This window comes from Pseudomonas sp. JC1203 (genome assembly GCF_056175065.1).
Window position 1 is genome coordinate 1 of the sequence record NZ_JBWCAM010000004.1, and the last position, 51,982, is coordinate 51,982.

Below are 51,982 nucleotides of genomic sequence, written 5' to 3' on the forward strand. Positions count from 1 at the left end.
ACGTTGGTGGCCTTCAGGTGCGCGTCGTCGATCTTGATGGTGAGCGTGGTGGTGCTCAGGTCACCGTCCTTGTCGGCCACGGTGTAGGTGAACACGTCGACGCCGAATTTACCCACCGAGTTGGCGTTGGCGTGGTACACGCTGGTGCCGTCGGCGGCGATGATCAGCTCGCCGTAGGTGCCCTGGATGACGGTGCCGACACCTGTAGTTACGGCCTTGCTGGTGTCGTTGCCGGCTTTTACGCCGACCACGCCGTAGAAGCCATCGGCGCCCGACACGTCGTTCTGCAGCACGTTGCCCTGGGCGGTCTGGCCTTCGGTAATGTGGGCAAAATCAGGGTACGCGTGCGGCTGGTCGTCGACGATCTTGATGGTCAGCTGGCTGGCCACGTGGTTGCCGACGCTGTCGGTGGTCACCACGGTCAGGGTTTCGGTGGTGCCGATGCCGGCGACCTGCGGTGCGCTGGTAAGGGTGTAGGTGTAGCTGCCGTCGGCGTTCATGTGCACGACGCCGTACTGGGTCTGCAGGTTGCCGTTGGCGTCGGAACCGTAGAGGCTGTAGGTCAGTGCGCCGACGCCGCCGGTTACGGAACCTGCGACGGTGCCGCTGGCGGTTTCCGAAGTCCAGTCCGGGTGGCTGCCGGTGGTGTTGCCGGGCGCCAGGTCGTTACCGCCCTTGACCGGGTCCAGCGCGGCTTCGAACACGGTCACGCCATCGACGTTGGTGGCCTTCAGGTGCGCGTCGTCGATCTTGATGGTGAGCGTGGTGGTGCTCAGGTCACCGTCCTTGTCGGCCACGGTGTAGGTGAACACGTCGACGCCGAATTTACCCACCGAGTTGGCGTTGGCGTGGTACACGCTGGTGCCGTCGGCGGCGATGATCAGCTCGCCGTAGGTGCCCTGGATGACGGTGCCGACACCTGTAGTTACGGCCTTGCTGGTGTCGTTGCCGGCTTTTACGCCGACCACGCCGTAGAAGCCATCGGCGCCCGACACGTCGTTCTGCAGCACGTTGCCCTGGGCGGTCTGGCCTTCGGTAATGTGGGCAAAATCAGGGTACGCGTGCGGCTGGTCGTCGACGATCTTGATGGTCAGCTGGCTGGCCACGTGGTTGCCGACGCTGTCGGTGGTCACCACGGTCAGGGTTTCGGTGGTGCCGATGCCAGCGACCTGCGGTGCGCTGGTGAGGGTGTAGGTGTAGCTGCCGTCGGCGTTCATGTGCACGACGCCGTACTGGGTCTGCAGATTGCCGTTGGCGTCGGAGCCGTAGAGGCTGTAGGTCAGTGCGCCGACACCGCCGGTGACGGAACCTGCGACGGTGCCGCTGGCGGTTTCCGAAGTCCAGTCCGGGTGGCTGCCGGTGGTGTTGCCGGGCGCCAGGTCGTTGCCGCCCTTGACCGGGTCCAGCGCGGCTTCGAACACGGTCACGCCATCTACGTTGGTGGCCTTCAGGTGCGCGTCGTCGATCTTGATGGTGAGCGTGGTGGTGCTCAGGTCACCGTCCTTGTCGGCCACGGTGTAGGTGAATACGTCGACACCGAACTTGCCCACCGAGTTGGCGTTGGCGTGGTACACGCTGGTGCCGTCGGCGGCGATGATCAGCTCGCCATAGGTACCCTGGATGACGGTGCCGACACCGCTGGTGACGACCTTGCCATCCAGGCCGCCGGCGCGCACGCCGACCACGCCGTAGAAGCCATCGGCGCCCGATACGTCGTTCTGCAGCACGTTGCCTTGGGCCGTCTGGCCTTCGGTGATGTGGGCAAAATCAGGGTACGCATGCGGCTGGTCGTCGACGATCTTGATGGTCAGCTGGCTGGCCACATGGTTGCCGACGCTGTCGGTGGTCACCACGGTCAGGGTTTCGGTGGTGCCGATACCGGCGACCTGCGGCGCGCTGGTGAGGGTGTAGGTATAGCTGCCGTCGGCGTTCATGTGCACGACGCCGTACTGGGTCTGCAGGTTGCCGTTGGCATCGGAGCCGTAGAGGCTGTAGGTCAGTGCGCCGACACCGCCGGTGACGGAACCTGCGACGGTGCCGCTGGCGGTTTCGGCGGTCCAGTCAGGGTGGCTGCCAGTAGTGTTGCCGGGCGCCAGATCCTTGCCGTCCTGGTATTTATCCAGCCCGGCTTCAAACACGGTCACGCCGTCAACGTTCTTGGCGTGCAGCCCCGAGTCGGTGACGTTGATGGTGACAGTGGTGGTGCTGATATCACCGTCTTTGTCGATGATCGAATAAGTGAAGGTATCGGTTGCACCCGCCTTGCCCACCGAGTTGGCGTCGGCGTGGTAGATGGCGCTACCGTCGGCCTTGATCAGCAGCTCGCCGTAGGCGCCCTGGATGACCGTGCCCACGCCCGTTGTGACTGGCGACGAAACGTCGCTGCCCACGCGCACGCCAATCACCGCGGCAATGCCGTCGGCACCGCCAACGTCGTTGCCCAGCACGTTGCCCTGGGCCACCAGGCCCTCGGTGATGCTTACGCTGTCGGGCACTGCTACCGGGGCATCGTCGACGATCTTGATCGCAACCTGGCTTTCAACGTGGTTGCCGACACTGTCGGTGGTTACCAGGGTGAAGGTGTCCAGGGTGCCGATGCCCGGCACTTGTGGGGCAACGTTGAGGGTGTAGGTGTAAGTGCCGTCGGCATTCAGGTGCAAGGTGCCGTACTGGCTGGTGACATTGCCGTTGGCATCGGAGCCCAGCAGGCTGTAGGTCAGTGGGCCTACGCCGCCGGTGACGGAACCGGCCACGGTGCCGGTGCCCACTTCGCTGGTCCAGTCGGGGTGGCTGCCGGTGGGCAGCGCCGCCTCGAACACGGTAGCGCCATCGACGTTGGTGGCCTTCAGGCCCGAATCGGTGACGTTGATGGTGATGGTGGTGGTGCTGATATCACCGTCTTTGTCGATGATCGAATAAGTGAAGGTATCGGTGGCGCCCGCCTCGCCCACCGAGTTGGCGTCGGCGTGGTAGATGGCGGTGCCGTCGGCCTTGATCAGCAGCTCGCCGTAGGCGCCTTGGATGACCGTGCCCACGCCGGTTGTGACTGGCGACGAAACGTCGCTGCCCACGCGTACGCCAATCACCGCAGCAATGCCGTCGGCACCGCCAACGTCGTTGCCCAGCACGTTGCCCTGGGCCACCAGGCCCTCGGTGATGACCACGCTGTCGGGCACTGCCACCGGGGCGTCGTCGACAATCTTGATGGCAACCTGGCTTTCCACCTGGTTGCCGGCGCTGTCGGTGGTCACCAGGGTGAAGGTGTCCAGGGTGCCTACGCCCGACACCTGCGGGGCGACGGTGAGGGTATAGGTGTAGGTGCCGTCGGCATTGAGGTGCAGCGTGCCGTACTGGCTGCTGACGTTGCCGTTGGCGTCGGCGCCCAGCAGGCTGTAGCTCAGCGGGCCAACGCCGCCAGTGACGGAACCGGCCACGGTGCCGGTGCCCACCTCGGCAGTGGAGTCGGGGTGGGTGCCGGTGGGCAGCGCCGCTTCGAATACGGTGGCGCCGTCGACGTTGGTGGCCTTGAGGCCCGCGTCGGTAATGGTGATGGTAACGGTGGTGGTGCTGATGTCACCGTCCTTGTCCACAACCGAATAGGTGAAGGTGTCGCTGACCGGGCCATCCCGGGTCACGTTGGCATTGGCCTGGTAGCTGCTGCTGCCGTCGGCATTGATGGTCAGCGAGCCGTAGGTGCCTTCGATGGCCACGCCCACGCCGCCGCTGACGGCGGTCGAGGTGTTGTCGCCAGTACGCACGCCAACCACGCTGCCGAAGCCATCGGCGCCAAAGGCATCGTTGCTGGTCACGCTGCCGGTGACGGTCACGCCTTCGGTGACGGTCTCGGTGTCGGCCACGGCCTTGGGCACGTCGTCGACGATGGTGGTGGTCAACTGGCTCGCGGCGGTGCTGCCGTCGGTATCGGTAGCCACCACCTGGAAGGTGTCGGTGATGGTGTTGGCACCCTGGATGTCAGGGTGGGTGTCGGCATGGGTCAGGGTGTAGCTGTAGCTGACTACCCCAGTAGCGGGGTTGTAGCTGTTGATGGTCAGCGTGCCCAGTTGGGTGACGACGCTGACCGGCGAGCTGATGCCCACCCCGCCAGTGACCACGGCCACGCCGCCGACTGTCAGGGTTTGCAGGCCATCGGGTGCGGTCACGGTGAACTGGCCGGTCTGCGTCAGGGCCCCGGCGCTGGGGTTGGAGCCGTTGATGAGGTTGGCTTCATCGACCGTGGTGTTGAGCCCGCCCACGGCCGGCGCGCTGATGGTCACCGGGTCGTTGATGTTGTTGATGTTGAGCGTCAGCACCGCGGTGCTGGTGTCACCATCGGCATCGTTGAGCGTGTAGGTGAAACTGTCAGTGCCAGTGCCGCCGCCGTGCAGGTTGTTGAAGGCCTGGCCAGCAGCGTTGAGGGTGTAGGTGTAGCTGCCATCGCTGGCCAGCACCAGGGTGCCGTAGGTGCCGGTGTAGGTGCCGGCGGTGATAGGGCCGCTGGTGGCAGTGATGGGAATGCGGTCGGCGCCCTGGCTGTCGTTGGTCAGCACGTTGCCGGTGAGCACCAGGTTCTGTTCGGTGGCGGGCGTGGTGGGGTTGTCGTTGACGGCCTGGGGCACGTCGTCGACCACGGTCACGGTTACCGAGCCGGTGCTGTTGGTACCGTTGGAGTCGGTGGCGCTGACCGGCAGGTTTTCGCTGATGGTGTTGGCGCCGCCACCCGTTGACTGGTTGTCCGGGCCGGTGAGGGTGTAGCTGTAGCTGACCTGGCCGGTGGTGGGGTTGTAGCCGGTGATGGTCAGGGTGTTGCCGAGGCCGGTGGTGATGGACTGGCCTACGCCAACCACTACGCCGTTATTGATCACGGTGATGCCGCCCACGGACAGGCTGGTCAGCCCATCGGCGGCGGTGACGGTGAAGCTGCTGGACTGGGTGAGCGCCGAGGCCTGCGGGTTGGAGCCATCGGCGAGGTTGGCCTCGTCGACGCTGACACCCGTGCCCAGGCCAGTCAGGACCACGCCGTTGTCCACCGCTACCAAGGCAGCATTATTGGTGTTGGTGAGGGGCGCCGTTTCCTGGTTGACCAGTTCGGGGACGCCATTGAACCCCGCCGTGGGATAGCCCACCACCGGGTCGACCACACCACCGGTTTCAGTCAGCAGCACAAAGCTGTGACCGCCACCGGCCTCCCCGCCCTGGGCCGAGGTGCCGGCCGCGGCCGGGCCGGCGGCGGTGGCTTCAGCCGCCTGGGTTGGGTCGGCGCCCGCAGCGATGGCCTGCTGGATTTTCTGTACGTCGGTAAGTTCGGCCTGGCTGGGCGCGGCGACTTCCTGGGTGGCCACGTGCGGGGCCGTGTCGCCCAGCATGTTCTGGTTGAGGGTGACCTCGCTGCCCCGCCCAAGGGTCAGTTCCTTGCCGTTCTGCAGGTGAACCGACACCGCGCCATCGGCGCCGGTGTCCAGTTGCTCCCCGACGAACAACCGATCGCCTTGATGCACCTCACGGCGGCTGCCGTTGGCGCCGATCGCGAATACGTGTCCGATTACCTGACTGACTACACCAATCAACGTGGCCATTGTGCACTCCTCATCCGCCGCTCCGGGCATGGGGTTTTGCAGAAAAAGTGCTATCGGCTTCGCGTGCGGTCGTGGCTGATGAGTCTGCTGAGGGCTCCCGTTGGGGAGCACTGCCCGGCGCTAGAGTTCAGGCCTTACCTAATCCTGGAAACAACGCTTCACGTAAAACTAAAACTTAATTAAATCAAAGTGTTCCGTGAAAACATGCTCCAGTGAAGTTCCAAGAGAGACTTTGGCGCCCTAAGTGACAATTTTTTGTCGCCATAATTTCCCTTGTTTTCTCCCCTTCGCTACTTCCCCGCCCTATGCTGCAAAATTGGTTGAACTTTTCGTCGCCGCCCGTAACTCTTCGGTTTCGCTGGCTCGCTCGGGCGACCTGAGGAGAACAATGTCTTGAAATCGAAACACTGCATAAGTTTTTTTTAGCATAAGTTCTATTTCAAAAAGTTCTTAGATTTCGTTAAAGATGTTCTTAGCTCTCATGTTACAAGCCTGAAACGGTTTGACCTTTATTTTTCGCCATTTTTTTGGCGATTGCTGCATCACTTAAAGACTTCAGGGAGATTCACCCCATGCGCGTTTACACCCCCATCTGCAGCGCGGTCTTGATCGCGATGGCCTGCGCCCAAGCCCAAGGCATGACGCTGACAGAGGCGATTCAGAGCACGATCAGCTACCACCCCGAAATCCAGTCGAATCTGAATAACCGCCTGTCTGCAGATGAGGATGAAAAAGTCGCCCGTGGGGGTTACTACCCAACCGTCGACCTGGTGGCCGCGTACGGGCGCGCGCGCACCGACAGCCCTACCACCCGCGCCATCGAAGGCAGCAACACCGAGACCCTGAACTACACCCAGTCCGAGCTGCGCCTGCGGCAGATGCTGTTCGACGGCTTCAACACCCCCAACGAAGTGCAGCGCACCAAGGACGTGGTGAACTCGCGCGCGTATTACCTGCGCGGCACCGCCGAGACCCAGGCCCTGCGCGCCATCGAGGTGTACCTGAACGTGCTAAAGCAGCGCGAACTGGTGACCCTGGCCAAGAACAACCTGCAGGCGCATTTGCGCGTGAACGACCAGATCGGCCTGCGCAGCGAGCGCGGCGTGGGCAGCACCGCCGACGTCGACCAGTCCCGTGCCCGCCGGGCCCTGGCCGAGAACAACCTGTATACCGCCCAGGTCAACCTGGCCGACGCCGAGGCCAACTTCTTCAGCACCGTGGGTCGCATGCCCGATGAGCTGGAAGCACCGCCCAGCATCCGTGGCGAAGTGCCCGCCGACATCCTCGCCGCGCGCCAGGCCATGCTTGAGAACAACCCCTACCTGAAGTCGGCCCAGGCTGATGTCGCGGCTGCCGAAAGCCAGTACGAAGTGGCGAAATCGCCGTTCTACCCACGCTTCGACGCCGAGCTCGCCGTGGACGCCAACAACAACATTTCCGGCGAACAGGGCCGCGACAACGAATGGCGCGCCGGCGTGGTGATGAACTACAACCTGTTCAAGGGCGGCAGTGACAAGGCCCGCCTGCAATCCGACGCCCACAAGATCAACCAGGCCATGGACATCCGCAACAACGCCCTGCGCATGCTCAACGAGAACCTGGCGCTGGCCTGGCACGCCATGGACAACGCCCACGTACAGACCCCGTACGCGCGTGAATACGCCGAGACCACCACCAAGGTGCGCGCCGCCTACCAGGACCAGTTCGGCCTGGGCCAGCGCACCCTGCTCGACCTGCTGGACAGTGAGAACGAGCTGTACACCGCCAACAGCCGCTACACCGAAGTGCGTTACACCGAGGAATTCTCGATGTACCGCGTGCTCGCCAACATGGGCGTGCTGCTGGAAAAAGAACGCGTGGTACTCCCCAACGAAGCCGTGGCCCAGACGGAAGTGAAGAACGAAGCTCGCCTTCCAGACATGAAGTAACTGCCCATTGGCCTTGGAGTACCGCACGTGACCAGCATGCAACCAGCGGGGCCGGCAACGGACCCGCGCCTGAGTTTTGATGACCCTCTGCTGGACGGCCTGCTTATCCTGTGCAAGTTGCACGGCTGCGCGGTCAGCCGCGCCAGCCTGAGCGCCGGCCTGCCCCTGGCGCAACAGCGCATGAGCCTGGAGCTGCTGCCCCGTGCGGCGGCCCGGGCCAGCCTGTCGGCACGCCTGCTGCGCCGCGAGCTGGGGGCCATCTCGGCGCTCAACCTGCCGGTGCTGCTGATGCTCAAGGGCGGCCGCTGCGCGGTGTTGCGCCGCCTGGGCGAGGACGGCCGCGCGCTGATCCTGCCCAGCGAAGCCGAGGGCGGCGAGCAATGGGTGAGCCAGGAAGAGCTGGCTGCCGAGTACACCGGCGAGGCCCTGTTCGCACGGCCGCGCCACGAATTGGAAGACCTGCGCCAACCGCTGATGCCGCGGGTGCACGCCTGGTTCCGCGACACCCTGAAGCTGTCGCGCTGGCTGTACAGCGACGCCATCCTGGCCAGCCTGATGATCAACCTGCTGGGCCTGATGGTGCCGCTGTTCGTGATGCAGACCTACGACCGCGTGGTGCCCAACCAGGCCACCTCCACCCTTTGGGTGCTGGCCATCGGCTTGCTGGTGGGCACGCTGTTCGAGCTGGTGCTGCGGGTGCTGCGCGCGCACCTGCTGGACACCGCCGGCAAGAAGACCGACCTGATTCTCTCTGCCACGCTGTTCGAACGCATCACCGGCATGGCCATGAAAGCCAAGCCGGCCACCATCGGCGGCTTCGCCCAGAGCATCCATGACTTCCAGGGCCTGCGTGAATTCCTCACCGCTGTGACCCTCACCAGCATCATCGACCTGCCCTTCGCCGTGCTGATGCTGGCGGTGATCGGCCTGCTGGGCGGCTGGCTGGTGTTGGTGCCCATCGTCGCCTTCCCGCTGACCATCGGCTTTGCGCTGATCATCCAGGCCAAGCTGCGCGACACCGTGCAGAAGAGCCTGGCCCTGGGCGCCGAGCGCCAGGCGCTGCTGATCGAAACCCTCAGCGGCCTGGAAAGCATCAAGGCCTGCAGCGCCGAGAGCGAGCGCCAGTACCAGTGGGAATCCACCCACGGCGCCCTCACCCGCCTGGACAGCCACGCGCGCAACCTGGCAGCGCTGGCCACCAACGGCACGCTGTTCATCCAGCAGTTCGCCGGCATGGCGGTGATCGTCGCCGGCGTCTACACCATCATCGCCGGCAACCTCAGCGTCGGCGCGCTGGTGGCCAGCTACATGCTCAGCAGCCGCGTGCTGGCGCCCCTGGGGCAGATTGCCGGGCTGATCACCCGCTACCAGCAGGCGCAGCTGACCATGGTCAGCACCGACGCGCTGATGGCCCTGCCCCAGGAGCGCGACCCACGCCAGCGCCCGCTGGAACGCACACAACTGCAAGGCGCCCTGGCCGTCAGCCAGGTGACCTTCCGCTACGCCAACCAGAACGCCCCGGCGCTGGGCAACGTCAGCTTCAGCATGCGTGCCGGCGAGCGCATCGGCATCATCGGCCGCAGCGGCTCGGGCAAGAGCACCCTGGCGCGCCTGGTGATGGGCTTCTACGAACCCGAGGAAGGCCAGATCCTGCTGGACAACCTCGACCTGCGCCAACTGGACGTGGCCGACCTGCGCCAGCAGATCGGCTATGTGGCCCACGACCTGCCGCTGCTGGCCGGCAGCCTGCGCGACAACCTGACCATGGGCGCCCGCTACGTCAGTGACGCGCGCATGCTGGAAGTGGCCGAGATGACCGGCGTCACCGAACTGGCCCGCCAGCACCCGCAGGGCTTCGACCGCCCGGTGGGCGAGCGCGGCCAACTGCTCAGCGGCGGCCAGCGCCAGGCCGTGTTGCTGGCCCGCTCGCTGCTGCTGGACCCGCCGATCATGGTGCTGGACGAACCCACCAGCCACATGGACAACGCCAGCGAAGACGCTCTGCGCCTGCGCCTGCACAACTGGGTGGGCGGCAAGACGCTGCTGCTGGTCACCCACCGCACCTCCATGCTCAGCCTGGTTGACCGCCTGGTGGTGCTGGACAACGGCCGCATCGTGGCGGACGGTCCGAAGGACGCGGTGATCGAAGCCCTGCGCAAAGGCCGCGTCGGCCAGACGCCTGTTTAGGAGTGGTATTGATGTCAGCTTCCCAAGGCCTGCGCGGTTATTTCAGCAGTTTCGGCAAGACCGCCGAAAGCGAGTTCATGCCCGAACTTGCCAGTGCGGCGCTGCAAGATTCACCCCGGCTCACGCGCATCACCGTCTGGCTGTGCGCCGCACTGCTGCTGGCGGCGCTGGTGTGGGCCAAGTTCGCCGTGCTGCAGGAAGTCACCATGGGCGAAGGCAAGGCCATTCCCTCCAGCAAGGTCCAGGTTATCCAGAACCTTGAGGGCGGCATTGTCACCGAGATCTACGTGCGCGAAGGCCAGGTGGTGAGCAAGGGCGACACCCTGCTGCGCCTGGACGACACGCGTTTTCTCTCCAACAAGGGCGAGAGCGAGGCCGACCGCTACGCGCTGATGGCCCAGGTCGAACGCTTGTCCGCCGAGGCCGATGGCAAGCCATTCGTGGTGTCCGACGAGGTGCGCAAAAAGGCCCCGCAAGTGGCCGACGACGAGATGGGCCTGTACCAGTCGCGCCAGCGCCGCCTGGCCAGCGAACAACAGACCCTCAATGAGCAACTGCGGCAGAAAACCCAGGAGCTGGCGGAATTCCGCTCCAAGCAGGAACAGTACCGTTCCAGCCTCGGGCTGTTGCAGCAGGAACTGAACATGTCGACGCCGCTGGTAGGCACCGGGGCCATCTCGCCGGTGGAAATCCTGCGGCTCAAGCGCAGCGCGGTGGAAGCCCGCGGGCAGATGGACGCCACCACCCTGGCGATTCCGCGTGCCGAAGCGGCGATCAACGAGATCAAGAGCAAGATGAACGAGTCGAACCAGCAGTTCCGCTCGGACGCCTCCAAGGACCTCAACGCCAAGCGCACCGACCTGTCGAAGATCACCGCCACCAGCATCGCCATCGACGACCGCGTCAGCCGCACCACGGTGGTGTCGCCGGTGCGCGGCATCATCAAGACGCTGAAGGTCAACACCATCGGCGGCGTGGTGCAGCCGGGCAGTGACATGGTCGAGATCGTGCCGCTGGAAGACAACCTGCTGATCGAGGCCAAGGTCCGCCCCCAGGACGTGGCCTTCCTGCACCCGGGCCAGCCGGCCATGGTCAAGTTCAGCGCCTATGACTACACCATCTACGGCGGCCTGAAGGCCAAGCTGGAACTGATCAGCGCCGACACCATCACCGATGACAAGGGCAACAGCTTCTACCTGATCCAGGTGCGCACCGACGCCAACCACCTGGGCGGCGATGCCAAGCCGCTGGTGATCATCCCGGGTATGACGGCGACGGTGGACATCATCACCGGCGAGAAGAGCGTGCTCGACTACCTGCTGAAGCCGGTGTTGAAGGCGCGCACGGAGGCGTTGCGCGAACGTTGATGGAAGCCGGACGCGGCCTGCGGCCGCTGCTACGCGAATGCGTATACGCCATAAATGGCGTCGCCTGCAGCGCGGCCAAGGCCGGCTCCTACCACGAACTGTGTAGGAGCCGACTTTAGTCGCGATGCAGACGACGCCAGATCTGCGTAGCAGCGGCCGCAGGCCGCGTCCAATGCCACCTCACACCAGGGACGGATCGACGATCAACACCACCTTGCCCGACACCTGGTTGCTGGCCAATTCGGCGAACGCCGCCTCGGCATCACGCACTGGGAAAGTCCGCGCCACCTGCGGTTTCAAGCGCCCTTCCTCGAACAGCGGCCACACGTGCTGACCCAGGTCGCTGAGCAGGTCGGCCTTGAACTGGTCGCTGCGGCTGCGCAGGGTCGAGCCCAGCATCTGCACGCGCTTGCCCAGCACCTTGCCCAGGTCGATGTTGGCCTTGGTGCCGCCCATCAGGCCGATCAGCACCCAGCGCGCGTCCACCGCCGCCACCTTCAGGTTGAGGTCGGCGTAGTTGGCGCCCACCGGATCCAGGATCACATCAAACGGGCCGAAGTCGCTCAGCGCTTCCAGGCCATCGCCGCGCACCACGCCACCCTGGGCGCCCAGCGCCTCGCAGTAGGCCAGGCGCTCGGCCGAGCCGACGCTGACCCAGGTGGGGTTGCCGAACGCCTTGCACAGCTGGATGGCCGCCGAGCCGATGCCGCTGGCACCCGCGTGCAGCAACACTTTCTCACCGGGCTTGAGCCCGGCAAGCTGGAACAGGTTCAGCCACACCGTGGCGTACACCTCGGGAATGGCCGCTGCCTCGATCAGCGACAGGCCCGCCGGCACCGGCAGCACGTGGCGGCCGTCGACCACCACTTCCTCGGCCATGCCGCCACCGGCCAGCAGCGTGCACACCCGGTCGCCCACCTGCCACGACGAGCCGGGGCCCACTTCACTGATCACCCCTGCGCATTCCAGGCCCAGTACATGGCTGGCACCCGGCGGCGGCGGGTAAAGGCCGGCGCGCTGCAGCAGGTCGGCACGATTGAGGCCGGCGGCAGCTGTCCGAATTTTCACTTGACCCACGTCGCAAACCGCGCTCGGATGGTCTACCCACTCCACATGTCCTTCAACGCCTTGCAATGCCTTCACAGTGCCTCCATAGTTGACTCATGACTGAGCCCGGTGCCTAGGCGCCGGGCTTGTTGCATTATGCGACCGGTTTCAATGAAACCGGCGAATTCAAAGACGGCCTAATATGCGTGATCAATTGTCCCCACGTCGAATCAGCATGAAGCATCTACTGCCCAGCTCCGCCCTTGCACTGTGCATCGGCCTCGGCGCTCTGTCGATGTCCGCCCGCACCTTCGCAGCCAACAGCTGGGATAACCTTCAGCCTGACCGTGACGAGGTGATCGCCAGCCTCAACATCGTCGAGCTGCTCAAGCGTCATCACTACAGCAAGCCGCCGCTGGACGACAAGCGTTCGGTGATCATCTACGACAGCTACCTGAAGCTGCTGGACCCCTCGCGCAGCTACTTCCTGGCCAGCGACATCACCGAGTTCGACAAGTGGAAGACGCAGTTCGACGACTTCCTCAAGAGCGGTGACCTGGACCCCGGCTTCACCATCTACAAGCGCTACCTGGACCGGGTGAAATCGCGCCTGGACTTCGCCTTGGCCGAACTGGGCAAAGGCGTCGACAAGATGGACTTCACCGGCCACGAGACCCTGGCCGTGGACCGCAAGGACGCCCCGTGGATCACCACCGAGGCCGACCTGGACATCCTGTGGCGCAAGCGCGTGATGGACGAAGTCCTGCGCCAGAAGATCGCCGGCAAGGACAACAAGCAGATCCAGGACACCCTGACCAAGCGCTACAAGAACCAGCTGGCGCGCCTGGACCAGACCCGCAGCGAGGACATCTTCCAGGCGTACATCAACACCTTCGCCCAGTCGTATGACCCGCACACCAACTACCTGTCGCCCGACAGCGCGGAAAACTTTGATATCAACATGAGCCTGTCGCTCGAAGGTATCGGTGCCGTGCTGCAAAGCGACAACGACCAGGTCAAGGTGGTGCGCCTGGTGCCTGCCGGTCCAGCCGACAAGACCAAGCAGATCGCCCCGTCCGACAAGATCATCGGCGTCGCCCAGGGCGACAAGGAAATGGTCGACGTGGTGGGCTGGCGCCTCGACGAAGTGGTCAAGCTGATTCGCGGCGCCAAGGGCTCCGTGGTGCGCCTGGAAGTCATCCCGCACACCAATGCGCCTAACGACCAGACCAGCAAGATCGTTTCCATCACCCGTGAAGCGGTGAAACTCGAAGAGCAGGCCGCGAAGAAATCCATCCTGCACCTCACCGAGAACGGCAAGGACTACAAGCTGGGCGTCATCGACATCCCGGCCTTCTACCTCGACTTCAAGGCCTTCCGCGCCGGCGACCCGGACTACAAGTCCACGACCCGCGACGTGAAGAAACTGCTGACCGAACTGCAGAAAGAGAACGTCGACGGCGTGGTCATCGACCTGCGCAACAACGGCGGCGGCTCGCTGCAGGAAGCCACCGAACTGACCAGCCTGTTCATCGAGAAAGGGCCTACGGTGCTGGTGCGCAATGCCGACGGCCGCGTCGACGTGCTGGAAGACGAGAACCCGGGCGCCTTCTACAAAGGCCCGATGGCCTTGCTGGTGAACCGCCTGTCGGCTTCGGCCTCCGAGATCTTCGCCGGCGCCATGCAGGACTACCACCGCGCGTTGATCGTCGGCGGCCAGACCTTCGGCAAGGGCACCGTGCAGACCATCCAGCCGCTGAACCATGGCGAACTGAAGCTGACCCTGGCCAAGTTCTACCGCGTTTCCGGCCAGAGCACCCAGCACCAGGGCGTATTGCCTGACGTGGCCTTCCCGTCGATCATCGACACCAAGGAAATTGGCGAGAGCGCCCTGCCAGAGGCCATGCCGTGGGACACCATCCGTCCTTCGATCAAGCCTGCGGTCGACCCGTTCAAGCCGTTCATTGCCCAGCTGAAAGCTGACCACGACGCACGCACCGACAAGGACGCCGAGTTCATCTACATTCGCGACCGCCTGGCGCTGGCCGAGAAGCTGATGAGCGAGAAGACCGTCAGCCTCAACGAAGCCGACCGCCGTGCCCAGCACGCCGACATCGAAGCCAAGCAGCTGGCGCTGGAAAACGCCCGTCGCAAGGCCAAGGGCGAAGCGCCGCTGAAGGAAATGAAGAAGGAAGACGAGGACGCCATGGCGGCCGAGCCGGACAAGACCAAGCCTGAGGACGACGCCTACCTGGCCGAGACCGGGCGCATCCTGCTGGACTACCTGAAGCTGAACTCGACGGTGGCGAAGCATTGATGAATTGATGGCCATTTGTCATCAAATGGTCATCCATCTGTCGTGAAATAAGGGGCTGGGCACTGTAAGAGGTGCCCAGCCTTTTTTGTGGGAGCTGGCTCGCCAGCGAGCTTTTAATTGCCCCCCAAAAAGCTCGCTGGCAAGCCAGCTCCCACAAGGTTGCAATATTCATGACCATCACCGAACAGCTGGGCGCCTTGGCCACTATCCTGGCCCAGGGCAGCCTGCACACCCTGTTCCAGCCCATCGTCTCGCTGTCGGAGCGGCGCATACTGGGGTATGAGGCGCTCAGCCGCGGGCCGTCGAACAGCGCGCTGCATTCGCCCATCAACCTGTTCGCGGTGGCGCGCCAGGCCGGCCGCCTCAGTGAGCTGGAAATCGCCTGCCGCGAGATCGCCTGCCGACGCTTCAGCGAACAGAAGCTTGTGGGCAAGCTGTTCCTCAACGTATCGCCCGAATCGCTGCTGGAGCCCTGCCACCAGCCGGGCATGACACTCAAGCTGCTGCAGGCCCATGGCATCCCCCCAAGCGACGTAGTCATCGAGCTGACCGAGCAGACCCCCACCGACGATTTCCAGCTGCTGTACAACGCCCTCCACCACTACCGCGCCATGGGCTTTTCAATTGCCCTGGACGACCTCGGCGCCGGCTATTCCAGCCTGCGCCTGTGGTCGGAGCTGCGCCCCGACTACGTAAAGATCGACCGGCACTTCATCGACGGCATCCACCAGGACGCGCTGAAACGTGAGTTCGTCGGCTCTATCCTGCAAATCGCCAAGGCCTCGCGCGCCCAGGTCATCGCCGAAGGCATCGAGCTGCCCGAAGAGCTGGCGGTGCTGGCGGAGATGGGCGTGGACCTGGTGCAGGGCTACCTGCTGGCCCGCCCCCAGGAGCAGCCGCCCCACGACGCGCGCACCCTGCTGCCGAAGCTGGACAGCAACCTGATGCCCCTGACCGATGAAGGCAGCGACCTCAGCGCGCTGCTGATCGAACAGCTGGCGGTGCAGCAGGACATGCCCACCGCCGCAGTGCTGGAGGCCTTCCGCAGCCAGGCCAACCTCAACTCGCTGGCGGTGCTGGACGCCCAGCAGCAGCCCTGCGGCATCGTCCACCGGCACTCGCTGTCCGAAGCCCTGCTCAAGCCGTACGCCACCGACCTGTTCGCGCGCAAGCCGATCAGCCGGTTGATGAGCGAGGACTTCCTGGCCGTGGAGCTCAGCCAGTCGCTGCAACAGGTCAGCCGCCTGCTCACCAGCCGCGCCCGGCAGCGCATGGAAGAAGATTTCATCATCACCCTGGAAGGCCGCTACCTGGGCCTGGGGCGGGTGATCGACGTGCTCAAGCTGATCACCGAGATGAAGATCCAGCAGGCCCGCTACGCCAACCCGCTGACTCTGCTGCCGGGCAACGTGCCCATTCAGCAATGCCTCACCCGGGTGCTGCAACAAGGCCGCGAGGCGGCCATCTGTTACGTGGACATCGACAGCTTCAAGCCCTTCAACGACATCTACGGTTATGGCCGTGGCGACGAAGTGCTGCTGTGCCTGGCGCAGTGCCTGAACGAGCGGGTAGACCCGGCGCGCGATTTTGTCGGGCACATTGGCGGCGATGATTTCATGCTGGTGCTGGGCTCGCCCGACTGGCGCAAACGTTTGAACCAACTACTGGAGGATTTCCAGGCGCAATGCCGGCGCTTCTACCGGGCCGAGCATCTGGAGGAAGGTTGTTTCGTGGCCCACAACCGCCAAGGCCAGCGCCAGGAGTTCGCATTACTGTCGCTGTCCATCGGCGTGGTACACCTGCACCCGCAAGCCTGCGCCCACCTGGACGCCAGCCTGCTGGCCGAACTGGCGTCGCAGGCCAAGCACCAGGCCAAGGTAGTGCCCGGCTACAGCATCCAGGTGCTGGATACCCTCAGCCCCGAGGTTGTTCGTAGCGCGCCGCCCGCGCAGGGTCTGGCGCCAGCCCCGGGCCACCCTGACGGTACAGTTGCGCAAGCTTGAACGCCGCCAGCGGGTGGCCGCCGGCCAGCGCCAGCTCCCACCAATGCACCGCGGCCACCCCATCCGGGGCGCTGCGCAAGGTGCCCGCCAGGCTGATCACACCCATCTGATAGGCTGCCCTGGCATCGCCGCGCTCGGCCGCCAGGCGCAGCAGGCGCTGGCCCTCGTCGCGTGCCGCCAGGCCCTTGCCGCGAAACATCAGGATATGGCCATAGAACCCCATGGCGTTGACGTCGCCCAGGTTGGCCATGCGCGAAAATTGCCCTTCCAGCCACGCCCAGCCTTGCGGCTGGCGCACGAACCAGGGCCAGTGAAACAGTTGGCGAGCCACCCAGTAACTGATCCGCGCGCGGAGCAGCCACAGCGTTTTGTTCACGATGTGCATTCTTCCGGGTAGCTGAACTCGAACACCCGTACCACTTCGGAGGCGTGCCAGGAGGCGGCGGCGACGCCATCGGACGGGCCGGAAAAACGGCCCAGGCGTTCCACGCACTCGAAGAAGCCGGTGCGCGGCAGGCGGCTGGCACCCTGGCTGATCACCAGCGAGCTGCGCAGCGGCTGTTCGGCGCGCGCATCGAGCACGGCCAGGTATTCCAGGGCCGCGGTCAGCGTCTGCATGGCGGGCGTGGGCAACTGCAGGCGCTCAAGCAGGGCGCGGTAGGTCAACAGGTGGCGCTGGCGACGGGCGTGGTCCAGCTCGCTCAGCAGGCCATCCCACTGCTGCCGGCTGATACGCACGCTCACGACGGGGCTCCCCAGCCGGGAACCCCCAGCTCCCACGCCAGGCTTCGTCGGATGGCCGCGTCGGGTTCACGCTGGCCAGACTCGATCATGGCCAGGTACGACGGGCTGATGCCCACGGTGCGGGCCAGCTTGTCCAGGGCCAGGCCCTTGGCTTCGCGCAACTCGCCGAGGCGCGACAGCGCTGGCAGGGCCTGCTCGGCGGCTTGCTGCGCCGGCGCCTCGGCACTTGGCGCCTGGGCAACGGGCTGCCCGGCGGCGGCCAGCAATGCCTGGTATTGCTCCCACGGCAGCACGGCATACTCCGGCTTGCCATCGCGACTGATGACCTGAACACCCATTACAACCCCCTGTAGGATCACCATATGTAATCTGTAGGCATAATCCTTATGCCAAATATAGTAACAGCAGCCGGGGCGTAACGGGATTTTCTATTTCAACTTGCTTACATAGTCGGTTTTTCGCCGCTGTTGTGTTCAAGTTGCAAGGCCTTGGGGCTGGCCGGCAAGCGTTCCACCACCCGCAGCTTCTCTGGCCGCAAGCTGTCGCGCCAGGCCTTGAAGGCGGCCAGTTCCTTTTCCAGGCTGTTGACCACCCAGGCCAGCACCGCAATGTCATCCAGCAGGCCGATGCCGGGTATCCAGTCGGGTATGGCGTCAATGGGGCTGACGAAGTACAGCAGGCCGGCGACGATCATCACCAGCGAGCGCGGGTTGATGTGGCGGTACTCGCCCCGCCAGTAGGCCAGGCACAGCTCCTGCAGCAGGCGGGCGTTGGCTTTCAGTTCGCTGAAACGCCCTGCGGTGCCCTGGCTTTTGCGCACCACGGCAAAGATCAGGGCCGGCAGCTTGCCGCGGTTGAGCAGGCGCTCGGCCAAGGGCAGGAAACGGGCAAAATTCCAGGGTGCTTTCATTGCCCCTCCGGGGGAAAAGGGTGGCAGGGTTATCCACAGTTATTGTGGATAACCTTGTGAACAGCGGCCGTTTTAATGGCGCAAAGCCAGGTTTTTCAAGGCTTGCGCTTAGATCGGGCGTTTTTTACACACTTTGAGACGTTCAGGTAAATCGTTTGCGCACGACGTCCAATTGAGACTGTACGCGGGGTGCGCAGTTTCATCGCCGCCGCTGGGCAAAAAAAAACGCCCCGCATAAGCGGGGCGTTTTCCATGCAGGGCTGCGAATTACTTCGAAGCAGCCTTGTCGGCCTTGTCGCCATCAGCAGCGTCAGCCTTGTCGGCGTCAGCAGCGGCAGGCGCCTGGTCGGCCTTGGCCGGGTCCTTGATGGCCAGCAGCTCCAGGTCGAATACCAGCACCGAGTTGGCCGGGATTTTCGGGCTTGGGCTCTGGGCACCGTAGGCCAGGTCAGCCGGGATGAACAGCTTGATCTTCTCGCCAACGTGCATCAGCTGCAGGCCTTCGACCCAACCCGGGATCACGCCGCTAACCGGCAGGTCAATCGGGCTACCGCGCTCGATGGAGCTGTCGAAGACGGTGCCGTCGGTCAGCTTGCCTTCGTAGTGGACAGTCACGACATCAGTCGGCTTTGGCTGTGGGCCATCGGCTTTCTTGATGATCTGGTACTGCAGGCCGGAAGCGGTAGTGACCACGCCTTCCTTCTTGCCGTTCTCTTCCAGGAATTTCTTGCCGCCAGCTTCAGCTTCGGCGTTCATCTTGGTCATGCGCTCTTCGGCACGCTTCTGCAGCGCGGCAAAGGCTTCGACCAGTTCGTCGTCCTTGAGCTTCTGAGGTTTCTTGCCGACAGCATCTTCGATGCCTTGGGCGACGGCTTTGGAGTCCAGATCGTCCATGCCTTCCTGAGCCAGGCTCTTGCCCATGTTCAGGCCGATGCCGTAGGAAGCTTTCTGCGCCGGGGTTTTCAGTTCCACGCTGGAATGATTGTCGCAACCTGCGAGTACCAGAGTGACCAAGGCAACCGCCGCCGCCAACCGATGCTGTTTCATGCTATTTCCTTGTTCATGCGCCAAATGGGCAATCGAGTAAAGCCGCGAGCTTATCAGGCGGCCACGACCAATGGCTACCGGCATGAGAGCCGGAAAATACAGATAAGTTCAGGTGTTAAAAGGGTTTCATCTGAATGATGGCAAACCTTACCAAAACCTTACACTCACGCTTCGCGGTAACTGGCCGCGACCTCGCGCACCACATCGCACAGCCACTGGGCCGGCAAGGGCAACGCCAACGAGGCATTGCTGCAGATGCCCACCGAACCACCCGGCTCGCGCACGCCCAGGTCCAGCTCGAACAGCTCGCGCTGGCGAATATCCAGCAGCACGGCGTCGCGCGGGGCCACCCAGATGGCGTCGCTGCTCAGCACGTAGCGGCGGCTGAGGGTGGGCGACAGGGTTTCCAGGCGCTGCGCCGGCAGCTCGATGGCGCACTGCACGAACAGGCTGTCGGCGTGCTTGCGGATGGTGGTGCCCGCCAGCGGCAGCACCAGCGGGTAGCGGTTGACCTTGCCACGGTCGGTGGGCACCTCGCCCAGCAGCGGGTGGCCGGGGCGCACCACCAGGGTCATGGCTTCGCTGTACAGGTGCTCGAACACCAGGCCCTGGATTTGTGGGCTGTCGGTCATGCGCCCGATCACCAGGTCCAGCTCGCCCACGTGCAGTTGCGACAGCAGGTGCGCGCCGGGGCCGGTGGCCACGCTGACCACCAGGGCGGCGTGGCGCTCGTTGAGGCGGCACAGCACTTCGGGCATCAGCCGGCTTTCCACGGTGGACAGCACGCCCACCTTCACCTGCGGCGCTTCATGCTGCTCGGTGCGCAGGGTGCTGACGCCGTCGCGCAGGGCCTGCACGCAGGGCGCGGCGTAGCGCATGAAACGCACGCCGGCGGGGGTCAGTTCGACGCCGCTCTTGTCGCGTTCGAACAGGCGGGTCTGCAATAAGTCTTCAAGCTCCTTGAGGGTCTTGGAGATGGCCGGCTGGCTGATGGCAACGGCGTCGGCGGCCTTGGCGAAACTGCCCTGGCGGGCGATTTCGAGAAAGCACAGCAGGTGGCGGAATTTGATGCGGGTGTCGAGGTTCATGGCGACGATGTTACACCGCTCTTGTGGGAGCTGGCTTGCCAGCGAGCTTTTGGGGGCAACAAAAAGCTCGCTGGCAAGCCAGCTCCCACACATATCACGCGGCTATCTGGACTTCATCACCCACCAGCCGCACGGGCCAGGTGCGCAGGCGCTCGCCGGGTTCTTCCAGGCAATGCCCGTCCGCCAGGGCGTAATGCTGCTTGTACAGCGGTGCCGCCACCACCAACTGGCCCTTGAGCTGGCCGACGATGCCACGGCCAATCACGTTGGCGCCCGAGCGCGGGTCGTGGTTGTCGATGGCGTGCAGCACCTGGCCGTCCGCGGCGTCGGGCAGGTAGAACAGCGCCACCTGGGCGCCGTCCAGCCACACCACCACGCCGCTGTTGGCCACCAGGTCGCGGCGCTGGCACACCGGTTGCCAGGCCTGGGCTTGCACAGTTTGATTGGCATCGTTCATCACAGGGCCTCCTCGGCCAGCGGGATTAGTTTCAGTTCATGTGCGGTGGCGGGCCGGCGCTGGCCACGTTCCTTGACGAAGTGCACGCCGGGGTCGTCGCGGCGGTCGTTGACGAAGGTGCGGAAGCGCTTGAGTTTTTCCGGGTCTTTGAGGGCGTTGGCCCACTCGCACTCGTAGCGGTCAACCACGTGCTGCATCTGCGCTTCCAACTCCGCGCCCAGGCCCAGGCTGTCCTCGATGATCACCTGCTTGAGGTAGTCCAGGCCGCCCTCCAGGCTCTCGCGCCACACCGAGGTGCGTTGCAGCTTGTCGGCGGTGCGGATGTAGAACATCAGGAAGCGGTCGATGTAGCGGATCAGCGTGGCGTCGTCCAGGTCGGTGGCGAACAGTTCGGCATGGCGCGGGCGCATGCCGCCGTTGCCGCTGACGTACAGGTTCCAGCCCTTCTCGGTGGCGATCACGCCGACGTCCTTGCTCTGCGCCTCGGCGCATTCGCGGGTGCAGCCCGACACCGCGAACTTGAGCTTGTGCGGCGAGCGCAGGCCCTTGTAGCGGTCCTCGATGAACAGCGCCATTTTCACGCTGTCCTGCACGCCGTAGCGGCACCAGGTGCTGCCCACGCAGCTTTTCACCGTGCGCGTGCTCTTGCCGTAGGCGTGGCCGGTCTCGAAGCCGGCGTCGATCAGCTCGCCCCAGATATCCGGCAACTGGTGCAGCTGGGCGCCGAACAGATCGATGCGCTGGCCGCCGGTGATCTTGGTGTACAGGTCGTATTTCTTCGCCACGGCGCCAATCGCAATCAGCTTGTCCGGGGTGATCTCGCCACCGGGAATGCGTGGCACCACCGAGTAGGTGCCGTTCTTCTGCATGTTGGCCATGAAGGTGTCGTTGGTGTCCTGCAGCGGCGCCAGTGACGGGTCCATGATGGGCTGGTTCCAGCACGAAGCGAGGATGTTGCCCACGGTGGGCTTGCAGATATCGCAGCCCACGTGGCCGCGGCCATGGCGCGCCAGCAGGTCCTCGAAGGTGTGGATGTCACCCACCCGCGCCAGCGCGTAAAGCTCCTGGCGGGTGTAGGCGAAGTGCTCGCACAGGCTCTTGTCCACGGCCACGCCGCGGGCGATCAGCTCGTGCTCGAACACCTGCTTGAGCAACGCCGCACAGCCGCCGCAGCCGGTGCAGGCCTTGGTCTGCGCCTTCAGGCTGGGCAGGTCGCCGCAGCCGCTGTCGATGGCCGCGCACACCGCGCCCTTGGTCACGTTGTGGCAGGAACACAGGGTGGCGCTGTCGGGCAAGGCATCGGCGCCCAGGGCAGGCGCGCCGTCGCTCAGGGGTAAAATCAGGCTGGAAGGATCCTTGGGCAGCGCGATGCCGTTCTGCACGTACTGCAGCAGCGTGTCGTAATAGCTGTTGTCACCCACCAGCACGGCACCGATGACCTTGCTGCCGCACGGCGACACCACCAGGCGCCGGTAGCTGGCGTTGGCCTCGTCGATGAAGCGGTAGCTTTTCGCACCCGGCGTGGCGGCGTGGGCGTCGCCGATGGAGCCCACGTCCACGCCCAGCAGCTTGAGCTTGGTGGACATGTCGGCACCGCTGAAGGTGGCCTCGCCCTGCCCCGCCAGCAGCGCCGCGACGTTGCGCGCCATGCTGTAGCCGGGCGCCACCAGGCCGAACACACTGCCGTTCCAGGACGCGCATTCGCCAATGGCGAAGATGGCCGGGTCGCTGGTGCGGCAATGCTCATCCACGACCACGCCGCCACGTGCGGCAATTTCAAGGCCGGCGCTGCGGCCCAGGGCGTCCTGCGGGCGGATGCCGGCAGAGAACACCACCAGGTCGGTTTCCAGGAACTCGCCGCCGTCGAAGTTCATGCGGTAGCGATAGGCCTCGCCGGCGACGATACCCTGGGTGGCGCGCGACACGTGCACGCCCACGCCCAGCGCCTCGATCTGCGCGCGCAGGGCCGCGCCGCCGTCGCTGTCCAGTTGCACCGGCATCAGCCGCGGGGCGAACTCCACCACGTGGGCTTCCAGGCCCAGCGATTTCAGCGCGTTCGCCGCTTCCAGGCCCAGCAGCCCGCCGCCCACCACCACGCCGCGCCGCGCCTGGCTGGCGGCCTGGCGGATGGCGTCGAGGTCATCGAGGGTGCGGTACACCAGGCGTGCGTCGCCTTCGGAGCCGGAAATGGGCGGCACGAACGGGTAGGAACCGGTGGCCAACACCAGTTGGTCGTAGGCATAACGGCCTTGGGCAGTGACCACCTGGCGGTTTTCACGGTCGATTTCCAGCACCGCTTCGTCCAGGTGCAGGTGCACGCCGTGGTCGGCGTACAGGGTGGCGTCGCCCAAGGCCAGCGCCTCGGCGTCCTTGCCGCCGAAGTACTCGGACAAATGCACGCGGTCGTAGGCGCGCTGGCGCTCTTCGCCGAACACCCGCACCTGGAACTGTGCCAGGGCCCCGCGCTCAATCAGTTGCTCGACACAGTGGTGGCCGACCATGCCGTTGCCGACGATGATCAGTTGCGGGCGCGGCTTGAGCGTCATGAATGCGTTCATGCAGGTTTTCCTCGAACAAAAAAAAGACGCCTGGAGCCGTTAAGCTCCAGGCGCCTTTGCCTGGTATCTGTGTGGGGTGCCCCTGGGTGCGATCGCCGTTGAACGCGGGTGGGCTGTGAAGGTAAAAGCAGATTGCATGCCAAGGTGTAATTGCCCTGCTTCGTGGGAGCGGGCTCTGCCCGCGAAGGCCACACCGCGCTTGGGCCGCCTTACCGCAGCGGCCCCTTCGCGGGCAGAGCCCGCTCCCACAGGGCATTCATTCCATCGCACCGCACCAGTGCAATACCCTGCGACGCGCATCGTTTCAGTACACATCGCGCAGGTAGCGCTTGTCCTTGCTCATCTGTGCCACGTACGCCTCGGCGTCCACGCCACCGTGCTCGGCAACCACCGCCTTCAACGCCGCGTCGACGTCCTTGGCCATGCGGCTGGCGTCGCCGCACACATAGAAGTGCGCGCCCTGCTGCAGCCACGCCCACAGCTGCGCGCCCTGCTCCAGCATGCGCTGCTGCACGTAGATCTTCTGCGCCTGGTCGCGGGAGAAAGCGGTGTCCAGGCGCTGCAGGTGACCTTGTTGCAACCAGCTCTCCAGTTCGTCGCGGTAGTAGAAATCCGTGGCCTGGCGCTGCTCGCCGAACAGCAGCCAATTGGGGCCACTGGCACCGCTGGCCTGGCGCTCCTGCAGAAAGGCGCGGAACGGCGCAACGCCGGTGCCGGGGCCGACCATGATCATCGGCGCGGCGGGGTCGGCCGGCACTTTGAAGTGCTTGGAAGGCTGCACGAAAATCGACACCAGGCCGCTGCTGGCACGGTCGGCGAGGAACGCCGAGCACACGCCGCTGCGCGCGCGGTCGTTGTGGCGGTAGCGCACGGTGGACACGGTGAGGTGCACCTCGTTGGGCGTGGCCTTGTAGCTGGAACTGATGGAGTACAGCCGTGGTTGCAGCGGTTTGAGCAGGCCCAGCAATTCATCGACACTGACTTCGGTAGGGAATTCGTCCAGCAGGTCGAGCAACTGCCGGCCCCATAGCCACTGATTCAACGCCTGCTTGTGGTCCGCCGCCAGCAGGCCGGCCAGCCGCGCGCTACCGCTGCGCTCGGCGACCAGCGTGAGCCAGGCCGGGGTAATGCGGGTGATCTCGTAATGCTTGTGCAGCGCCTGGGCCAGGGCCATCTCGCCCTGGGCCGGCACCTGTACGTGCTGGCTGCTGTCCAGGCCCAGGGCGGCGAGCAGCTCTTCCACCAGCGTCAGGCAGTTGGTTGGCCACACACCCAGGGCGTCGCCGGCCTGGTACTGCAGGCCGGTGTCGCTGAGGTCAAACACGATCTGGCGGGTTTCCTTTTCCGCACCCGGGGCGTTGAGCAGGCGGTTGTGCTTGATGCGCACCTGGCAGGGGCGCTGGCGGGTGTAGCCGCTGTAGTCCCTGGCCACCGCAGGCTGGACCGGCCCCGCACCCGTCAGGGCGTGGCTGACGGCCGCCAGCCAATGGTCAGCCACTGGCTGGTAATCGGGCTCGCAGTCCATGCGTGGCACCAGCGGCGTGGCGCCCAGGTGTTGCAGGCGCGCATCAAGCTTGCGACCGAACCCGCAGAACTGGTCGTAGCTGCTGTCGCCCAGGGCCAGCACCGCATAGCGCAGCCCGGCGAGCTGTTCGGCGACTTCGCCCTGCAGGGCCGCCCACAAGCCGCTACCGTTGTCCGGCGCATCACCGTCGCCAAACGTGCTGGCAATCAACAGCACGCTCTGCGCCTGGCGCAATTGGGCCACGCCAACCTCGTCCATGCAGGTGACCTTCACCTTCAGGCCCGCACCACGCAGTTGCTCACCGCAAAGCGCGGCCAAGGCCTCGGCATTCCCGGTCTGGGATGCCCACAGCACCCACTGGTCGGGCACCTGCGCGGCGAGCTCGGTGGCGGCAGCTTCCACCAAAGGAATCAGGGCGCCGCTCACCCGGCTCAAGGCCACGGCGCTGAACTTGAATTCCGGCTGCCACGACACCGGGTCGATGGCGTCGCTGGTCACCGCGTTGATGGCCAGGTCATCGCCGTACAGGTCGTTCCAGTGGAACGGCGCGAACAGGTTGCCGGGCAGCACCCGGTCGCTGAGCCGCGCCGGCAGCACCGCATGGCCGCGGCGGGTTTGCAGGCGCACCTGGTCGCGCTCGGCGATGCCCAGGCGCGCGGCGTCCTCGGGGTGCACTTCCACAAAAGGCCCGGGGTTGAGCTTGTTGAGGCTGGCGACCTTGCCAGTCTTGGTCAGGGTGTGCCACTGGTGCTGCACACGGCCGGTGTTGAGCACCAGCGGGAAGTCGTCGTCGGGCAGCTCGGCGGGGGCCATGTGCGGCCGGGCGAAGAAACGCGCGCGGCCGTCGTCGCTGGGGAAGCGCGGGCCGTCGGGAGTCAGGTAGCGCACCGGGTTGCGGTCATCGTCGCGGCCGGGTTCGCACGGCCATTGGCGCGGGCCCTGGCGCAGCAGCGGGTAGTCGACGCCGCGCAGGTCGTAGCCGGTGGCGGGGTTGAAGGCGCCTTTTATTTCCTCGAACACAGCCTCGGCCGAGTCGTAGCTGAAGGCCTCGGCATAACCCATCTCGCAAGCCACCAAGGCAATGATCTGCCAGTCGGGCAACGTGTCACCGGGAGCATCCACGGCCTTCTGCATCAGCGTGAGGTTGCGCTCGGAATTGACCATCACCCCTTCCGCCTCGGCCCACAGCGCACCCGGCAGGAGAATGTCGGCATAGCGGTTGGTCTCGGTGTCCAGATAGGCGTCCTGGGTAATCACCAGCTCGGCAGCCTGCAGCGCGTCGATCACCCGTTGGCGGTTAGGCACGCTGGCTACCGGGTTGGTGCAGATGATCCAGCAGGCCTTGATGGCACCCGCGCGCATTTGTTCGAACAGGTCGATGGTGCCCTGCCCCGATTCGCTGCGCAGGGTGCCGGCCGGCAACTGCCACAGGCCTTCGACGAACGCCCGGTCGCGCGCCACCAACAGCGAGCGCTGGCCCGGCAGGCCCGGGCCCATGTAGCCCATCTCGCGGCCGCCCATGGCGTTGGGCTGGCCGGTCAGCGAGAACGGCCCACTGCCGGGGCGGCAGATGGCGCCGGTGGCCAGGTGCAGGTTGCACAGGGCGTTGGTGTTCCAGGTGCCGTGGGTGCTCTGGTTGAGGCCCATGGTCCAGCAGCTCATCCAGTTGGGCGCCGCGCCGATCCAGTCGGCGGCCTTGCGGATATCGGCTTCGGCAAGGCCCGTGAGCTGCGCCACGGCGGCCGGGGTGTAGTCGGCGAGGAATTCGGGCAGCGCCTCCCAGCCCTGGGTGTGGCGCGCAATGAAGGCCTGGTCGACCTTGCCGTTGTGCAGCAGCAGGTGCAGCAGGCCGTTGAGCAGCGCCAGGTCGGTGCCCGGGCGGATCTGCAGGAACAGGTCGGCCTTGTCCGCCGTGGCGCTGCGCCGCGGGTCCACGACGATCAGCCGGGCGCCGGCCTTGACCCGGTCCAGCAGGCGCAGGAACAGAATGGGGTGACAGTCGGCCATGTTCGCGCCGCTGACGAAGAACAGGTCAGCCTGGTCGAAATCCTGGTAGGAGCCCGGCGGCCCGTCGGCGCCCAGCGACTGTTTGTAGCCGCTGCTGGCGCTGGCCATGCACAGCCGCGAATTGGATTCGATGTGGCGGGTGCGGATGAACCCCTTGGCCAGTTTGTTCGCGAGGTACTGCGCCTCCAGCGACATCTGCCCGCTGACGTAGAAGGCCACGGCGTCGGGCCCGTGGGCGTCGATCAGCGCGCGCAGGCGCCGGGCGGTGGCGCTGATGGCCTGGGCCATGGGCGTGCGCGCCGGGTCGCGGGCCCGCTCGCTACGCACGTAGGCGTGCTCCATGCGGCCGCTGTCGGCCAGCGGCTGGTGGCAACTGCTGCCCTTGGTGCACAGCCGGCCGAAATTGGTGGGGTGGGCCTTGTCGCCGGCCACCTTGGTAACGCGGTTGTCGCTGACACTCATGATGATGCCGCAACCAACACCGCAATAGGGGCACACGCTGCGAACCGTGGTACTGCTCATGGGCCTGCCTCGACCTGGAAAAACAAAAAGGCGCCGGCTGCCACCGCGCTCTATTGAGCGGGGGCAACACGGCGCCTTTGTCGTGGTGGGTGCAATCGACGTTGACTGCGAATGGTGGAGGCAGTGCAAGGGCCGCGCCAGAACGCCAAGGCCGCGATTTCATGAGGGTTATCCCAGTCCCAGGCCGCATTCGGTGCACCTGCGTGCAGCACACGCACCAAAACAACGCCGCCTTTGTGGGAGCTGGCTTGCCAGCGAGCTTTCAGGGGCCTCAACAGCTCGCTGGCAAGCCAGCGCCCACAGGATACAAAGTAGTACACAAAACAGGGGAATAGCCACTTGCCACTGTATATATAATCAGGCATAACAGGGCATCGTTTCCCTGATATGGATGTCTGCCGTGCGTTTCGTCTCTCGCGCCCTGCTGGTGCTGTTGTTTGGCCTTTTCGTCGTGTTGGCGGTGGCGCTGTACTACACCGCGCGCCCCAACCTGCCCCGCTATGAGCCGGCGCAAACCCTGCGCTACCTGGACCAGTGGAGCGCCGCCGACCGCGAGCTGTACTACTTCACGCCCCAGGGCACCCAGGTGAAAGGCCTGCATTACGACTGGTTCACGGCGCTGGAATTGCCGTTATCCCAGGACCGCTTTGCCGCCCCGGAATACCTGGCACGCTTCGGCTTCCTCACCGAACCGCACCAGCAGGCCAGCGCGGCCAACCCCGGCAACCTGCCGGTGGGTTTCGCCCGCCACCGCAATGACGGTGACAACGCCGAGTACCTGGACATCACCTGCGCCGCCTGCCACACCGGCGAACTGCGCTTGAACGGCCAGGCCGTGCGCATCGACGGCGGCACCGCCCAGCATGTGCTGCCGTCCAGCGTGCCCACGCTCAAGGGCGGCAGCTTCGGCCAGGCGCTGGTGTCGAGCCTGGCGGCCACCTACTACATCCCCTGGAAGTGGAGCCGCTTCGCCCACCGCGTGCTGGGCGAGCGCTACGACAGCGACCGCGACCAGCTGCGCAAGCAGTTCAAGGCCTCGCTGGACACCTTCGCCCACACCGCCTGGAACGACTGGCACCGCAACCTCTACCCCACCCAGGAAGGCCCCGGCCGCACCGACGCCTTCGGGCGCATTGCCAACGCCACCTTCGGCGACGCCATCTCGCCCGCCAACTACCGGGTGGCCAACGCGCCGGTGGACTACCCGCAGCTATGGGATATCTGGACCTTCGACTGGGTGCAATGGACCGGCTCGGCGCAGCAGCCCATGGCCCGCAACGTCGGTGAGTCGCTGGGCGTGGGCGCCACCCTGAAGTTCTTCGACGAGCACGGCCAGCCGCTGACCGGCGACGAGCGCTATGCCTCCAGCGTGCGGGTCAAGGACCTGTACAGCATCGAGACAGCGCTGCAGCAGCTCAAGGCGCCGGCATGGCCGGAGGACATTCTGGGCGCGGTCGATTTGCAGAAGGCCGCTGCCGGGCGCGCGCTGTTCAATGCCAACTGCTATGGCTGCCACGTACCGCCTACGCACATGGAAGGCACACGGCCGGTGCGCACCATGGTGCTGGTGCCTCTCGACAAAATCGGTACCGACCCCAACGCCGCCACCAACATCGCCACCAATCGTTTCGACGTCAGCAGCCTGAAATGGACCGACCAGGAGCTGGACGACCTACAGGTGAAGATCATCCCCGACCCCGGCAAGCGCGACCTCACCAAAGTGTCGGTGGCCCAGGGCCTGGCCTACGTCACCGCCTTCGTCGAGCGCCACGCCTACCGCGCAGCCGGCATCGCCCCGGCCGACCAGCCGCGCTACGACGGCTTCGGCCTGAAAATCAGCGTGCTGGAGAAGCTCGCCTACAAGGCGCGCCCCCTGGCTGGCGTGTGGGCCACCCCACCGTTCCTGCACAACGGCTCGGTGCCCAGCGTGTACCAGCTGCTGTCGCCGCAGGATGAACGCCAGCGCACCTTCTACCGTGGCAGCCTGGAATACGACCCGGTCAACCTGGGCTACCGCACCGAGCGCTTCGACGGCGCCTTCCTGTACGACACCGCCATTACCGGCAACCACAACAGCGGCCACGAATTCCGCGACGGCCCGCGCGAGCGCGGGGTGATAGGCCGCTACCTGGCCCCGGAAGAACGCCGCGCACTGATTGAATACCTGAAAGTACTGGGCGGCCCGCTCGAGGAAAAATTGCCATGATGTTCAGCGACTCATCCCGCCTGCCGGGCTTCTTCGGCCGCCTGTGGCTACGCCTGGGCCGCGGCCTGTTCAAGCTGCTGCTGTGGCTGCTGGTGCTTGGCACCCTTGGTTTTGCCATCGGCTACGGCTACTACGCCTGGAAGTTCTCCGGCCCCGTGCCCGCCGAGGAACAGGTGCCGCCCGGCGAGGCGGCCATGACCCAGGACATCATCCAGACCGCCATTCGCATCGTCGACCAGCACCGCGAGCCCACTCGCTACCTGCGTGACGCCCACGCCAAGGCCCACGGTTGCGTGACCGCCGAAGTCAGCGTGCCGCAGAATTTGCCCGCCGACCTGCGCCAGGGCGTATTCGCCCAGCCTGGCAAGGTGTGGCAGGCCTGGATGCGCCTGTCCAACGGCAACGCCTACCCGCAGTTCGACCAGCTGCAGGACGCCCGCGGCATGGCCATCAAGCTGCTCGACGTACCCGGCACGCAGCTGATGGCCGACCAGGCGGGCAAGCACGAGCAGGACTTCGTGATGTTCAACCACGCCAACTTCTTCGTCAGCGACGTGGCCGAATACCGGCAGAACATCGGCGCCCAGGCCGATGGCAAACAGGTGCTGGCCTTCTTCCCCAGCTGGGACCCGCGCAGCTGGCAGCTGCGCCACCTGCTGATCGCCAAGGCCACGCTGGCCGATGCGCCCGCGAGCCCTACCCTGGCCACCTACTATTCGGTGTCGCCGTACAAGTTCGGCAGCGCCAACGCCAAGTTCCGCGTGGTACCCGACCCCGGCAGCTGCCCGCCCTACACCGTGGCGAAGCAGAACCAGGACCTGCCCAACTTCCTGCGCAGCGCCCTGCACCAGCAGCTCACCACCGACCAGCAGCCGGCGTGCTTCATGCTGCAGGTGCAACGCCAGGACGCACGCAAGTACATGCCCATCGAAGACACCAGCGTGCGGTGGAAGGAGAGCGACGCACCGTTCCAGACCGTGGCCATGATCCGCGTACCGCCCCAGGACTTCGACACCCCGGCGCAGAACCTGATGTGCGACAACCTCTCGTTCAACCCCTGGCACGGCATCGAGGCGCACCGCCCCATCGGCGGCATCAACCGCCTGCGCAAGGCCGTGTATGAGGCCGTCAGCGACTACCGCCACGCCCGCAACGCGGCGCTGAACCCGTAGCAGCAACTGTCTTGAAATGGCGGCTTGGGCCGCGACGCAGGCGACGCGGTCTATGGGGTATCCGCGTTCGCGTAGCAGCTGCCGAAGGCTGCGTCCGGCGGCGGTCCTGCGTTGCTCCGGGACGCGGCCTGGGGCCGCTGCTACAGGTGCAGGGTTTCGCGTAGCCGCTGCCGCCAGGCTGCGCTGGCCCCTGAGTGCACTGAATATCTCCAGCGAGGGTGAAGGCCTGCGCAGCCTGCGGCAGCGGCTACAGAGACCACCACTGCAATCGCCGCGAAGACATTGCTACAGGTATTTCCGCGCTTGTAGGACGCACCGGCCCGTAGCAGCTGCCGAAGGCTGCGTCCGGGGCACTGGGGGGGCTGGGGACGCAGCCTTCGGCAGCTGCTACGGGGGGTGTTGTTTGTGGGGGTGGGGAAAGTTCAGCAAACGGCGGGCAAAATATTTTCGGACTTTTTTACGAAGCCTAGAGTCGGACTTAATAAGCCGTCACGTTTTCTCCTGACGCTAAAAGCCTGCACCCCAAAAGTCGAATAAAGGATAACGCCATGGGCACCATACTTATCATCATCCTCATCCTGCTGTTGATCGGTGGTCTTCCAGTATTCCCGCACTCCCGCAGCTGGGGTTACGGGCCATCGGGCATTATCGGCGTGGTGCTGGTAGTGCTGCTGATATTGGTATTGCTGGGCAGGATATAACCGGCAGCCAGCCATAAAAAAAGGCAGCCCGCGGGCTGCCTTTTCATTACGCCTTTTATAACTTAGTGCGCCACGGCACCACTGGCGCCCAGGCCGGTTTGCGAACGCACGAACTGCGACATGAACAATGCCCGTTCATTTTCCGCCGCCTTGGATTTATCGGTGATGGAGAAGAACCAGATACCCACGAAAGCAATGAGCATGGAGAACAACGCCGGGTATTCATACGGATAGATCGCCTTCTCATGCCCCAGGATCTGCACCCAAATGGTCGGGCCCAGCACCATCAGGGCCACGGCGCTGATCAACCCCAGCCAGCCGCCGATCATGGCGCCGCGGGTGGTCAGGCGTTTCCAGTACATGGAAAGGAACAGCACCGGGAAGTTGCAGCTGGCGGCGATGGAGAAGGCCAGGCCCACCATGAACGCGATGTTCTGTTTCTCGAACAGAATGCCCAGGCCAATGGCCAAGATCCCCAGGGCGATGGTGGTGATTTTCGAGACGCGAATTTCTTCTTTCTCGTTGGCCTTGCCCTTCTTGATCACGCTGGCGTACAGGTCATGGGATACCGCCGAGGCACCGGCCAGTGTCAACCCGGCAACCACTGCCAGGATGGTGGCGAAGGCCACGGCCGAGATGAAGCCCAGGAAGATACTGCCGCCCACGGCATCGGCCAGGTGCACCGCCGCCATGTTGTTGCCGCCCAGCAGGGCGCCAGCCGCGTCCTTGAACGCCGGGTTGGTGCTGACCAGCAAAATGGCGCCAAAGCCGATGATGAAGGTGAGGATGTAGAAGTAGCCAATGAAGCCGGTGGCGTACAGCACGCTTTTACGCGCTTCCTTGGCGTCGGACACGGTGAAGAAGCGCATCAGAATGTGCGGCAGGCCAGCGGTGCCGAACATCAGCGCCAGGCCCAGCGAGAACGCCGAGATCGGGTCTTTCACCAGGCCACCGGGGCTCATGATGGCCTCGCCTTTTGGGTGAACCTTGATGGCTTCGGAGAACAGGGTGTTGAAGTCGAAGTTGACGTGTTTCATCACCATCAGCGCCATGAAGCTGGCCCCCGACAGCAGCAGCACGGCCTTGATGATCTGCACCCAGGTGGTGGCCAGCATGCCGCCGAACAGCACGTACAGGCACATCAGGATGCCCACCAGCACCACGGCCACGTGGTAGTCCAGGCCGAACAGCAGCTGGATCAGCTTGCCGGCACCCACCATCTGCGCGATCAGGTAGAACGCCACCACCACCAGCGAACCGCAAGCCGACAGCGTACGGATTTCGGTCTGCTTCAGGCGGTAGGACGCCACGTCGGCGAAGGTGTATTTGCCCAGGTTGCGCAAGCGCTCGGCAATCAGGAACAGAATGATCGGCCAGCCGACCAGGAAGCCGATGGAGTAGATCAGGCCGTCGTAGCCGGAAGTAAACACCAGCGCGGAAATACCCAGGAAGGAGGCCGCCGACATGTAGTCGCCAGCAATGGCCAGGCCATTCTGGAAGCCGGTGATGCGCCCGCCCGCCGCGTAGTAATCGGCCGCGGACTTGTTACGTTTGGACGCCCAGTAGGTAATGCATAAGGTAGCGCCCACGAACACCACGAACATCACGATGGCCGAGACATTGAGGGGCTGTTTCTGCACCGCACCGGTAATGGCGTCGGCGGCAAACAGTGCCGGGGCAAACGCAAGGAGGCCGAGGCTGGCCAATAATCGCTTGATCATTGTTGTGCCTCCCTCAGAATTTCCTTGTTCAGGTCATCGAACTCGCCGTTGGCGCGGCGCACATAAATGCCGGTCAATACGAAGGCGCTGAGAATAAGCCCGACACCAATGGGAATACCCCAGGTGATGGACGATTCGGGGGAGAGTTTGGCGCCCAGTATGTGGGGGCCGTAGGCGATCAATAGAATGAACGCCGCATAAAGCCCAAGCATGATCGCCGAGAGTATCCAGGCGAAACGTTCCCTTTTTTGCACCAGCTCCTTGAAGCGCGGGCTGTTTTGTATCGATAGGTAAATGCTGTCGTTCATTGTTTTTATCCTCGCAGCACAGATGGGGTGGAACGGTTCCACTTTAGGCTGCTGTGGAAGGCACTCCAGACGACCTTAGTATTAGATCGACATTACCGTTTCGCCAGTCGACATAGTTGCTTAGCTTACTTATGACAATAATAAAACCCGCCTGCCATTGCACTGAAACGAAAAAACCGCCGGGGCTATTAACCCCGGCGGTTCTGGAAGTTGCGGTATAGAGCGGTTGCGCGTTATTTAGCAGTCCACTCCGCCACGCGGTCAGGGTGCTTGGCGACCCAGTCCTTGGCTGCAGCTTCAGGCTTGGCGCCTTCCTGCACGGCCAGCATTACTTCGCCGATTTCGTCTTTTGAGTTCCAGTGGAATTTCTTCAGGAAGGCCACCACTTCCGGCGCCTTGGCGTCCAGTTCCTTGCTGCCGATGCTGTTCACGGTTTCAGCCGCGCCATACACGCCTTTCGGGTCGTCGAGGAAGCGCAGTTTCCACTTGGCGAACATCCAGTGCGGCACCCAGCCGGTAACGGCGATGGATTCATGCTTGTCGTAGGCACGGCCCAGTTCGGCGGTCATGGCGGCGCCAGAGCTGGCCTGCAGCTTGTAGCCGGTCAGGTCGTAGTCCTTGATGGCCTGGTCGGTCTTGAGCATCACGCCGGAACCTGCGTCGATGCCGACGATCTTGTCCTTGAAGGTCTTGTCGGTCTTCAAGTCGGCAATGGTTTTCGCCGTCACGTATTCAGGCACGATCAGGCCGATCTTGGCGTCCTTGAAGTTGGGGCCGTAGTCGACCACCTTGTCCTTCTTCTTGGCCCAGTATTCACCGTGGGTAACCGGCAGCCACGCCGACAGCATGGCGTCGAGCTTGCCGGTGGCCACGCCCTGCCACATGATGCCGGTTGCCACGGGCATCAGTTTCACGTCATAGCCCAGCTTCTGCTTGATCACTTCCGAGGCCACGTAGGTGGTGGCGACGCTGTCGGACCAGCCATCGACGTAGCCGATGCTCAACGTTGGCTTGGTATCGGCGCTGGCCAGGGTGGAACTTGCAGCAAGTACCAGAGCGGTGGCCGCTCCCAGGATTTTCTTCATCTTCATCCAGACTTCCCCAAAAGGCTGCGCTCGACGACGGTCGAGCATCGTTCGTGTGCACGGCGCTGGCAAATCGCCTTGTAGTGCCCAGTGATCATCAACCTCGCGCGATGTGCATCCTGCTCTGGCTGCGACCTTGAGGCAGCGAGAAACGACATCACCGTGCCATTAGCGCCACCGACCAACGGTCGTCTGCCCGAACTTTGCATGGGGAATGCATAAGCGGCGGGCAAATACAGGTAACATGCGCGGCTTTGTTGCCTGACGAAAATAGCCAATGCCCGCCACATCCCGCTCTACCCTGCTGCCGTACCTGTTCGCCTGTGTGCTCGGCCTGCTTGCCCTCGCCGGTTTCTGGTACGGGCTGGGCAAGCCGGTGGTGCTGCCCGACGCGGCCAGCGCCACGCATAAACTGCAGTGCGCCTCGTACACGCCGTTCGACAAGGACCAGTCGCCGTTCGACCAGCCGTTCAAGCTGCGCCCCGAGCGCATGGACGCCGACCTTGCCCTGTTGGCCACCCGCTTCGAGTGCATTCGCACCTACTCCATGACCGGCCTTGAGGGCATCCCCGCCCTTGCGCGCAAGCACGGCCTGAAGGTGATGATTGGCGCCTGGGTGAACGGCAACCCGGTCGACACCCAGAAGGAAATCAAGGCGCTGATCACGGCCGCCAATGACAACCCGGACGTGGTGACGGCGGTGATCGTCGGCAACGAGACCCTGCTGCGCAAGGAGGTCACTGGCAAACAGTTGGCCACCTTGATTCGCCAGGTGAAAAGCCAGGTCAAGCAGCCGGTCACCTACGCCGATGTGTGGGACTTCTGGCTGCAGTACCCGGAAGTGGCGCCGGAGGTGGACTTCCTGACCATCCACCTGCTGCCCTACTGGGAAGACAACCCCAGCGGTATCGACAAGGCTCTGGCCCATGTGGCCCAGGTGCACGACGAGTTCGCCAAGCGCTTCGCGCCCAAGGACATTCTGATTGGCGAGACCGGCTGGCCCAGCGAAGGCCGCCAGCGCGAGACCGCCCTGCCCAGCCGCGTCAACGAGGCGCGCTTCATCCGCGGCGTGGTGGCCATGGCCGAGCAGCGCGGCTGGCACTACAACCTGATCGAGGCCTTCGACCAGCCGTGGAAGCGCGCCAGCGAAGGCGCGGTGGGCGGCTATTGGGGCCTGTTCGACGCCGACCGCCAGGACAAGGGCGTGCTGCAGGGGCCGGTCACCAACGTGCCGTACTGGCCGCAGTGGCTGGGCGCCGGTGTGCTGCTGTGGCTGGCCACCCTGGCCTTCGCCGGCCGGGTGAACAACCGCCGCAGCGCGCTGCTGCTGCCGCTGGTGGCGGCCGTGGGTGCCGGCAGCCTGGGCGCCTGGGGTGAGCTGATGCGTATCAATGCGCGGTTTGCCGAGGAATGGATCTGGGCAGTGCTGCTGGCCGGCCTGAATTTCGTCGTGCTGGCCTACGGGGTGCTGGCCCTGGCCAAGCGCGAGGGCTGGCGCGACCGGCTGTTCGCCTGGCTGGAACGTCGCGCCGGCTGGTGGCTGGCGGCCGCAGGTTTTGCGGCGGCAGTGATGATGCTGGGGCTGGTGTTCGATTCGCGCTATCGCAGTTTCCCCAGCGCGGCGCTGGTGTTGCCCGCGCTGGTGTACCTGCTGCGGCCGGTGCCGGTGCGCAGGCCCGAGTTGCTGTTGCTGACCGCCATCGTGGGGGTGGGGATACCGGTGCAGCTGGCGATTGAAGGGCTGCACAGCCAGCAAGCGTGGGGGTGGGCGGTTGTCAGTGGCTTGATGGTGTGGGCAATGGTGCGCAGCCTGCGCCGCACCGCTCACCCGTAGCAGCAACTGTCTTGTGGGAGCTGGCTTGCCAGCGAGCTTTTATGGCCCCAACAGCTCGCGGGCAAGCCAGCTCCCACAGGATGTAACAGCGGCGGGGCGGCCATCCGCCAGAGGCCGCGTCCCGGGGTTAGCGGCGAACCAGCCGCAGGCCGGCGATCACCACGGCAAACACCGCCAGGCTGGCGCTGTACAGCACCAGCCCCGGAATGCCGATCACCAGCGCCAACGCCGCGATCCACCAGCCCAGGCAGCGCGGTACGAAAAACCCGATCACCGATGCCGACAGCGCCGCGATGGAAATCATGCGGAAGTGAATCAGGTAGCCTAGCCCCGAGCGCAGCTGGCATTCCCAGCGGCTGGCTTCGTCGCTGCACAGCCCCACCCAGCGGGCATCCTCCATCAACCCGTAACGCACGCCATAGCTGGCAGCCAGGCTCAGGGCTACCAGGACGAAAAGCACGATCAGCGACGTACGGCGGGACATGACACACTCCGGAAAGGAAAAACGGCGCCAAGAATAACCACCCCACTTCGTTATGCAAGGCGAAAACGCCCTTTGTAGCTATTGTGTCTGGTGGTGTATCACGCCCGTACAATATTTTGCGTGTCAAAAGCAGTCATACTGGGCAACTTGCCACCAATGCGGTGGTCAGAGCCTGCGTACTTCACTTAGCTTTCGCCTTTTAGGGACACCGTCATGCTTCGAATACTGCACTTCGCTGCCTTGCTGGGCGGCCTCATTTTGAGTGCGTCCGCGCTAGCCAAGGATGTCGACGTCGCCACCTATGGCTTCCCGTTGACCAACCCGTTCGAAGCCACCATTGCCTCGACCCCGCCGGACCTGCGCCCCAAGCTGCCCGCTGACGACGACATCAAGCAGGCCGACCATACGCTGAACCTGCGCCCGGACCGCGACTTCACCCTGCCCGACAACTTCTGGGCCGTGAAGAAACTGCGCTACCGCCTGGCCTACCAGGACCACGCCGCGCCGCTGATCTTCATCATTGCCGGCACCGGCGCGCCGTACACCAGCAGCCTCACCGAATACCTGAAGAAGCTGTATTACCAGGCCGGTTACCACGTGGTGCAGCTGTCGTCGCCCACCAGCTATGACTTCATGAGCGCCGCCTCGCGCTTCGCCACCCCCGGGGTCACCAAGGAAGACGCCGAAGACCTGTACCGGGTGATGCAAGCCGTGCGCGCGCAGAACCCCAAGCTGCCGGTCACCGACTTCTACCTCACCGGCTACAGCCTGGGTGCGCTGGACGCGGCCTTCGTCAGCAAGCTGGACGAAACCCGCCGCAGCTTCAATTTCAAGAAGGTGCTGCTGCTCAACCCACCGGTGAACCTGTACACCTCCATCAGCAACCTCGACAAGCTGGTGCAGGCCCAGGTGAAGGGCATCAACAACAACACCACTTTCTATGAAGTGGTGCTGCAGAAGCTCACCCGCTACTTCCAGCAGAAGGGCTACATCGACCTCAACGATGCCCTGCTGTATGACATCCAGCAGTCCAAGCAGCACCTGTCCAACGAACAGATGGCCATGCTGATCGGCACCTCGTTCCGCTTCTCGGCGGCCGACATCGCTTTTACCTCGGACCTGATCAACCGCCGCGGGCTGATTACCCCGCCCAAGTTCCCAATCACCGAGGGCACCAGCCTGACGCCGTTCCTCAAGCGGGCGCTGCAGTGCGATTTCGACTGCTACCTGACTGACCAGGTTATTCCTATGTGGCGCGCCCGCACCGACGGCGGCAGCCTGCTGCAGCTGGTGGACGAGGTGAGCCTGTACGCCCTCAAGGACTACCTGCACGACAGCCCGAAAATCGCCGTGATGCACAACGCCGACGACATCATCCTCGGCCCTGGCGACCTGGGCTTCCTGCGCAAGACGTTCGGCGACCGCCTGACCGTTTACCCCCACGGTGGCCATTGCGGCAACCTCAATTACCGCGTCAACGCCGACGCCATGCTGGAGTTCTTCCGTGGCTAAGACCTTCCTCCTGGCCGCCGCACTGCTGTGTGCCGGCATGGCCCACGCCGACGACAAACCGACCCAGGCCGACCCGGACGGTTTCACCGAGCCGCTCAAGCAGCTCAAGTTCAACCCCGGCCTGGACCAGCGCGAGTTCGAGCGTTCGAGCCTGACCGCGCTGAACGTCTATGACCCGGTGGAGAACTGGAACCGCCGCGTCTACCACTTCAACTACCGCTTCGACGAGTGGGTGTTCCTGCCGGTGGTCAATGGCTACCGCTACATCACCCCAGGTTTCCTGCGCAGCGGCGTGAGCAACTTCTTCAGCAACCTGGGCGACGTGCCGAACCTGGTGAACAGCCTGCTGCAGCTAAAGGGCAAGCGCTCGCTGCAGATAACCGGCCGCCTGCTGCTCAACACCACCATCGGCGTGGCCGGCCTGTGGGACCCGGCGACGAAGATGGGCCTGCAACACCAGACCGAGGACTTCGGCCAGACCCTGGGCTTCTACGGCGTGCCGGCCGGGCCATACCTGGTGTTGCCGGTGTTCGGCCCATCGAACCTGCGTGACACCACCGGCCTGCTGTTCGACTACGGCGCCGAGTCGCAGATCAACTTCCTCAACGTGTCGCAGGAAAGCAGCCGCCACCCGGAAATCTGGGCGTTGCGCGCGGTGGACAAGCGCTACACCACCAGCTTCCGCTATGGCTCGCTGGACACCCCGTTCGAATACGAGAAGGTGCGCTACATCTACACCGAATCGCGCAAGTTGCAGATCGCCGAGTAACCCTGTGGGAGCTGGCTTGCCAGCTCCCATACCCCTGACAAATCAAATTTACTGATATTTACTACCGTAAATAACCGCTATTCGTTCGATATTTCCCGCGCAACAATAGAGCCATTCCCACCCTCCTACAGGAGTTGTGCAATGACTCAATTTCGTAAAATCATCGGCATCCAGGCCGGCCAGGCCACTTCCGACGGCGCCGGCGTAAGCCTGACCCGTGTCATCGGCGGCCCCGGCATCGAGCGCTTCGACCCCTTCCTGATGCTCGACGAATTCGGTTCCGACAACCCCGATGAATACATCGCCGGCTTCCCGCCCCACCCGCACCGTGGCTTCGAGACCATCACCTACATGCTGGAAGGGCGCATGCGCCACGAAGACCACCTGGGCAACGTCGGCCTGCTGCAAGGCGGTGGCGTGCAGTGGATGACCGCTGCCCGCGGCATCATCCACAGCGAGATGCCCGAGCAGGAAGAAGGCGTGATGCGCGGCTTCCAGCTGTGGCTCAACCTGCCCGGCAAGGACAAGCTCGGCACCCCGAGCTACCGCGACATCCAGCCCGAGGACATTCCGCGCCTGACCACCCCGGCCGGCATCGACGTGGTGGCCATTGCCGGCACGTTCGACGACGGCCAGGTGCAGCAGCTGGGCGCCGTGCAGCGGCCGCACACCGAGCCGCACCTGTTCGACCTGCACCTGCCGGCCGGCGCCAGCATCAGCCCGCGCCTGCCTGAAGGGCACCGGGTGATGCTGTATGTGTACGAAGGTGCGGTGCAGTTGCCCGGCCATGCCGGCAGCGTGGCGGCCAGCCGTCTGGTGCGCCTGGGTGACAGTGGCGAGGTGCGTATCGACAGCGCTGAAGGTGCACGGGTGCTGGTGCTGGCCGGCAAGCCGCTGAACGAGCCGGTGGTGCAATACGGCCCGTTCGTGATGAACAGCCGCGAAGAGATCGAACAGGCCCTGCGCGACTTCCGCGACGACCGCCTGACGGCCTGAACCCACCCGTGGGGGGGGGGGGGGGCGCGGGGGGGTGGTGCCCCCAAAACGCCCAGGCCACCCCGCACCCCCCGACCGGGAGGCGGGGGGTGGCCCGCGCGCGTTTGCGCCCCAAAAAACGGGGTGCAACGCCCGCCCCCACGGACGGTTATAGCGGTTGCAGGAAGGCGAGAATTTCAGCCTGCTTGGCCAGCGCATCGCGCCGCCCCAACTCGATCAACTCGCTGCAATACCCCGCCTCGAACAGCAGATAGCTCAACAGCCCCGCCCCACTGGTTTTCGTCGCCCCCGGCCCGCGCAGGAACAGGCGCAGCGCCGCCGGCAGCTCATGCCGGTGCCGCGCGGCGATCTCGTCCAGCGGCTGGCTGGGCGCTACCACCATCACCTCCACCGGGTTCAAGCCCAATGGCGCACTGTGCACGTCCGACGGCAACAACCGCCCCAACTGGTTGAGACGCTGCAGCAATTCCAGGTCGTCTTCCAAACTGTCGATGAACGCGCTGTTGAGCAGGTGCCCGCCTATTTGCGCCAGGCTCGGCTGCTGGTCGCTGCCGGCCAGCGGGCCGCCGTCGGGGCCACGGGTGTTGCCGCTGACGCCCACCACCAGCACCCGCTCGGCGCCCAGGTGCAGCGCCGGGCTGATGGGCGCGGACTGGCGCATGGCGCCGTCACCGTAGAAGTCATCACCAATGCGCACCGGCGGGAACAGCAGCGGGATGGAGGCGCTGGCCATCAGGTGTTCGACGCTCAGGCGGGTGGGCACGCCGACCCGCCTATGCCGCAGCCAGGGCTGGATGCCGCAGCTGCCCTGATAGAAGGTGACCGCCTGCCCGGAGCTGTAGCCGAAGGCGGTCACCGCCACCCCATGCAGGGCGCCCGCAGCCAGCGCGCCATCGATGCCATTGAGGTCCAGGCGCTCGCGCAGCAGCGCACCCAGGGGCGCGTTGTCGACCAGCGCCACGGGCACGGCGCCGCCTATGCCCAACAAGCTGTGGCGGATGAACCGGCTGGCCTGGCGCACCACGCCGGGCCAGTCGCTGCGCACCACCTGATGGCTGGCGAAGCCGCGCCAGAATGCCTCCAGGCGCTGCACCGTGGTCACGAATTGCTGGGCGCCGCTGGCCAGCGTCACGGCGTTGATGGCGCCGGCCGAGGTGCCGACGATCACGGGAAAAGGATTGGCGGCATCGGCGGGCAGCAGCTGCGCAATGGCCGCCAGCACGCCCACCTGGTAGGCGGCGCGGGCGCCACCGCCGGAAAGGATCAGGCCTGTGATCGCAGGCATTGCGTGCTCCTGTAGCGGCAAACATCCTGTGGGAGCTGGCTTGCCAGCGAGCGTTTAGGGCCCCAACAGCTCGCGGGCAAGCCAGCTCCCACAAAGACAGTCGCTGCGACAGCCTACCGGCGGCGCTTTTCGTAGAGTCTAGGCGAACCCGGCGGCCGCGACTTGAACCGCCGGTGCGCCCACAGGTACTGCTCCGGGCACTCGCGAATGGAAGCTTCCACCCACTGGTTGATGCGCAGGCAGTCGGCCTCTTCGCTCTCGCCGGGGAAATCTTCCAGCGGCGGGTGAATCACCAGCCTGTAGCCACTGCCATCCGGCAGGCGCTGCTGGGTGAACGGAATGACCCGCGCCTTGCCCAGCCGGGCGAACTTGGTGGTGGCGGTTACGGTGGCCGCAGGAATGCCGAACAGCGGCACGAAAATCCCCTGCTTGGCGCCATAGTCCTGGTCCGGTGCGTACCAGATGGCGCGGCCCTTGCGCAGCAGCTTGAGCATGCCGCGCACGTCTTCGCGCTCTACCGCCAGGGAGTCGAGGTTGTGGCGCTCGCGGCCCTGGCGCTGGACGAAGTCGAACAGCGGGTTGTTGTGCTCGCGGTACATGCCGTCGATGGTGTGGCGCTGGCCCAGCAACGCGGCACCGATTTCCAGGGTGGTGAAGTGCAGCGCCATCAGAATGGCACCCTCGCCGGCCTGCTGTGCGGCCTGCAAATGTTCAAGCCCTTCGATGTGCGCAAGCCGCGCCAGGCGGGCCTTTGGCCACCACCAGCTCATGGCCATTTCGAAGAAGGCGATGCCGGTGGAAGCGAAATTTTCCTTGAGCAAACGGGTTCTTTCGACGAGCGGTAGTTCGGGGAAACACAGCTCGAGGTTGCGCGCCGCAATACGGCGGCGTTCGCCGGCGATGCGGTACATGCCCAGCCCCAGCAGGCGGCCAATCACCAGCAGGGCGCGGTACGGCAGCTGTACCACCAGCCACAGCAGGCCCAGGCCCAGCAGCAGCGGCCAGAAACGGGGGTGAAGAAAGGTTCGGTTAAAACGCGGGCGATCCATTACAGATTCCGGACAGACAACAAGGCCGCGCATTCTACATGGGTTCGCCCGGCTTGCGGCTGGCGGGCGTTCTCGTTATAAGTCTCGGCACTTTTCGTTACAAGGCGCCTTTTTGCCGACCATGAGCCAGACCGAACCGCTAGACCAGGAAAACGTGTTCCAGCTGAAGGGCAGCATGCTCGCCATCACCGTGCTGGAACTGGCCCGCAACAACCTTGAAGGCCTGGACCGCCAGTTGGCGGCCAAGGTTGCCCAGGCCCCGAATTTCTTCAGCAACACCCCGCTGGTGCTGGCGCTGGACAAGCTGCCGGCCAGTGAAGGGGCGGTCGACCTGCCAGGCCTGATGCGCGTGTGCCGCCAACATGGCCTGCGCACCCTGGCCATCCGCGCCAGCCGCATCGAGGACATCGCCGCGGCCATCGCCATCGACCTGCCGGTGCTGCCGCCATCCGGCGCGCGCGAACGGCCGATCGAACTTGAGCCGCCCAAGCCCAAGGCGCCGGAAAAACCGCCGGCACCGGTGGTAAATCCGACGAAAATCATTACCTTGCCGGTGCGCAGCGGCCAACAGGTCTATGCTCCGGGGGGTGACCTGGTGGTCATGGCCACGGTCAGCTCCGGTGCGGAACTTCTGGCCGATGGCAACATCCATGTGTACGGCCAAATGCGTGGCCGTGCCCTGGCAGGTATCAAGGGCGATACCAAGGCACGTATCTTCTGCCAGCACCTGGGCGCCGAGCTGTTGTCCATCGCCGGCCAGTACAAGGTCTCGGAAGACCTGCGTCGCGACCCCTTGTGGGGGGCAGGCGTACAAGTCAGCTTGTCTGGTGATGTGTTGAACATCACCCGCCTTTAACGGATACTGCCGCCATTTTCCGTACAACTTTTAAACTTGGCGGCAAACGGCCATTACCACGGCCGGCCGACTGCAGTTGTTTACAAGTCATGCTTTCATTCAGGGACTAGCAATCCTTTTTCATTAGGGGTGATACACCTTGTCCAAGATTCTCGTGGTTACATCCGGCAAAGGTGGTGTGGGCAAGACCACCACCAGCGCCGCCATCGGTACCGGCCTGGCCCTGCGCGGCCACAAGACTGTCATCGTCGACTTCGACGTGGGCCTGCGCAACCTCGACCTGATCATGGGCTGTGAACGCCGCGTGGTGTACGACTTCGTCAACGTGGTGAACGGCGAAGCCAACCTGCAGCAGGCCCTGATCAAGGACAAGCGCCTTGAGAACCTGTACGTGCTGGCTGCCAGCCAGACCCGTGACAAGGACGCGCTGACCAAGGAAGGCGTGGAAAAAGTACTGATGGAACTCAAGGAAACCTTCGAGTTCGTGGTCTGCGATTCGCCAGCGGGCATCGAGACCGGCGCCCACCTGGCCATGTACTTCGCCGACGAAGCCATCGTCGTCACCAACCCGGAAGTGTCTTCGGTACGTGACTCGGACCGCATGCTGGGCCTGCTGGCCAGCAAGTCGCGTCGCGCCGAGCGCAACGAAGACCCGATCAAGGAACACCTGCTGCTGACCCGCTACAACCCCGAGCGCGTGAGCAAGGGCGAGATGCTGGGCGTGGAAGACGTCAAGGAGATCCTGTCGGTGACCCTGCTGGGCGTGATTCCCGAATCGCAGGCGGTGCTGAAGGCCTCCAACCAGGGCGTGCCGGTCATCCTCGACGACCAGAGCGACGCCGGCCAGGCCTATAGCGACGCCGTCGACCGACTGCTGGGCAAATCCGTGGAACACCGCTTCCTCGAACAGCAGAAGAAAGGATTCTTTGAGCGGCTCTTTGGAGGCAACTGATGAGCATTTTTGACTTCTTTCGTTCCAAAAAGGTCAATACCGCGTCGGTAGCGAAAGAGCGTCTGCAGATCATCGTGGCGCACGAACGTGGCCAGCGCAGCACCCCGGACTACCTGCCTGCCCTGCAGAAGGAGCTGGTGGAGGTGATCCGCAAGTACGTCAATATCGGCAACGAGGACGTGCAGGTCGCGCTGGAAAACCAGGGCAGCTGCTCGATCCTGGAACTCAACATCACCCTGCCCGACCGCTAACCCGGCCTGGCAGCACCCGCGGCGATTGCCGGTGCCCCCTTGGGGGGAATACCGGCAATCGCCGTTGGCGTTTCTACCGAGACAAATTCAATGCCGCTGTCGAACATCCACATCCTGCATCAGGATGACGCCATCCTGGTGATCAACAAGCCGACCCTGCTGCTGTCGGTGCCTGGCCGCGCCGAGGACAACAAGGATTGCCTGATCACCCGCCTGCAGGAAAACGGCTACCCCGAGGCGCGCATCGTGCACCGCCTGGACTGGGAAACCTCGGGCATCATTCTGCTGGCCCGCGACGCCGACACCCACCGCGAGCTTTCGCGGCAGTTTCATGACCGCGAAACCGAAAAGGCCTACACCGCACTGGCCTGGGGCCAGCCTGCACTCGACAGCGGCAGCATCGACCTGCCACTGCGCTACGACCCGCCCACCAAACCGCGCCACGTGGTGGACCATGAGCAGGGCAAGCACGCCCTGACCTTCTGGAAGGTGCTGGAGCGTTGCGGCGACTGGTGCCGCGTGGAACTCACGCCCATCACCGGCCGTTCGCACCAATTGCGCGTGCACATGCTGTCCATCGGCCACCCGCTGCTGGGCGACGGCCTGTACGCCCACCCCGAGGCGCTGGCGGCCTACCCGCGGCTGTGCCTGCACGCCAGCATGCTGAGCTTCACGCACCCCACCACGGGCGAACGCGTGCGCTTCGAGTGCCCCGCGCCGTTCTGACGGCGCCCCGTAGCAGCTGCCGCAGGCAGCGTCCGGCACCACCCCGGCGCCCACCCCTGACGCAGCCTGCGGCAGCTGCTACGAGCCCCCCAAGCGGGCTGCAATACGTTAAACTCGCGCCATTGCTGTCTGGAGCCACTTATGCGCGAAGCTTTGAACCAGGGCCTGATCGACTTCCTCAAGGCCTCCCCCACCCCCTTCCACGCCACCACCAGCCTGGCCATGCGCCTGGAGGCTGCCGGTTACCAGCGCCTCGACGAGCGCGACACCTGGGCCACCGTGGCGGGCGGGCGTTATTACCTGACCCGCAACGACTCCTCCATCATCGCCGTCAAGCTGGGCCGCCACTCGCCTCTGTTGGGCGGCATCCGCCTGGTAGGCGCGCACACCGACAGCCCATGCCTGCGCGTGAAGCCGCAGCCCGAGCTGCAGCGCCAGGGTTTCTGGCAGCTGGGCGTGGAAGTGTACGGCGGCGCGCTGCTGGCGCCGTGGTTCGACCGCGACCTGTCGCTGGCCGGCCGCGTCACCTTCCGCCGCGACGGCAAGGTGGAAAGCCAGCTGATCGACTTCAAGCTGCCGATTGCGGTCATCCCCAACCTGGCCATTCACCTCAACCGTGAAGCCAACCAGGGCTGGGCCATCAACCCGCAGACCGAGCTGCCGCCGATTCTGGCCCAGGTGGCCGGCGACGAGCGCCCCGACTTCCGCGCGCTGCTGACCGACCAACTGGCCCGCGAACACGGCCTGAATGCCGACGTGGTGCTGGACTACGAGCTGAGCTTCTACGACACCCAGAGCGCCGCGGTGGTGGGCCTGCACGGCGAGTTCATCGCCGGCGCGCGCCTGGATAACCTGCTGTCGTGCTACGCGGCGTTGCAGGCGCTGCTCAACGCCGACAGCGAGGAAACCTGCGTGTTCGTGGCCAACGACCACGAGGAAATCGGCTCGTGCTCGGCCTGCGGTGCCGACGGCCCGATGCTGGAGCAGACCCTGCGCCGCCTGCTGCCCGACGGCGACGACTTCGTGCGCACCATCCAGCGTTCCTTGCTGGTGTCGGCCGACAACGCCCACGGCGTGCACCCCAACTACGCCGACAAGCACGACGCCAACCACGGCCCGAAACTCAACGCCGGCCCGGTGATCAAGGTCAACAGCAACCAGCGCTACGCCACCAACAGCGAAACCGCCGGTTTCTTCCGCCACCTGTGCATGGCCGAGGAAGTGCCGGTGCAGAGCTTCGTGGTGCGCAGCGACATGGGTTGTGGCTCCACCATCGGCCCGATCACCGCCAGCCACCTGGGCGTACGCACCGTGGACATCGGCCTGCCGACGTTCGCCATGCACTCCATCCGCGAGCTGTGCGGCAGCCAGGACCTGGCACACCTGGTGAAAGTGCTGGAAGCGTTCTACCGCAGCCGCGAGCTGCCGTAACCCTCGTAGCAGCGGCCGCAGGCCGCGTCCACTGGCACCGCGTGGTTGAAGCCGAACCGCGTCGGGGCCGGACGCAGCCTGCGGCAGCTGCTACGGGCTAAATTTCATGATCAGGATCAAACCCTGCTGCGCTGACGGGCCTAGACTTAAAGCAGGCCCCCCGCACAAGGACAACGGTCATGGACGAATTCACCACCCTGCTCATTCAGGTCATGGCCAGCCTCGGCCTGTTGACCTTCGGCTTCAGCCTGCGCGAACGCAATATCGGCGTGCTGATGCTCTGGCTCGGCATGCTCTGCCTGCTTGGAATCGTCCTGTATAAAATCCTCGTGCGAATCGGCGCATAACCCCTCGCCTTGGGCCCTGACGCCTCGTACACTCCCTCGATCAAGAATTACCCTGGGTTTATTGTCGAGTGCCTGTATTTTTGCGTCTGCCTGCCCTGTTCTCCCTGCTCCTGATCTGCCTGCTGGCCTTACTGCCACAGGCTGAGGCGGCCGGCTTGCCGAGCCTGCTCGGCAGTGGCCAGAAATCCCAGCCGCAGCCCACCGAGCCGTTGGCACAGTCACTGGACCAGGTCATCAATTCCCTGGAAAACGACCAGCAACGCACGCAACTGCTCACCGACCTCAAGCGCCTGCGCGACACCACCAAGAAGGCCCAGCCTGCGGGTGAGGAAGGCGTGCTGGGCCTGATCGGCAGCACCCTGGGGCAACTGGAGAAACAGTTCGCCGGCGAGGACAGCCCGTTCAACCGCTGGTCCAGCGAGTTCGACCAGGCCGGGCAGGAACTGTCCGACCTGCTGCTGCCGGTGGCCCAGTGGCCGCCCATCATCTTCGGCTTCGTATTGATCCTGTTGGTGTGGAGCCTGCTGGCCTACGCCTTGAACTGGATCAGCCACCACATCCGCATGCGCTTCGGCCTCAGCGAGGAGCTGCCCCAGCACCCGCGCACCCTCGACCTGCTGCGCTTTGCCCTGCGCAAGCTGGGGCCGTGGCTGGTGGCGCTGATCATCACCGTGTGGGTCGGCTACGCCCTGCCCTCGTCGCTGGGCAAGGACCTGGCCATGGTGCTGGCCTACGCACTGGTGGTGGGCACCTGCTTCTCGGCCATCTGCGTGGTGGCCTTCTCGTTGCTGGATGGCCCGCATCGCCACCGTGCCTTGTACATCCTGCGCCACCAGGCGTTCCGGCCGCTGTGGCTGATCGGCAGCTTCGCCGCCTTCGGCGAGGCGCTGAACGACCCACGCCTGGTGGCCAGCCTGGGCTCGCACCTGGCTCACACCGCCGCCACCCTGGCGAACATGCTGGCGGCGCTGTGCACCGGCATGTTCATCCTGCGCTTCCGCCGCCCGGTAGCCCACCTTATCCGCAACCAGCCACTGTCCCGGCGCCTGACACGCCGCGCCCTCAGCGACACCATCGAGATCCTCGGCACCTTCTGGTACCTGCCCGCGCTGGTGCTGGTGGGCATCTCGCTGCTGGCCACCTTCATCGATGCCGGCGACACCAGCACCGTGCTGCGCCAGTCGCTGGTGTGCACGGTGCTGCTGGTGTTGTGCATGGTTTGCAACGGCCTGGTGCGCCGCCACGCGGTGCGGCCGCACAAGCGCATGAAACGCCACGCAGTGTATTCCGAGCGCCTGCGCAACTTCGGCTACACGCTGGTGCACCTGCTGATCTGGCTATGCTTCATCGAACTGGGCCTGCGCGTGTGGGGCATGTCGCTGATCCGCTTCACCGAAGGCGACGGCCATGACATCAGCGTCAAGCTGTTCAGCCTGGCCGGCACGCTTATCCTGGCGTGGCTGGTATGGATACTCGCCGACACGGCCGTGCACCACGCGCTCACCCACTCGCGCAAGGGCCTGGCCAATGCCCGCGCGCAAACCATGATGCCGCTGATTCGCAACGTCCTGTTCATCGCCATCTTCATCATTGCCGCCATCGTCGCCCTGGCCAACATGGGCATGAACGTCACGCCGCTGCTGGCGGGTGCGGGCGTCATCGGCCTGGCCATCGGTTTCGGCGCCCAGTCGCTGGTCGCCGACCTGATCACCGGCCTGTTCATCATCATCGAGGACTCGCTGGCCATCGACGACTATGTCGACGTGGGCGGCCATCTGGGCACGGTGGAAGGCCTGACCATCCGCACGGTGCGCCTGCGCGACATCGACGGCATCGTGCACACCATCCCGTTCAGCGAAATCAAGAGCATCAAGAACTACTCGCGGGAGTTCGGCTACGCCATCTTCCGGGTCAACGTGCCGCACACCATGGACATCGACACCGCCATCAAGCTGATGCGCGACGTGGGCCAGAAAATGCGCACCGACCCGCTGCAACGGCGCAACATCTGGTCGCCGCTGGAGATCCAGGGTGTGGAAAGTTTCGAATCCGGTACAGCCATCCTGCGCGCCCGTTTCAAGACCGCGCCCATCAAGCAATGGGAGGTTTCGCGGGCGTTCAACCTGGCGCTCAAACGCCAGCTGGACGAGTCCGGGCTGGACCTGGCCACCCCGCGCCTCAGCGTGCAAGTGGTCACCAGTGCCGGTGGCACCGTGACGGCGGAGGCCGCTGCACCTTCGAGCTGAGTATGTCCAATCCGACAATAGACCTAGGCCGCCACACGGGGTAGCGTTGTGGCTTCGACTTCTTCCCAGTGCAGTAGAGGAATACCGAAATGCTTGGCCCCGACCTTGCCAGCCATCTGAAGCAGATCGACGAGGCGTATTTCAGGCACACCGGCAAGCACCTGCCCATGGCCATCCCCGGCGCCCCAGTGGACCTGCTGTGGGTGCACGAACAGGCGCCCTACGGCCTGCTGGCCCACGATGGCAGCGACAACCCGCGCTTCATCTACGCCAACCGCCAGGCGCAGCGCTGCTTCGACTACCCGCTGGAAACCTTCATCGGCATGATCTCCGAACTCAGCTCGCCGCCCAGCCAGCGCGCCGCCCGCCAGCATTACCTGGAGCGTGTGCGCAAGGCCGGCTACAGCTTCAACTACCAGGGCGAGCGCTACTCGCGCAGTGGCCAGAGTTTCCAGATCTACGACGGTGAAATCTGGGAGCTGTCGCCCCCCGATGCGCCGCTGCGCATGGGCCAGGCCTCGCTGTTCTGGCTGACGGAAGTGGAAATCAAGGCGGCGAGACATCGGCACTGAGCCGAATGGCGTCGTGCCGCCAATACTCAAGATCACAATCTATCAGCCGCCCTTGCTGGTCATGGTTGACCCGGGTGATGCGCAACCCGGGGCTGCCGAGTGACACCCGCAGGGCGCTGGCCGCCTCGGCGCGCAGGGCCGTGGGGGCCATTTCGAAACGCACCCGGCCGTATTCGATGCCGTAGTGGCGTGCGTAGATCTCGGTAAGCGGTTGGTTCAGGTCCAGGTCCAGAATGCCCGGAAAATACTGCGGGTTCAGGTAGTGCTCCACGTACAGCACCAGGCGCTGGTCGATGCAACGGGTGCGGCACAGCTGGATCACGCTGGACAGCGGCGGCAACTGCAGGCTTGCGCAGATAGCCGCCGAGGCGGGTACCAGCCGCCCCGACAGCAACTGCGTCGAGGGTTCGCGGCCCTGCTCGCGGACCATGGCGTGGAAGTGGCTGCGTTTCATCAGGTCATAGGTCAGGCGCGGCGGTGATATGAACCAGCCACGACGCTCCTCGCGGTAGATCAGCCCCCGGGCTTCCAGTTGCACCAGTGCCTCGCGCAAGGTGATACGCGTGGTGTCGAACACTTCGCTGAGCTTGCGCTCGGCCGGCAGCTTGCAACCGGCGGCCAACAGGCCATGCTGAATCTGCTCTTGCAGCGCCTGGCAGATAGCGGTCACGGCTCGGGGTGCACTGTTACGCATCGTTTCAACCTGTCTGGACTAGACCAGCTTCAAAAAGGGGCACCGCTGGCGGCGGTGGGCCATTGCTGCAGCCTAGGCAAAATAAATGACCGCGGGATGACAAGCATCTCGGAAAAGCCCTACACCGAGCAGCGCAAGCCGTTGCAGATCAGGCAGTTAAATCTGAACTACGCTTATTGCCCACGGGCAGGGGCAATGCTGCTGCAAGGCCCGCGCCACCCGGCCATACATCAAATTGTCATCACCCCGGCCTAGATTGGCTCAGGTCTTGCTGATCTAGACCACCTCGCGACACTGTCCAGATAAAACCAGCGTTCGCTGAACGCGCCCAAGGAGCTTCGGATGAAAAAGCTTTTCCTGGCATCACTGGTAGGCATGGGCATCACCATGAGCATCAACGCCATGGCCGCCGACGTCGATTTGAACACCCTGGAAGCGGCCGCCAAGGCCGAAGGCGCGGTCAACAGCGTCGGCATGCCCGATGACTGGGCCAACTGGAAAGGCACCTGGGCGGGGTTGCTGGCCAAGTACGGCCTGACGCACATGGACACCGACATGAGCTCGGCCCAGGAAGTGGCCAAGTTCGCTGCCGAGAAAGACAACGCCAGCGCCGACATCGGCGACGTGGGCGCAGCCTTCGGCCCCATCGCCGAGAAGCAGGGCGTAACCCAACCCTACAAGCCGACCACCTGGGACCAGGTGCCGGACTGGGCGAAAGACAAGGACGGCCACTGGGCCCTGGCCTACACCGGCACCATCGCCTTCATCATCAACAAGCAGTTGGTGAAGGAAGAGGACACCCCGAAAAGCTGGGCAGACCTTGAGAAAGGCAAATACAAGGTGGCCATCGGTGACGTGAGCACCGCCGCCCAGGCCGCCAACGGCGTGCTGGCCGCAGCCATTGCCCGTGGTGGCGATGAAAGCAACCTGGCGCCAGGCCTGGAACTGTTCACCGAACTGGCCAAGCAAAAACGCCTGTCGCTGGCCAACCCCACCATCCAGACCCTGGAAAAGGGTGAAGTGGAAGTGGGCGTGGTCTGGGACTTCAACGGCCTGAGCTACCGCGACAAGATCGACCCCACCCGCTTCACGGTGCTGATCCCGTCCGACGGCACGGTGATTTCCGGCTACACCACCATCATCAACAAATACGCCAAGCACCCGAACGCGGCCAAGCTTGCGCGTGAGTACATCTTCAGCGACGAAGGCCAGTTCAACCTGGCGCGCGGCCATGCCCGGCCAATTCGTGCCGAGCACCTGAAACTGCCGGAAGACGTGGCGTCGAAACTGCTGCCGAACGAGCAGTACAAGAACGCCAAGCCGATCAAGAACCCCGATGCCTGGGAAAAGAGCTCCAAGGAGCTGCCGCAGAAGTGGAACGAGCAGGTCATCATCGAGATGAACTGATACCTGTGGGAGCTGGCTTGCCAGCGAGCTTTTTTGGGCACTGAAAAGCTCGCTGGCAAGCCCGCGCCCACAGCTGGGCACCCCCGGCCCACCGGGTA

39 protein-coding genes are annotated in these 51,982 nt (G+C 64.6%); 21 read left to right on the forward strand and 18 right to left on the reverse strand.

Annotated elements, in window-relative coordinates:
* Positions 1–5,573, reverse strand: a 5,573-nt coding sequence (locus AC0SZ7_RS07455) for a retention module-containing protein (protein WP_475503791.1), incomplete at its 3' end; no start/stop codon positions are given.
* A 572-nt stretch (positions 5,574–6,145) separates the two neighbouring features.
* On the opposite strand from AC0SZ7_RS07455, the gene AC0SZ7_RS07460 reads away from it, so the two are divergent.
* Genes AC0SZ7_RS07460 through AC0SZ7_RS07470 form a run of 3 tightly spaced genes read left to right on the forward strand, consistent with a single transcriptional unit; the run spans position 6,146 to position 11,055 of the window.
* A complete protein-coding gene (locus AC0SZ7_RS07460) occupies positions 6,146–7,501 on the forward strand; it encodes a TolC family outer membrane protein (protein WP_475503792.1) in 1,356 nt (451 codons plus the stop codon).
* A 27-nt stretch (positions 7,502–7,528) separates the two neighbouring features.
* The gene (locus AC0SZ7_RS07465) at positions 7,529–9,688 is read left to right on the forward strand and encodes a type I secretion system permease/ATPase (RefSeq protein WP_416422979.1); all 2,160 of its coding nucleotides are present in this window, start codon (positions 7,529–7,531) and stop codon (positions 9,686–9,688) included.
* An 11-nt stretch (positions 9,689–9,699) separates the two neighbouring features.
* Positions 9,700–11,055: an HlyD family type I secretion periplasmic adaptor subunit gene (locus AC0SZ7_RS07470; RefSeq protein ID WP_475503793.1), complete on the forward strand. Its 1,356-nt coding sequence runs from the start codon at positions 9,700–9,702 to the stop codon at positions 11,053–11,055.
* 180 nt (positions 11,056–11,235) lie between these two features.
* Here the strand turns inward: AC0SZ7_RS07470 and AC0SZ7_RS07475 are convergent, their stop codons facing one another.
* Positions 11,236–12,198, reverse strand: a complete 963-nt coding sequence (locus AC0SZ7_RS07475; RefSeq protein WP_475503794.1) for a zinc-binding dehydrogenase — start codon at positions 12,196–12,198, stop codon at positions 11,236–11,238.
* Between the two features lie 139 nt (positions 12,199–12,337).
* On the opposite strand from AC0SZ7_RS07475, the gene AC0SZ7_RS07480 reads away from it, so the two are divergent.
* Both AC0SZ7_RS07480 and AC0SZ7_RS07485 read left to right on the forward strand, forming a co-directional pair.
* Positions 12,338–14,419 carry a carboxy terminal-processing peptidase gene (locus AC0SZ7_RS07480; protein ID WP_475503795.1) on the forward strand — a complete coding sequence of 694 codons (2,082 nt, stop codon included), beginning with the start codon at positions 12,338–12,340 and terminating at the stop codon, positions 14,417–14,419.
* Between the two features lie 170 nt (positions 14,420–14,589).
* On the forward strand, positions 14,590–16,422 hold the full coding sequence (locus AC0SZ7_RS07485) for a bifunctional diguanylate cyclase/phosphodiesterase (protein WP_475503796.1): 1,833 nt from the start codon (positions 14,590–14,592) through the stop codon (positions 16,420–16,422).
* Here the strand turns inward: AC0SZ7_RS07485 and AC0SZ7_RS07490 are convergent.
* The 9 genes from AC0SZ7_RS07490 to AC0SZ7_RS07530 form a co-directional block, all read right to left on the reverse strand.
* Complete coding sequence (locus AC0SZ7_RS07490) at positions 16,334–16,801, reverse strand: tetratricopeptide repeat protein (protein WP_475504100.1); 468 nt, start codon at positions 16,799–16,801, stop codon at positions 16,334–16,336. The genes AC0SZ7_RS07485 and AC0SZ7_RS07490 overlap by 89 nt on opposite strands.
* Positions 16,795–17,166, reverse strand: a complete 372-nt coding sequence (locus AC0SZ7_RS07495) for a hypothetical protein (RefSeq protein ID WP_475503797.1) — start codon at positions 17,164–17,166, stop codon at positions 16,795–16,797. The genes AC0SZ7_RS07490 and AC0SZ7_RS07495 overlap by 7 nt, the downstream gene beginning before the upstream one ends.
* Positions 17,163–17,504 (reverse strand): helix-turn-helix domain-containing protein, encoded by a 342-nt coding sequence (locus AC0SZ7_RS07500; RefSeq protein WP_475503798.1) that lies wholly within the window; start codon positions 17,502–17,504, stop codon positions 17,163–17,165. The genes AC0SZ7_RS07495 and AC0SZ7_RS07500 overlap by 4 nt, the downstream gene beginning before the upstream one ends.
* 104 nt (positions 17,505–17,608) lie before the next feature.
* Complete coding sequence (locus AC0SZ7_RS07505; protein ID WP_475503799.1) at positions 17,609–18,076, reverse strand: YkvA family protein; 468 nt, start codon at positions 18,074–18,076, stop codon at positions 17,609–17,611.
* A gap of 267 nt (positions 18,077–18,343) precedes the next feature.
* Positions 18,344–19,123 (reverse strand): FKBP-type peptidyl-prolyl cis-trans isomerase, encoded by a 780-nt coding sequence (locus tag AC0SZ7_RS07510; protein WP_475503800.1) that lies wholly within the window; start codon positions 19,121–19,123, stop codon positions 18,344–18,346.
* A gap of 164 nt (positions 19,124–19,287) precedes the next feature.
* Positions 19,288–20,211: a pca operon transcription factor PcaQ gene (pcaQ, locus tag AC0SZ7_RS07515; RefSeq protein WP_475503801.1), complete on the reverse strand. Its 924-nt coding sequence runs from the start codon at positions 20,209–20,211 to the stop codon at positions 19,288–19,290.
* A gap of 94 nt (positions 20,212–20,305) precedes the next feature.
* Positions 20,306–20,668 (reverse strand): nitrite reductase small subunit NirD, encoded by a 363-nt coding sequence (nirD, locus tag AC0SZ7_RS07520; protein ID WP_475503802.1) that lies wholly within the window; start codon positions 20,666–20,668, stop codon positions 20,306–20,308.
* Positions 20,668–23,226: a nitrite reductase large subunit NirB gene (gene nirB, locus AC0SZ7_RS07525; protein ID WP_475503803.1), complete on the reverse strand. Its 2,559-nt coding sequence runs from the start codon at positions 23,224–23,226 to the stop codon at positions 20,668–20,670. The genes nirD and nirB overlap by 1 nt, the downstream gene beginning before the upstream one ends.
* A gap of 304 nt (positions 23,227–23,530) precedes the next feature.
* On the reverse strand, positions 23,531–27,280 hold the full coding sequence (locus AC0SZ7_RS07530; protein ID WP_475503804.1) for a sulfite reductase subunit alpha: 3,750 nt from the start codon (positions 27,278–27,280) through the stop codon (positions 23,531–23,533).
* A 400-nt stretch (positions 27,281–27,680) separates the two neighbouring features.
* Between AC0SZ7_RS07530 and AC0SZ7_RS07535 the strand changes: the two genes are divergently transcribed.
* From AC0SZ7_RS07535 to AC0SZ7_RS07545, 3 genes are all read left to right on the forward strand, one after another.
* A complete protein-coding gene (locus AC0SZ7_RS07535) occupies positions 27,681–29,486 on the forward strand; it encodes a di-heme-cytochrome C peroxidase (RefSeq protein ID WP_475503805.1) in 1,806 nt (601 codons plus the stop codon).
* On the forward strand, positions 29,483–30,658 hold the full coding sequence (locus AC0SZ7_RS07540; RefSeq protein WP_475503806.1) for a catalase family protein: 1,176 nt from the start codon (positions 29,483–29,485) through the stop codon (positions 30,656–30,658). The genes AC0SZ7_RS07535 and AC0SZ7_RS07540 overlap by 4 nt, the downstream gene beginning before the upstream one ends.
* 548 nt (positions 30,659–31,206) lie before the next feature.
* Positions 31,207–31,359 (forward strand): DUF3309 family protein, encoded by a 153-nt coding sequence (locus tag AC0SZ7_RS07545; protein ID WP_009045034.1) that lies wholly within the window; start codon positions 31,207–31,209, stop codon positions 31,357–31,359.
* Positions 31,360–31,421: 62 nt separating this feature from the next.
* Here the strand turns inward: AC0SZ7_RS07545 and AC0SZ7_RS07550 are convergent, their stop codons facing one another.
* The 3 genes from AC0SZ7_RS07550 to AC0SZ7_RS07560 form a co-directional block, all read right to left on the reverse strand.
* Positions 31,422–33,080, reverse strand: coding sequence for a cation acetate symporter (locus tag AC0SZ7_RS07550; RefSeq protein WP_475503807.1), 1,659 nt, complete (start codon positions 33,078–33,080; stop codon positions 31,422–31,424).
* Positions 33,077–33,388, reverse strand: a complete 312-nt coding sequence (locus AC0SZ7_RS07555) for a DUF485 domain-containing protein (protein ID WP_475503808.1) — start codon at positions 33,386–33,388, stop codon at positions 33,077–33,079. The genes AC0SZ7_RS07550 and AC0SZ7_RS07555 overlap by 4 nt, the downstream gene beginning before the upstream one ends.
* Positions 33,389–33,621: 233 nt before the next feature.
* Complete coding sequence (locus tag AC0SZ7_RS07560) at positions 33,622–34,479, reverse strand: glycine betaine ABC transporter substrate-binding protein (protein WP_475503809.1); 858 nt, start codon at positions 34,477–34,479, stop codon at positions 33,622–33,624.
* Between the two features lie 271 nt (positions 34,480–34,750).
* Between AC0SZ7_RS07560 and AC0SZ7_RS07565 the strand changes: the two genes are divergently transcribed.
* Positions 34,751–36,307, forward strand: coding sequence for a glycoside hydrolase family 17 protein (locus AC0SZ7_RS07565; RefSeq protein WP_475503810.1), 1,557 nt, complete (start codon positions 34,751–34,753; stop codon positions 36,305–36,307).
* 127 nt (positions 36,308–36,434) lie between these two features.
* Here the strand turns inward: AC0SZ7_RS07565 and AC0SZ7_RS07570 are convergent, their stop codons facing one another.
* Positions 36,435–36,791: a hypothetical protein gene (locus AC0SZ7_RS07570; protein ID WP_475503811.1), complete on the reverse strand. Its 357-nt coding sequence runs from the start codon at positions 36,789–36,791 to the stop codon at positions 36,435–36,437.
* Positions 36,792–37,004: 213 nt separating this feature from the next.
* Here AC0SZ7_RS07570 and AC0SZ7_RS07575 point away from each other — a divergent pair, with 213 nt between their 5' ends.
* From AC0SZ7_RS07575 to AC0SZ7_RS07585, 3 genes are all read left to right on the forward strand, one after another.
* Entirely contained in the window at positions 37,005–38,303 is a 1,299-nt protein-coding gene (locus tag AC0SZ7_RS07575; RefSeq protein WP_475503812.1) for a serine/threonine protein kinase, read from the forward strand.
* The gene (locus tag AC0SZ7_RS07580; RefSeq protein WP_475503813.1) at positions 38,296–39,072 is read left to right on the forward strand and encodes an MlaA family lipoprotein; all 777 of its coding nucleotides are present in this window, start codon (positions 38,296–38,298) and stop codon (positions 39,070–39,072) included. The genes AC0SZ7_RS07575 and AC0SZ7_RS07580 overlap by 8 nt, the downstream gene beginning before the upstream one ends.
* Positions 39,073–39,213: 141 nt before the next feature.
* Positions 39,214–40,068: a pirin family protein gene (locus AC0SZ7_RS07585; RefSeq protein WP_475503814.1), complete on the forward strand. Its 855-nt coding sequence runs from the start codon at positions 39,214–39,216 to the stop codon at positions 40,066–40,068.
* A gap of 148 nt (positions 40,069–40,216) precedes the next feature.
* Here AC0SZ7_RS07585 and AC0SZ7_RS07590 read toward each other — a convergent pair whose 3' ends face one another.
* Both AC0SZ7_RS07590 and AC0SZ7_RS07595 read right to left on the reverse strand, forming a co-directional pair.
* Positions 40,217–41,353: a patatin-like phospholipase family protein gene (locus AC0SZ7_RS07590; protein WP_475503815.1), complete on the reverse strand. Its 1,137-nt coding sequence runs from the start codon at positions 41,351–41,353 to the stop codon at positions 40,217–40,219.
* A gap of 113 nt (positions 41,354–41,466) precedes the next feature.
* Complete coding sequence (locus AC0SZ7_RS07595) at positions 41,467–42,402, reverse strand: lipid A biosynthesis lauroyl acyltransferase (RefSeq protein WP_475503816.1); 936 nt, start codon at positions 42,400–42,402, stop codon at positions 41,467–41,469.
* A 112-nt stretch (positions 42,403–42,514) separates the two neighbouring features.
* Between AC0SZ7_RS07595 and minC the strand changes: the two genes are divergently transcribed.
* From minC to AC0SZ7_RS07635, 8 genes are all read left to right on the forward strand, one after another.
* Positions 42,515–43,258: a septum site-determining protein MinC gene (minC, locus tag AC0SZ7_RS07600; RefSeq protein ID WP_475503817.1), complete on the forward strand. Its 744-nt coding sequence runs from the start codon at positions 42,515–42,517 to the stop codon at positions 43,256–43,258.
* A 139-nt stretch (positions 43,259–43,397) separates the two neighbouring features.
* On the forward strand, positions 43,398–44,210 hold the full coding sequence (gene minD, locus AC0SZ7_RS07605; RefSeq protein ID WP_475503818.1) for a septum site-determining protein MinD: 813 nt from the start codon (positions 43,398–43,400) through the stop codon (positions 44,208–44,210).
* Complete coding sequence (gene minE / locus AC0SZ7_RS07610; protein ID WP_008366588.1) at positions 44,210–44,461, forward strand: cell division topological specificity factor MinE; 252 nt, start codon at positions 44,210–44,212, stop codon at positions 44,459–44,461. Before minD ends, minE begins: the two co-directional genes overlap by 1 nt.
* A gap of 90 nt (positions 44,462–44,551) precedes the next feature.
* Positions 44,552–45,187, forward strand: a complete 636-nt coding sequence (locus tag AC0SZ7_RS07615; RefSeq protein WP_475503819.1) for an RluA family pseudouridine synthase — start codon at positions 44,552–44,554, stop codon at positions 45,185–45,187.
* A 141-nt stretch (positions 45,188–45,328) separates the two neighbouring features.
* Entirely contained in the window at positions 45,329–46,618 is a 1,290-nt protein-coding gene (locus tag AC0SZ7_RS07620) for a M18 family aminopeptidase (RefSeq protein ID WP_475503820.1), read from the forward strand.
* 179 nt (positions 46,619–46,797) lie between these two features.
* Positions 46,798–46,965 (forward strand): hypothetical protein, encoded by a 168-nt coding sequence (locus AC0SZ7_RS07625; protein ID WP_475503821.1) that lies wholly within the window; start codon positions 46,798–46,800, stop codon positions 46,963–46,965.
* A gap of 68 nt (positions 46,966–47,033) precedes the next feature.
* On the forward strand, positions 47,034–49,211 hold the full coding sequence (locus AC0SZ7_RS07630) for a mechanosensitive ion channel family protein (protein WP_475503822.1): 2,178 nt from the start codon (positions 47,034–47,036) through the stop codon (positions 49,209–49,211).
* A gap of 89 nt (positions 49,212–49,300) precedes the next feature.
* On the forward strand, positions 49,301–49,783 hold the full coding sequence (locus AC0SZ7_RS07635) for an MEKHLA domain-containing protein (RefSeq protein WP_475503823.1): 483 nt from the start codon (positions 49,301–49,303) through the stop codon (positions 49,781–49,783).
* Here the strand turns inward: AC0SZ7_RS07635 and AC0SZ7_RS07640 are convergent.
* Positions 49,758–50,477 (reverse strand): UTRA domain-containing protein, encoded by a 720-nt coding sequence (locus AC0SZ7_RS07640; RefSeq protein ID WP_475503824.1) that lies wholly within the window; start codon positions 50,475–50,477, stop codon positions 49,758–49,760. The two genes, AC0SZ7_RS07635 and AC0SZ7_RS07640, sit on opposite strands and share 26 nt — an antisense overlap.
* 342 nt (positions 50,478–50,819) lie before the next feature.
* On the opposite strand from AC0SZ7_RS07640, the gene AC0SZ7_RS07645 reads away from it, so the two are divergent.
* Positions 50,820–51,884 (forward strand): ABC transporter substrate-binding protein, encoded by a 1,065-nt coding sequence (locus AC0SZ7_RS07645; RefSeq protein ID WP_475503825.1) that lies wholly within the window; start codon positions 50,820–50,822, stop codon positions 51,882–51,884.
* Positions 51,885–51,982 lie beyond the last annotated feature (98 nt).

Bases quoted from the DNA above. Each gene is read 5' to 3' on its own strand.
- AC0SZ7_RS07645 (WP_475503825.1), top strand. From the start codon at position 50,820: ATGAAAAAGCTTTTCCTGGCATCACTGGTAGGCATGGGCATCACCATG.
- AC0SZ7_RS07540 (WP_475503806.1), top strand. From the start codon at position 29,483: ATGATGTTCAGCGACTCATCCCGCCTGCCGGGCTTCTTCGGCCGCCTG.
- AC0SZ7_RS07505 (WP_475503799.1), bottom strand. From the start codon at position 18,076: ATGAAAGCACCCTGGAATTTTGCCCGTTTCCTGCCCTTGGCCGAGCGC.
- AC0SZ7_RS07585 (WP_475503814.1), top strand. From the start codon at position 39,214: ATGACTCAATTTCGTAAAATCATCGGCATCCAGGCCGGCCAGGCCACT.
- pcaQ (WP_475503801.1), bottom strand. From the start codon at position 20,211: ATGAACCTCGACACCCGCATCAAATTCCGCCACCTGCTGTGCTTTCTC.
- AC0SZ7_RS07560 (WP_475503809.1), bottom strand. From the start codon at position 34,479: ATGAAGATGAAGAAAATCCTGGGAGCGGCCACCGCTCTGGTACTTGCT.
- AC0SZ7_RS07555 (WP_475503808.1), bottom strand. From the start codon at position 33,388: ATGAACGACAGCATTTACCTATCGATACAAAACAGCCCGCGCTTCAAG.
- AC0SZ7_RS07575 (WP_475503812.1), top strand. From the start codon at position 37,005: ATGCTTCGAATACTGCACTTCGCTGCCTTGCTGGGCGGCCTCATTTTG.
- AC0SZ7_RS07550 (WP_475503807.1), bottom strand. From the start codon at position 33,080: ATGATCAAGCGATTATTGGCCAGCCTCGGCCTCCTTGCGTTTGCCCCG.
- AC0SZ7_RS07570 (WP_475503811.1), bottom strand. From the start codon at position 36,791: ATGTCCCGCCGTACGTCGCTGATCGTGCTTTTCGTCCTGGTAGCCCTG.
- nirB (WP_475503803.1), bottom strand. From the start codon at position 23,226: ATGAACGCATTCATGACGCTCAAGCCGCGCCCGCAACTGATCATCGTC.
- AC0SZ7_RS07480 (WP_475503795.1), top strand. From the start codon at position 12,338: ATGAAGCATCTACTGCCCAGCTCCGCCCTTGCACTGTGCATCGGCCTC.
- AC0SZ7_RS07625 (WP_475503821.1), top strand. From the start codon at position 46,798: ATGGACGAATTCACCACCCTGCTCATTCAGGTCATGGCCAGCCTCGGC.
- AC0SZ7_RS07460 (WP_475503792.1), top strand. From the start codon at position 6,146: ATGCGCGTTTACACCCCCATCTGCAGCGCGGTCTTGATCGCGATGGCC.
- AC0SZ7_RS07470 (WP_475503793.1), top strand. From the start codon at position 9,700: ATGTCAGCTTCCCAAGGCCTGCGCGGTTATTTCAGCAGTTTCGGCAAG.
- AC0SZ7_RS07530 (WP_475503804.1), bottom strand. From the start codon at position 27,280: ATGAGCAGTACCACGGTTCGCAGCGTGTGCCCCTATTGCGGTGTTGGT.
- nirD (WP_475503802.1), bottom strand. From the start codon at position 20,668: ATGAACGATGCCAATCAAACTGTGCAAGCCCAGGCCTGGCAACCGGTG.
- AC0SZ7_RS07615 (WP_475503819.1), top strand. From the start codon at position 44,552: ATGCCGCTGTCGAACATCCACATCCTGCATCAGGATGACGCCATCCTG.
- AC0SZ7_RS07590 (WP_475503815.1), bottom strand. From the start codon at position 41,353: ATGCCTGCGATCACAGGCCTGATCCTTTCCGGCGGTGGCGCCCGCGCC.
- minE (WP_008366588.1), top strand. From the start codon at position 44,210: ATGAGCATTTTTGACTTCTTTCGTTCCAAAAAGGTCAATACCGCGTCG.
- AC0SZ7_RS07565 (WP_475503810.1), top strand. From the start codon at position 34,751: ATGCCCGCCACATCCCGCTCTACCCTGCTGCCGTACCTGTTCGCCTGT.
- AC0SZ7_RS07485 (WP_475503796.1), top strand. From the start codon at position 14,590: ATGACCATCACCGAACAGCTGGGCGCCTTGGCCACTATCCTGGCCCAG.
- AC0SZ7_RS07640 (WP_475503824.1), bottom strand. From the start codon at position 50,477: ATGCGTAACAGTGCACCCCGAGCCGTGACCGCTATCTGCCAGGCGCTG.
- AC0SZ7_RS07595 (WP_475503816.1), bottom strand. From the start codon at position 42,402: ATGGATCGCCCGCGTTTTAACCGAACCTTTCTTCACCCCCGTTTCTGG.
- AC0SZ7_RS07510 (WP_475503800.1), bottom strand. From the start codon at position 19,123: ATGAAACAGCATCGGTTGGCGGCGGCGGTTGCCTTGGTCACTCTGGTA.
- AC0SZ7_RS07545 (WP_009045034.1), top strand. From the start codon at position 31,207: ATGGGCACCATACTTATCATCATCCTCATCCTGCTGTTGATCGGTGGT.
- AC0SZ7_RS07500 (WP_475503798.1), bottom strand. From the start codon at position 17,504: ATGGGTGTTCAGGTCATCAGTCGCGATGGCAAGCCGGAGTATGCCGTG.
- AC0SZ7_RS07620 (WP_475503820.1), top strand. From the start codon at position 45,329: ATGCGCGAAGCTTTGAACCAGGGCCTGATCGACTTCCTCAAGGCCTCC.
- AC0SZ7_RS07635 (WP_475503823.1), top strand. From the start codon at position 49,301: ATGCTTGGCCCCGACCTTGCCAGCCATCTGAAGCAGATCGACGAGGCG.